This is a genomic window from Pseudomonas sp. NBRC 111132 (assembly GCF_001320565.1).
Taxonomy (GTDB): Bacteria; Pseudomonadota; Gammaproteobacteria; order Pseudomonadales; family Pseudomonadaceae; genus Aquipseudomonas; species Aquipseudomonas putida_P.
Window position 1 is genome coordinate 1 of sequence record NZ_BCBI01000004.1, and the last position, 57,671, is coordinate 57,671.

Below are 57,671 nucleotides of genomic sequence, written 5' to 3' on the forward strand. Positions count from 1 at the left end.
GCTCGGCCATGACCTTGATCCGCGAAATCACCTGGTCGGCAAAGGCGCTGCCGCTGGCTTTGCCGGCACCGTTGAGCACGCCGTCGATACGGTACTTGATGGTCAGGCCCTGGCCGGTCATGCCCAGGTGGATGTCGCTGGCGTGCAGCTTGAGCGCATCGTACAGGGTGGAGTTGACCAGCTTGACCACGCGGCTTTGGTCTTCGCTGATGCTGGCCAGCGACAGGCGTTGCAGCGGGTCGCTTTCGCTGCTGGCCTCGGCGTCGTGGTCCAGGGCATCGACTGCATGGAAGCTTTCTTCATGGCGGGCCAGAAAGGTGGCCAGTTCGGCGGCGTGGGCCAGGTACAGCGGCGCGCCTTGCAGCACGTCGTCGATCCAGGCCAGGCGGGTGTGGTCGAAGGGGTCGGCGAACACCCCCAGCAACTGGCCGTTTTGCTCGATCAGCACGAATTCGCGCTTCAGGCACTGGGCCAAGGACACCTTGTCGAAGCGTGGGGTGCTGGCCAGCAGGGTGTGGCTGTCCAGTACCGGGTAGTGCAGGGTCAGGCCCAGGCGGCGGGTGAAGGTGTCGGGGGTGTCGCAGGCCAGGCGTTCCAGGCAGTTGAGCAGGCGCTCATCACTGGCTTGCAGCCGGGCTTGGGCCAGCAGGTCGCGGGGGTAGGCTGAGACTGCTGCATCGAATGCTTCTGACATGGCCTGCGACTCCGCTCAGGGGCGCGTCGCAGGCTGGCTCGGCCAGGGGTGCGGGCGCCGCTATTCCCCTGTGAGCAGTTGATCGTCGTCGGGCCCTGGCGGCTTGGCGCCATTACGGCGGCGGTCGGCCAATACCCAGCTTCCATCGTACAACTGCAGGGGGAACGATTCGTTCCTGTTCTGGCGTCGTTCGACGAACCCTTCTGCCGGGTTGTCCGTGGCCCTGCGCCGGCGCTCGATGCCCATCAGGTCGAAGATTGCACGGGCCAGTTCCACCAGTGGGAACGGCTTGAACAGGACATGACTCACACCCAGTTCGGCGGCCCGCTCACGCACCTCGACGGTGGGGTGGGCGGTTATCAGCACGAAGTGGCATTGCCTGTTCTTGCGTACAGCCTCCAGAACCTGAAAACCTTCCATGTCGGGCAAGCGGTAATCCAGCACAACTACTTGCGGTGCCAGGCTTTCAGCCTGTTCGATACCACTGGCACCGTCGTGGGCAACATGAACTTCCAGGCCTTGCGCCTGCAGGTACGCTTGCAGGTTCTGCGCAAGAGTCTGTTCGTCATCGACTACCAATACTCTGTTCACCAAGGTCGACTCCTAAAAACTGCCCGGTTACCCGGTCTGCGAAGTGCGCCCTTAACAAGGCTTGAGCAGGCTTCGTGCCAGGCGTGAATAGTCATGTTGCACCGCTGTAAGTCACTGATTTGCCAAGGGTGCCGGCCAGCACCCGAAATACGCTGAGCACGCGCACCCAACCGGTTCCCCACAAGCGGGGGAAATGATGGCACATTGCCAAACCTTAATTCCCCAGCATTGGGGGAAACGCCATCGTGGGCCTCAGTCGGCGATCTCCACTTTAGCGGATTCGCGCAAACGTTGGCGCACGGATTGGCGCGCCTGCGCCTCGCGTTGACCGATGAGCGTAGCCCTGGCCAAGACCAGGCCCTGTTCGCGTATGACCGAAGGGTTATCACTTTGGTTCTGCGCTCCTTGCAGTCTTTCTTTGTTGGCATCATAGAATGCCTCCACTTCGCCCTGGCTCGGCGCGTCGACTGCGCTGAGCTGGGCATACACCTGCTGGGCGGCCATGTCCTGCCGGGTGTATTCAGTGTACTGTGCCCTATCGAAGCCTGCCTCTGCCAGCCGCCGTTCGAAAACCGCCGGGCTGCCAAAGGCTGCTTCCACTTCACCGACGTGAGCCGACACCCGTTCATCGCTGACGGCAATGCCTTGGCGTTGCGCTTCCTGCCACAACAGCTCCTTGTCGATCAGTTCGTCCAGCGCCTGGTCACGCAGGCGCTTGTACAGGCCTGGGTTGCGGATACTGGTCACCGCACGGCCCTGGGCGTCCAGGTACTCGCTGAAGTAGCGCTCCAGGCGCATCAGCTCGATCTCCACACCATTGACCCGCGCCGCCGGCACATCGGCCCAGCTCGCCCTGGCCAGCACCAGTAACAGGCACAACAACACGATACGCATGGCAACCTCCGCTCAGGGGGTGTCCGGCACAGGCCGGTACGGTGTGACCGCAGTAAAGCGTGGCCCTGGCAGGGCCACCGCCACCACATGGGCCCCGGCCATGCCCTGGCGGCGGCCGGGGCCGAAGCCCAGCGCCGGGGTCAGGCCGGTAGGCACATCGTGCAGGCCTTCCAGCGCAGCAATCAGCTGCTCGCGGCTGGCATCACGGCCAATCTGTTTCAGCGCTTCACTCAACAGCTGCAACGCGCACAACGTGTTGACCTGCAACGACGCCTGGCGTGGGTCCAGGCCCTGGCGCTGCTGCAGCCCGGCGAGGGTTGCCAGGCCTTGCTCGGTCCAATCCTCCGGCACGTAGGGGTAGGCCAGAAACAGCCGTTGCGACCACTGCTCGGGCACGCGTGCCACCGCACCGGCCACTTGGCTGGAAGCGGCGAACAGATAAGGCTGGCGGCCCGCCGCCTGCAACGCCGCCGCCAACTCGGCGAAGGCCTGGGCGCGGCCAAGGAAGACGATGCCCTGCCCGTCCACCGCCTGGCCGTCGAACGCCTGGATGGCCGGTGGCGCCCAGCCTTGCTGCAGCAAACGCTCACGCACCTGCTCGGCCAACGCGGCCTGTTCGTTGCCGGCATACACCACGCGCAGCTCATCCGCGGCCAGCCCCAGCGTTGTACGGGCATGGCCTGCCAGGCTCAGCAGTTGCTCGGGCAGGCCGGGTAGCGGGTCGAAGATTTGTGCGCTGCCGCCGCTGCGTGGGGTGCTGCCAATCAGCGGTACGTTCTGTGGCGCCAACAAGGTCGTCAGGCGCTGGTCGAGCATCGGTGCCAATGGCGTGACCAGGGCGAACACCCGCTCTTGCTCCAGCAACCGGTGCAAGGCGCGTTCGGCGCTGGCGGGATCGGAACCTGGGTCAAGCACTACCAGTTCCAAGCGCCGGCCGTGGATGCCGCCTTGCTGGTTGAGCTGCGCCAGGCCATCTTCCAGCACGGCCTGTATCACTTGCCCGGCTTCGGCCAGCGGGCCGCTCGCGGGCAGCAAGGTGCCCAGGCGCAGCACACCCTCCTCCACACCTGGGTCGCGTTCCTGGGCTAGCCGCTTCAGATAGGCGGTGAGGTTGCGCTGGTCGGCCAGGGTCAGTTCGAAGCGTGGCATGGCCGGGTCCAGGCGGTTGCCTGCCGGGTCGACGCCATGCTGGATGGCGCGGGCCAGGCTGCTGTCGGTATAGGCAGGGTAGCTGCGGCCGTTGGCCTCGCGTGTGCCCTGGCCGAGTGCCAGGCGTTGCCAGTCGAGGCTGGGCGGGCGCACACCGCCTTCGGCGCGGCCACGGCCGTCGTTGCCATGGCAGCTGGCGCAGGGCAGTACGCTGGCGGGCACCGCCATATCGCTGGCGCCGACCCGCGCTTGCAGCTGGGCGTCGCTGCTGGAGACGCCTTCGCGGTACAGGCGTTTGCCGGCTTGCTCGTGGTCGGTGAGGTCCAGTGCAGAGGCAAAAGGCGACATGCCTAGCAAGCATGCCAAGCAGATCGCAAGCCCTGTGGGAGCGGCCTTGCGTCGCAAAAGGAGCGCGCAACGCTCCCCACTTTCGGGGTCAAGGCTGCCAGTGCTGGGGCTGCTGCACAGCCCTTTGGCGACGCAAGGCCGCTCCCACAAAGGCTGCCCCCTCAGAGGTTGATTCCACAGGGAACGCACCATGGCAATCACCGGCCTGCCAGTGGCTGAGCCAACAGCTGCATGCGCTGGGCAATCGCCGCCGGTGGCGCATCCGGGCGGATCTTGCTCCAGCGTTTGCCGGCCACGTCACCGGCAATCAGCTGAGTCGAATGCTGCTCAGGGCTGGGCAGGAACTGCCCTATACGCCCCAGCACCAGGTCGACATTGGCCTTGTCGCCGGTCAAGAACAGCCAGTTCGGCCCATCCACGCCCTGCTTCTCGGCGAACGCCTTCAATGCCTGCGGGGTGTCGTTCAGCGGGTCACTGCTGATCGACACGAAAGTCACCTGGCTGGCCAGCTGCGGCCCCATCGCTTCGCGCACTTCACGCAACTTGCGGGTAATCAGCGGACACGCGTCGGTGCAGTGGGTGAAGATCACGTTAAGCATCACCACCTTGTCCTTGAGCACGTCGCTGTAAAAGCGCAGCTCGCGGCCATTCTGGTCCTTCAACACCGTGTCGGTGAACCAGGTCTGGGCATCACGGGTGCCGCCACCACTGGTCATCGCCTGCGGCGCCGGCTGCGGCTCGGGGGCCTGTGGCGCATGGCCTTCGTGGGCGAAGGCCACCGAGGCCAGAATCCACAGGCAACCACCCAGCACCAGCCAGTCGAACCCGCGCATGCTTGCGCGGCGGGAGCTTGCAGTGCTCATGGTTGCACCTCGTGATGGTCGGCAATGGCAGTGCTCTTGGCATGCACTCGCCGGGCGCTGAGGCGGTTGATCTCTTCGATCAGTACCGCCGGGTCGGTGAAGCCGTAGTAACGTGTCCAGTGCCCACTGCGCCCGTCACCCACCAGAATCAGCGGCGGGTGCTGGCTGAGGTCGGCACTGAAGCTACCCAGGCCCTTGAGGGTCTCGGTGACGGCGTACGGGGTGCCGGTCAGCCAGCTCCAGCCCGGCCCCTTCTGGAAGGCCTTGGCGTAGTCTTGCAGGCGCTTGGCATCGTCACGCTGAGGGTCGACGCTGATCGACACCATGTGGATCTCCTCGCCTACCCGGCCACCCAGCTGCTGCTGGACCTTGCCCATGATCGACGACACCACCGGGCACACCGTGGTGCAGCTGGTGTAGATGAAGCCCATGACCACAAGGTGGTCGCTTACCAGGTCTTTCTCCAGGCGTACCGGCATGCCGTCCTGGTTAAGCAGCGAAACATCGGCAAAGCGCACGCTGGTCTTTTCCTGGCGAGCCGCTGGCGGTTGCGCGCCATGGCCGTCATGGTCGTGACCGGCGTGGGCAAGGGCCAGGTTGCTGGCAAACGCCAGGCTCAGGGCCAACAGTGTGAAAGCATGCTTGGCGTTCATCGCACATTCCTCACGTCAGTCTGGGAAGCGTTGGTCGCTGCAGCCGGCAGGACGCGCAGGCTGGTGTAGTTCTCTTCGGCAAACTTGCGCCCCAGCGAGGGCGACTGCACATGCAGGTACCAGGCGCCGGCTTCAGGCAGGTTCAGCGCCGCCTGATACACACCCTCGCCCACCTCTTGCAGCTGCAGGTTGCGCGGCATCGACGATGGCGCCAGAAAGTAGCGCAGGCTCAGGTCGTTCAGGCCCAGGCGTGGCTGGCCGTCGTCGCCGACGATACGCACCCGCGCGGTAAAGTCGCTGTGCTGCGGCAAAGGCTGGTCGAGGCCGATGAACTCGGCACGCGCGCCCTTGCGTTTGCTGGCATTGGGCGCTGCGGCCACATCGGTGCTGAAGCAATGGATGATCTGCGGCTGGTTGAGCAGGAAGGCCACGTCGAACTTGCCGGCGGCGGGCAGCTTCACGGTCGAGCCATACACCCCAGGCGCCACTTCACGCAGGCTGCGGTCGACGACGATGGCCGCGCGGGCCTGGTGGCCACGGTTGTTGTAGCCGGACATCGGCGCGTTCATGCCTTCGGCGTAGAAGTAGGTGGTGTTGTCCACCGGGTTGACCACGAACACCGAGTTGTCATCGCGTGACACCGACAGCCCCTGGGCCAGCGGCAGGTCACCGGCCTGGCGCGGCGCTGCCGGGCCGGCCTCGAAACCTTGCACGATCGGTGCACGCCCCTCGCCCAGGCTGGACAGGTTGATCATGGTGACCTTGGGCGAAGCCAGGCCACGTATGTAGGCATAGCCCTTGGTGAAGGTCAGCTGGTACGGTTCGGCCGCCACCGGGATGTGGTGGATCAGCTTGTCGGTACTGGCATCTATGACCAGCGCCTGGTTCTCCAGGGTATTGAGCACGATGCCGTAGCGGCCATCGCTGCTGAAGCGCATCGGCCCCAGGCCCTGCTCGGCCTTGACCGTGTGGCGCAGCTGATGGCTGCGGGCGTCGAAGACCCGCACGCTGCCCTCCTCGCCATCGACCACGTAGACGGCCTGGGACAGCGCCGAATAGCTGACCGAGAGCGGGTGCGGGCCAACCTTGATGGTCTTGGCCAGGCGCATTTCCGGGATGTCGATGACGCTCAGGGTGCCGCTGTCGCGGTTGCTGACGTAGGCATAGCGCGAGTCAGCGCTGAAGGCGATTTCGTGGTGCCCGGTGCCGGTATTGAAGCTTTTCAGGGTGTTGCGCCCCGGCACGTCGATCACGGTTACCCCGCCTTTGGCCGGGTCGCTGCTGTTGTTGCCAACCCACAGCCGGTGTTGGTCCGGCTGCAAGGCCACGCGCAGCGGCTGGTCGCCGGCGTCCAGGTCGGCGACACGGGTGAAGGTTTCGGTGTCGATCACCGCCACCTTGCCGCGCTCGGGGATCGACACGAACACCTGCTTGTCGTCGCTGGTGGCCACCCAGTCCATGGGCCGTCCGGGCAGGTCGATGCGGGCCATGGTGCTGGTCACGCCGCCCACCGACACAGTCGGGTCGATCACGGTCAGGCTGGCGTCCTTGTTCAGCATCAGCAGGAAGTAGCTGTTCAGGTCGAGCAGCGGCCGGGCCCCGATGCTGCTCTTGAGAAACAGCGCGACCCGCGCCTTGCAGCTTTGCTCGCGGTCACCCAACGGGGCCGACTGCGCGGGGTCGATCCACGCCCCTGGGGCCATGCCCGACAGCGGCTGGCCACTGCTCTGGTCGCTGAGCTTGAAACGGATGTTGGCGAAGCTGCCTTCCTTCAGCTCCCCGCCAGCCAACGGTCGGGCTTCGAACTCCACGGTGACGCCGTCCCGGCTGAGCCGGTGCAGGGCCTGCGGGTCGGCAGGTTCCTGCAACAGCTCGCGCGGGTCGCACCAGAGCTTTTCATACGCCACGCCCAGGCCAATCAGCGCCACACCCAACATTACCCCCAAGTAAGCAGGGCGAGTCTTTTTGTTCATGCTCGCGCTCCTTTTCCGTCACTGCGCCGGGGCCGTTGCCGGCGGCGCTTCGTTGGTCACCCGCAAGATTCCCCACAGCCCCGAAAGGTTGCCGTAGGCGGCGTAGTCGCGGAACAGGTAGTCACCCGCCACCGCGTTGGCACCGCCGGCACTGGGCAGCATGAAGCTGAAGTGCGCCGCTGGCAGTACGCTTTCCTGCGCGCCGATATACATGGCCATCGGGTTGTTGCCGAAGCGCACCGAACCGATACCCGGCAGACTCATCGGGTAGCCGTCCACATCACTCTTCTCGGCTTGGTAGTTGTGCAGTGGCCATATGTGCCCGTCCAGCTGGTAGACCATGCCGCGGCTGCCCCCACTGGGCATCACGATATGGTTGCGCACGGGCTGACCAGGCTTGGCGTACAGCACCGGGGTCTGCGGGTCGCCACCGACCAAGGCGTTGGCGTACGCCATGTGGGCGTTGGGCACATCACCAAAGCCCAGGCCATTGGCGCGGCCGAATGGCGAGTCGGGGGCCATGCCGAAGCGCAGCCACAGCGGTTCGGTCTTGTAGTTGACCGCCATGTTGCCGTTATCCTGCGGGTCACCGGCAGCGCCGTTGCCTTCGGTATTGATGCCTTCTACCGGGCGACCATCGGCCCAGCGCATGTTCAGCGCACGTTGCCACACCGTGACGAAGTCGCGGTAATCTGGCTGGCCGCTGACCTTCACCGTGGCCTGGGCACGGGTGGCGGTGTCTTCGGTCCAGGTGGCGGTTTGCGGCAGAATGCTCATGGCGCCCACCAGGCCTTTTTGCGGCTGCTTGATGAAGTCCGACGGGGTCAGGTTGAGGCCGCCGAACTCGATGGCCGTGGTGTTGATGTTGTCCACGGTGCGGCCAAGTTGCGACACCGGTTTGCCTTCACGCTCCAGGTGGCCGGCGTAGTACTGGTACACCTTGGTTGGGTAGGCGCCGCTGGTGCCGGCACGGGGTGGCACGGTCTGCACCGGGTTCAGGCCAACGTTGGCACCGTCTGACTTGGTGATGTCGTAGGCCAGCAACTGGGCATGCAGGCCCACGTGGCTGGACGGCCGCATCAGGTTGTTGGCGAAGGCGGTGGAGCCCTCGCTACCGAAGCGGTCACGCTTGACCACGTTGTGCATCACGGCGGTACTTGGCAGGTCTGGCATCACCAGTGGCAGGCGGTTTTCCAGGGTGATGCTGATGCAGTCGCCAGCGTTGGCGCGCAGTACCAGCGGCTCTACCGGGACACCTGCCTTGAGCTTGCCAGTGCTGGCATCGAGGTCGGCCTTGCGCACATACAGGATCGCGGTCGGGTCATGCAGCGGTGCACTGTGACCACCGATGGTGAAAGGTTCCCCATCTTCGGGGTCTACCCCACTCACCAGCGGGATGGCGGTTCTACGGCTGTTGAACACCAGGGTGCCGCCGTTGGCCTTGAGCGCGCCACCCACGTGCTGGCCGATGCCCGCCGGGTCGTTGATGCTGACGCCGTTGCGGTTTTCGAGAATGTCGTTGGCCAGGGCCGCGACAATCTCATAGTTGCGCTTGACCGTGGTGCGGGTGCCGATGCCGTTGGGGTTGGCCGTGGTTTTCGGGCAGATGCCGTCAAAGTTCACGGTGTTGCGCATGGCCACCGGTTGCGGGTTGTTAGGCAGCGCAAACAGGTCGGCACGTTGCACGGTGTAGTTGCGCATGATGCCCCATATACCGTTCCAATAGCCTTCCAGGGCGGCGTCCAGCGAATACAGGTAGTCGCCGTTGGTGGCTGCGGAACTCGAGATCATCGACACCGGCGCCATGAAGCCCAGTTGCTCGGAAATGCCGATCATCTGTGATGACTTCCAGCCCGAGTTGGAGCTATTGCCGAAGCCGGTACCGTTCTGCAGCCATTTCACGCCATGCAGGGTGACGTTGTGCTCTTCTTCGTGGCCCCCGGCGTGCATGCGCAGACGCACGTTGTCACCGGAGTAGGTGCGCAGCAACGGGGTGAATGGGTCGCCCGGTTCGGCGCCAGCCTTGTTGATGTGCGGCGGGAACAGCGTGGTGCCGCCGGTAGGGCCAACCGCCGAGGTGATCGCCGAAGGCGCCAGGTTCATCGCCGGGATGGCGCGGTCGGTACGGGTTTGCAGGGCATAGCTAAGGTCGCCGGCCAGGCCGTCGGCCTGCATGCCACGCTTGCCGTCCGGGCCGACCTTGTTCGGGTCGTACACGCGCAGCGCCAACGGTTCGTTACGGTAGTTGACGACGAACATGCCTGGGTCGTCCACCGAGATCGCCTGCGGGCATGGCCGGCTTGGGCAGCCAGGGTTGATACCGCCACGTTCTTCGACGATGGCTTCAAGCAGGTTCGACGCCTTGCCGCGCACTGGGGGGTTGATGGCGTAGCGGAAGCTGTCAGCGGTGGCAGGGTACGACTGGGCATTGGGGATGCCGTCTGGCCCTGCGCCCACGTAAACACCCGCTTCATAAGCATGCTGGAAGTCGCTGTACTCCAGGAAGAACTCGCGGTAGCTATCGTTCTTGCCATCGCCATCGTGGTCGCCGGTCTGGATCACTGCCTGCCACGAGGTCGGGCCGCCATCCTGGCGCGTGGCCGGGTTGTACAGCTGCTCACCGGTTTCGGCGTGGTACCAGGTGGAGCCAGCGGGTTCGGCCAGCACGGTGGCATACAGGCCCAGTTGCTGGTGGGTCGATGGGCCAAGGTGGTCATGGGTGAAGATGGTACCCAGGCCACGGTCGACGTTGTACACGTTCACCAGCGGGTCGGCGAACCAGCGCTGCATGGCAGTGCGTGCGCCCAGCCAGTCGGCGCGGCCGAAGCGGCCGAAGTACGGGTGCTGCTTGGCTTTCGGGCAGGCAGCGGTGCCGTCGCGGCTATCGCCCTCGGTGCAGCCGTTGTAGGCACGGATGGCATGTACGCGCTCGACCACGCTGCCGGGCGAGAGAATGCCGTCTTCGTAGTTCCAGCCGTTGGCCGAGCCATCGGCAGCGGTCAGGTCCCATTTAGGCAGGTGGATGTGCTGGCCGATCACGTCGGTCGGGGTGCGCACCTGGTAGTCGTCCATCTCGTAGATGTTCGGGATCAGGTTGGTGTGCTGGTACATGGTGCAGTCGAAGGTGTTCATGCGCATCACCAGTGGCTCTGGTGGGCGCTGCTTGGTAATCACCGGCCAGGCGTCTTCCCATAGGGCAATGATGCGTGCCTGTGGGAAGTGGTAGCCGACCTTGTTGTACACCGCGTCGAATTGAATGTTGGCACCTTTGTAGATACGTGGGCGGTCGGCGGTAAAGGCCGAAGCGCCACGGAAGTTCAGGCCGGTAGGGCTCTCGCCGCTAAAGAACTCGCCCACGCCCGAAGACTGGGTCAAGCGTTTGCCACGGTCATCCATGCACGGTTCGTAGTACGGTGCGCCGGCGGTGGGCAAGGCTCCGTTGGTGCGGAATGCCTTGGCCACGGGTTGGCTGCCAGGGATCAGGGCATAGCTGGGGTGTTCGGCCATGGCGTGGAACTGCATGGCAGCCTGCTCGACATCGGTGCCCTCTTCCGGTAGGTAGATGGGCTTGGCCTTGTGCACGACCTTGGTGAAGTCCAGCTTGGTGGTGGTGGTCTCGGCTTCGCCGCCGGCCGAAACGCCGTCCAGCGCGTGGCGACCAAGGCCACCGTCCCAGCCATCGACCTGGTTCGCATCCAGGTTGGCCCACAGGGCTTTGCCGCTGTCTTTCAGCTGCCGGGCCAGGGCCGGGTCGAGCATGTCCAGCGGCGGGGTGGGTGGGCGGTTGCCGACGCTGCTTTCCATGCCGCCGATCCAGAATGGGTAACCTGGGTTTTTCAGGGTGCCGTCGGCATTTCGGTTGGCTTCGGTACGATCGACCAATGCCAGCGAGCCGACAGCCTTGCGCACGGGGGGTTGGTTGGCGTGGTCGTCATCGCCCTCCTCATCGTCGTCATCATCGTCATTGGCAGCGACCAGCGTTTCGGAGAGTTTGGGTACCACCACCACTTTGCCAGGCATCGGTGCCATGGCTTTGCCCGGCAGCGGCACGATGGCCGGGATCGGCGTGCCGGCGACGATCTCGCCATCGGGTAGCGCCCGAGCGCCCGCTGCCGGTTTGCCGCTACGCAAGGCGAATGGCGTACTGTGGAAGCCATTCTCGCCCTGCCCACTCACCTCCAGGCGGGTGCCTTCTTCGAACACATCGTGTACCCGCCACATGGCCCACATGCCTTGGGCGAAATGCGGGTAGAAGTGGCAGTGGTAGATGGCATCGCCGGCCACCCGGTTGCGGTTGCCCGAACCACCGTTGGCGATCTCGTAGGTGTAGCCGACACCGGCGCCGATACCTTGGGCATCGATGTAGTCAGAGTTGTCGTCATTGGGGTTGAACAGCCACTGGTGGCCGTGCAGGTGGAAGATGTGCTGCTCATGCCCGTTGTGGGTGTTGCGGAACTTGGTGAAGTCGCCGATGTAGCTGTGGTGCACGTTGGCAGGTTCCGAGGGGTACAGGGCCATGCTGGCTTTGACCCCAACGGCACTGGCCGGCGGGACTTCGCCTGGGCGGATGTGCTCCAGGCCGACGTTGGCCGGCACATCCACCAGGGTGCCGATGTCGCCGACGGTATGGGCGCTGAGGAAGAACTCTTCGTAAGCGCACGACAGGCAGTCGTGCATCGGGCCCACCCCCAGGCGGTTGGCCACCACTTCGGCGCCCATGCCACCGGAGCCATAGTTGATCATGAAGGAGTCACGCGTCGGCTCCAGTACATGGCCCATCACAGGGTCCGCCCAGTAGCCGGGGAACGCCTGAGTGCCCGCGACCTCGTCGGCGAACTGCGAGGCGAAATCGCGGAACGCCTCCAGGCGGTTGGGCAGCGCCGGGTTGCGCTTGCCCATGCTTTCCAGTGGGTAGGTCGACTTGGGGAAGCTGCCGTCGGGGTTTGGGCCCATGACGATGGCATCGGTTTCGCTGTTGATGATCTCGTTACCGTTGACCATGGCTATGATCGGCTTGCCGGCCTTGCCTTCGGCGATCCATGGTTCTACTTGCGGGTAACGCGCTTCGTAGTCGATCACCGGCTGGCCGGTGGCAGTACGGCCAGTGGTGGCCAGGCGCATTTCTTCTTCGGTGAGGGTGTTGCGGTAGGTGCGGCCAAGCTTGGGCACCACCACCACCTGGCCGAACAGGCCATTGGCAACGTTGCCCGCCGTGCCTTCACCGCCAAACGTGGCGGCTTTGCTGGTAGCGGCAAAGGCACCTTCGCGCTCGGCATACAAGGTGTAGCTGCGGGTGCTGCCGGGGCTGACGAAGAAGTTGCCATTGCGCCCGGTGTAGGCAGAAATGTCGGCGATGCTATTGACCGCCTGCATACCGTTGACCTGGAAGCCGACCATGCGCTCGGCCACCTGTTCGTCGGCAACGAAGCCTTCATCCGCTTCGTTTTCCACCTCTTCACCCTCGGGCCCCTCTGCCTCGATACCGTGCTTGTTGGGGTTGGCCCGGTAATCGAGCAGGTTGGTCAGGTTGACCGTGAGGCAGTCACCGGCAGCCACGCGCAGCACGATCGGCCGTGGGCGCTTGTCCGGGCGCAGCGTAACCTTGCCGGGTACCGCAGCCCCGCCTTTGCTCAGCGGCACCTGCTTGTCGTCCACCACATCCTCGCGGAGCGCGAACAGCATGCCGTTGGCGTTTTGCGCACCAAGGCGGTTGAACATCAGGGGTTGGTCCAGTGCCACCACGTTGGCGACCAAGGTGCGCTGGCACTGCACGGCCGCCTCGCTGGTCGATTCCCAACCCAGCAGGGCCAGAACGAGTGATGACAGAAGGGGGCCTTTGCGTGGCGTAGTCATGCTGCACCTCCGGGACACAGGAACTCTGCGGGGAGCTGCAGCAAGGTGTATGCCAGAAGATAATATTCCTCCTTATCAATAAGTTATGAGATCAACCGAAACAGATTGGGGAGGATCCCCCAACGGATTTCCCAGAATCGGGGGGTGCCGCATCGCAGGGTTTGATGTCGATGCGGCGGCTCCCACGAATTCGCTGTCAGCCGACCAGACCGCGAACACAAAAGTACAAGATCGACGGGCCCATCAGGCAACCCAGTCCAGTATGGAAAGTGGCCGTCAAAGCCCCATACGGCACCAACCGCCGATCCGTCGCGGCCAGCCCGGCCGTCACCCCCGACACCGTCCCCGCCAACCCACCGAACACCATCGCCGAGCGTGGGTTGTCCAGCGCCAGCAGGCGCGCCGATACAGGGGTGAACACCATCACCAGAATCGCCTTGATCAACCCGGTGGCAATCGACAGGGCCATCACATCCGAACTGGCCCCCAGCGCCGCCCCGGTCACGGGCCCGACGATATAGGTCACCGCACCCGCACCGATGGTGGTCATGCTCACCGCATCGCGGTAACCGAAGGCGTAAGCCACCGCTGCGCCAACAATGAACGGCAACACAGTGCCCAGCAACAGCGCCACCGCGCCGATCATGCCGGCTTTGCGCGCCTCGGTGGCCTGCACCTCGAAAGCCGTGGCGACAATGGCGAAGTCACGCAGCATGGCCCCGCCCATCAGGCCGATACCGGAGAACAGCGCCATGTCGGCCAGGCCTTTCTGGCCGCCGGTGAGGGTGCCGCCGACCCAGGCCAGGACCAGGCCAATGACGATGGCGATGGCCGAGCCGTGCACGCGGCCGAAGGTCAGGTACTTCGATAGCACGACCGACAACCACATGATTGCGCCTACCGCCGCGAAGGCAGTGATCAGGCCGTTGTGTTCCAAGGCACTTTCAATGATGGGCCACATGTTCAACGACCTCCTGCAGGGGCAACCTGCGCACTGGCTTCAGGGGTGGGGTCAAGCGCGGGCAAAGGCTCGCCGCGATGGCTGCGGCTGATCAGGGCGATGGTCGCGCCGCACACCAGCACCGCGCCCACCGCCGCCAGCAGCGCCACCGGCCCGCCGTGCAGGGCGGTGACCACGTTCTGCTGGGCGGCCATGGCCACCACAACCGGGATGTACATGGCGCCCCAGAAGCCCACGCCAAACTCGCACTCCTTGCTCATGCCACCGTTGCGGTGCATATAAAGGCGTGCGCAGATCAGCAGGATCATGGCGATGCCAACCCCACCCACATTGGATTTGACGCCCAGCAGCACGCCCAGGAAGTCACCGACGATAACGCCGGCCAGCGTGCAGACTGCCAGCAGTGCCACACCATAGATGATCATTGTTGTTGCCCTCAGATAGTGTCGAAGTTGCTTGTTGTTGTTCTTCGTAAACACACTTGCCCGGCTCACGCGGTCAATGTGGGAGCGCATCAGCCTGCCATCATCGGTTCTGGGCCACCTCCTGGCGCAGCAGCGCATCCAGGCTGTCCCAACGGGTACCCTCCACAGCCACCACCCTGCCCTGTTCGAATACCGGGCGGGCCAGCCCGCTGAGCACGCTACCGGGCGGTAGCTCAAGGTGCAGGCGTACGCCGCGCTCATAGGCGTTGCGCAACGTAGCACGCCAGTCGACCACCCGCGCCATGTTGCCGGCCAGGTCGTCGCGCAGGCGCTGTGGGTCGAATATCGGCCGTGCGCTGCTGCCACTTAGGTACGTGATACGTGGCCGTTGCAGCACGACCGTGGCGAAAGCACTGGCCAGTTCCGCCGCCGGGCCGGCCAGTAGCGGGCAATGCGACGGCACGCTGACTGCCAGGCGCCGGGCCGCACCTTGGCCAAGGCGACGCGCCCTGGCTGCGACCGCAGCCATCGCAGTATCGCTACCGGCGATAACGATCTGGTTTTCACTGTTGAGGTTGGCGACGTACACCTCTCCCGGCGCCTCGCTCAGCAGGCGCTCGACGCTGGCCAGGTCCAGGCCGCTGAGTGCAGTCATGCCATACCCCTGTGGGTAGGCGCGCTGCATCAGCTCGCCACGCAGGGCAACCAGGCGCACGGCGTCGGCAAACCCCAAGGCGCCCGCTACCACCGCAGCCGGATAGGCACCAATCGACAAGCCCGCCACGTAGTCCGGCGCAGGGCTGCGCTGCATCAGCCAGCGCGCCCAGGCCACACCGCTCAACAGCAGGCACAGCTGCACGGCACGGGTCGCTTGCAGTGCATGCTGGCTGTCCAGTGCCAGCGCCGGCTGGCCAAGCACATCGCTGGCCTCTTCCAGCAACTGCCCCGAACCTTCAGGCAGGCGCTGCAACATGCCTACCTGCTGGGCGCCTTGACCGGGGAAGGCGAACAGGCTGCTCATGCCGCGCGCTCCTGCGCCGCCCACGGGTCGCCGACCAAGCGTGGCCCATGGTCCGACTTGAGCAGCACGCGGCGAGCGAAACCGGCCCATTCTCGCAGGGCGACAGCCCCCGCTGGGGTTTCCAGCTGCACGTCGATACGGCAAGGCGCGCAGTCGAGGATATCCAACAGCTCCCGCGCCTGGGCACGGGCCAGCGGTTGTGGCGTATGCAGCAGCAAGTCCAGGTCGCTGCCGGTATGGAGCACTTCGATACCGGTAGCGATCTGGTACCCCGCCCCGCCTGTTGGTCCCCAGGCCAGGCCACTGGCATTCAACACCGGGGCGACCGAGGCCAACGCCTGCAGCGCAGGCCACGGGCTTTGCCCAGGCCCGCGCAGCGCTTCGGGGCCTTGCTGGCGCTGAATGTCGACCAGACGCATCAACGCTGCAAAACGCTGTGTCCGGCCCTGACCACGCAGCCCGACCGCCACCCAGCCATGGTCACAAATGGCACGGCGTACCACCACCGGCTGAGCACCGGCCAGCACGTCCAGCGCCCACTGCGGCGCATCGGCAGGCAAGGCCGACACAGGCATCCCCCACAGCAGGTCGTGCGGCCTTGGCGCGATCATCTCAGGCGCCCTGCCACTGACGACGCAGCTGTTCACGAACCTGGCGCGAGGCACTGCGGTTTTCGCCCGCCAGCCGTGACGTCAGGTCAGTCGAGTTGCCGATGTCATGCACCGCCTCAGCCAGGCAAGTACGCACCCGAGCGAGGTCAGCGCTGCTCGGCGTCTCGGCGCTGTCTACCGCCAGGCGGCGCCACAGCAGGCCCAGCGAGGCGTAGCTGCCCAGGTCGTAGGCCATCGGCGGCACCTCGGCGGCCAAGGCTTCCAATTGCTCGACGCTGCGCAAGGTGATGCGCGCCGCTGCCGCCTTGCCCATGGCGTGCACCATCACCCCGGCATCGTCCAGGGCAATCAGGCGCTGGGCTTGGTAGCCATGGGCCAGGAAGGCGCCAGACATGGCCTTGCCGACCAGCAGGCCGATCACCGGGTGACCGGCCAACCGCGCCTGGGCATAGGCCTGCACGGCACCGGCCAACGCCTGGTGGATACCCAGCGCTTCTTCGCGGCGGCCATAGGCCTGGCTGGGCACGTCGATCACCGCGACAATGGCGCGCTTCTGGCCGTTGCGATCAGCTTCCACCGCGTCGCTCACGGCCTTGGCCAAACCCCAGCCTTCCAGCAGGCCGACCTCGCCTGAGCGCGCGCGGGGGAACGGGTTGTCGGCATCCGGCACCACGGCGATGAAGCGTGCCAGGCGGTTGTCCAATTCGCCGTCGATCACCCGCAGCGAGGCAGGATAGCCTGGCAAGGCTTGCCCACCGGCCAGGCCCGGCAGCCAGTTCAAGGCACGGTTCATTGGGTTTCTCCTTGGTAAAGGGCGCGCACGGCGGCGGCATCCAGTTGCGGGCAGTCGTCGCCCAGCTGGGCCAGGTGTGCAAGGAACCAGGCGTGTTGGCTGGCGCGGTCTTTGGAAGGTTGGCCCAGCAGTTGCTGCAAGCGTTCGCGCAGGGCTTCGATGTCGTCGGCCACGTAGGCGTCCACCAGCCCGCTGGCATGGCGTTGCTCGCCACCGCTCAGGCTCCAGATGAAGGGGCGGTCCTTGGCGTCGTATTCGCCAATGCCCGCCTCTTGCTCGATGACCTGCGGGCCATTGAGGCCCAGGCGGGCTTCGCGGGTGACCAGCAAGTGGCTGCACAGGCCGGCGGCGATGGACATGCCGCCAAAGCAGCCGACCGAACCTGCGATCAGCCCGATCACCGGCTGCCAGGCGCGCAGCTCGACGATGGCAGCCTGGATTTCGGCAATCGCCGCCAGGCCCAGGTTGGCTTCCTGCAAGCGCACGCCGCCGGTTTCCAGCAGCAACACGGCGCAGGTGGGGATGCCGTTGCGGTTGTCTTCGATGGCCAGTTCCAAGGCTCCGGCAATCTTGGCGCCGCCCACCTCGCCCATGCTGCCGCCCTGGAACCCCCCTTCAATCGCAGCGACCACGGCATTGCGCCCGTTCAGCAGGCCCTTGGCGATAACCACGCCATCATCGGCCTGTGGCACGATGCCCTGGCGCGGCAACCACGGCGACATCAGGCGGTCGAACGGGCCCAGCAGTTCACGGAAGCTGCCAGGGTCGAGCACAACGCGGGCGCGCTGGCGGGCACCCAGTTCGACAAAGCTGCGGCTGCGCAGCAAGCGTGCGGTGTCAGTCATGGGCGATCTCCTCGAAGCCTTGCTCAAGGCGCAGGCGCACCACGCCTGGGGTGGCGCCGAAGTCATGGATGTCGATGTTCACGGCCGGCCAGGCGCGGCCCTCGAACAGGCGCTGGAACAGTTGCGCCCAGCGGGCTGCACTGCCGTTGACCGAGGTCACCACCTGGATCTGCAGGCTGCCGGCAGTGCCGGGTTCGATCAGCACTTCGAGGTCGCCGGAGCTGACGCAGCCCACCAACGTACGGCCACGCCCAGGTTCGGCGGCGGGAAAATTAAAGGTCAGGGTTTCCATGTCACAGGCTCCCGGCTTTGTCGAGGAACAGGCAGGCGGCAAGCAAGTCGGCGGCGCCGCCCGGTGAGGCATTCAGGTGCAGCAGTTGCTGGTCCAGCCGGCGCAGGTGCCGGCGCCCGGCCAGGGTGGCGCTGCCGCCTTCAGTGAGTACGGCACGCGCCCCGTGCTGCACGGCGGCCAACCCGGCTGGGCCGCTGCGCCACAGCACGCAGGTGTCGCTAAGCACGGCCATGATCGCCAGCAACGCGTCGAGCCGGGCATGCGGCTCGCCGGCCCCGGCAGCGCGGCTGCGCAGCAGTTGCGGCAAGCCATGGCCGATAACCGCGGGGAAGCCTTGCTGTGCCTGCTCGCGGGCGCCGCCGGTGCCGTAACGGTGACGCACCTGCTGGCCGTGGCTGTTGTGGTGCGGCATGGCCGGGTCGTCGAACAGGGCGATACGCCCGGCGCGGGCGGCCAGGGTGGCGGCGTCGGCCTGAGGGGCAAGGGCCCTGGCGGCTACCAGCAAGCCCAACGCCCAGATCGCGCCACGGTGGGTGTTTACCCCTTGGGTGGCGGCCAGCATCGCGGTTTCTCCTTCGCGGCCGAGCTGGCCCAGCGTGGCGCGCAGGGGCTGGCCGATCGTACCGATGGACTGGGCGGCAGCTGCCATGTTGCGCAGGCATGGCCACAGGGCCAGTGCCGAGGCGTGCATCAAGGCCAGCGTCATGTCGTGGTGAGCGCCGTTGCTGCGGCGGTCGACCAGGCCGGGTTTGGGGGACAGGTCGGCTTCGTCGATCAGCGCTTCCACAGCCAGGTCGGCGAGGTGGTCTGGCAGTGGGATTGGCGTTGGCTGGGCTGGCCGCTTAACGGGCACACCCGCTCCCACAAGGACCGAAGTGGCTTCAAAATTCAGGTTTTGTGCCTTCATCACCAGCTCCTGAACCGTGCAGGCGGGTTGTAAAGGCCGCCGGACCATTCGACCAGGTCGGCGATGCTGCGCGCGGCCAGCAGCTCACGGCTGGCGTCGGTACGGCGGATGCCGAGATCTTCGGGCAAGGCGATCAGGCCCTGCTGGCGCATGCGCAGGGTGTCCTTCGGGTCGTGCCGCAGGCCGATGGCAGTGACCCCGGCCACGGCCGCGATCATCTGCTGGCGCTCTTCCAGGCTACGGGCCTTGTACAGGTAGGCAATGCCCTCCTCGGTCAGCAGGTGGGTGACGTCGTCGCCGTAGATCATCACTGGTGCCAGCGGCATACCGGCCTTTTTGGCCACCTCCACGGCATCGAGGGTTTCCACGAAGGTGGGCTTGCCGCCTTCCTGGTAGGTCTCGACCATCTGCACCACCAACTTGCGGCCACGCTCCAGCATTGTTTCCGGCACGGTCATGTCGAGCCAGGCCGGGGTCGCGTGGCGCCGGCCACGAGGGTCGTGGCCCATGTTCGGCGCACCGCCGAAGCCGGCCAGGCGGCCACGGGTCACGGTCGAGGAATGGCCATCACCATCCACCTGCAAGGTGGCGCCAATGAACAGATCGACCGCGTACTGCCCGGCCAGCTGGCACATCATGCGGTTGGAACGCAGCGAGCCATCGCGGCCCGTGAAGAACACATCCGGGCGCTGGGCAATGTAGTCCTCCATGCCCAGCTCGGTGCCGAAACAGTGCACGCTTTGCACCCAGCCGGTTTCGATGGCCGGGATCAGTGTCGGGTGCGGGTTGAGCGTCCAGTTGCGGCAGATCTTGCCCTTGAGGCCCAGAGACTCGCCGTAGGTCGGCAGGATCAGCTCGATGGCGGCAGTGTTGAAGCCAATGCCGTGGTTCAACGACTGCACCTGATGTTTCTCGTAGATGCCACGTATGGCCATCATCGCCATCAGCACATGCACCGGCTTGATATGGCGCGGGTCGCGGGTGAACAGCGGCTCGATATAGAAAGGCTGGTCGGCAACCACCACGAAATCGACCCACGACGCGGGGATATCGACCCGTGGCAGGTCATCCACGCGGTCCACCAGTTGGTTGACCTGGGCGATGACGATGCCATCGCTGAACGCGGCCGGCTCCACCAGGGCCGGTGTGTCTTCGGTGCTGGGGCCGGTGTACAGGTTGCCGTCGCGGTCGGCCATGAAGCCCGCTACCAGGGTAACGTTGGGGATCAGGTCGACCAGCAGCCGCGAGTAAAGCTCGATATAGGTGTGGATGGCACCGACTTCGAGCAGGCCATCTTCCAGCAACTGGCCAATGCGCAGGCTCTGCGGGCCAGCGAAGGAAAAGTCGAGCTTGCGCGCGATGCCGCGCTCGAACAGGTCCAGGTGCTCGGCGCGGCTGACACTGGGCATGATCATGTGCAGGTCGTGCAGGCGCCCGGGGTCGACCTTGGCCAGCGAGCAAGAAAGGAAGTCGGCCTGCTTCTGGTTGTTGCCTTCCAGCACTACCCGGTCGCCGGGCGCCAGCAGCAACTCCAGGGCTTCGACGATGCGGTCGGTGGGCAGCACCACGCCATCGGCAAGGTGGCGGACCCGATCGAGGCGGCGCTGCTTTTCGGCGCGCCGTCGCGACCATTGCGGCGGTGGATTCTGAGTTATTGTCATGGTGACTCCACAGGTTCGCTGTCGTGGAGGCCACCTTAGGGTTGGGCCGCTTGGCGGATCAATCAAGCAACTGGCATGTTCGTTACGGTCAGGTTAATGAATCGCCCAGCCCGATGACTGGCTCACAGCAAAAATGCACGATGCCCCTGCATAATTGTCGATTGTGCAAGGCAAATTCGCATGACAGGATCCTCAGATCCTCCAGCGAACTCCAGACTTCACTTGGAAAATCAATAACAAAGCAGGGAGAACGCAATGACTGCGCACGCTAATGCCTCGGCAACCGACACTATCCTGGCCGAAGTCCGCAACCAGATCGGTCACCTGACCCTGAACCGCCCTGCCGGCCTCAATGCCCTGACCCTGGACATGGTACGCAGCCTGCGCCAGCACCTGGACCAGTGGGCCGAAGACCCGCATGTGCATGCCGTGGTGCTGCGCGGCGAAGGCCCCAAGGGGTTCTGTGCCGGTGGCGATATCCGCTCGCTGCACGACAGTTTCAAAGCCGGCGACACGCTGCATGAAACCTTCTTCGTCGAGGAATACGCCCTCGACCTGGTCATCCACCGCTACCGCAAGCCGATACTGGTATTGATGGACGGTTTCACCCTCGGTGGCGGCATGGGCCTGGCCCAGGGCTGCGACCTGCGCGTGGTGACCGAACGTAGCCGCCTGGGCATGCCCGAAGTCGGTATCGGCTACTTCCCTGATGTCGGCGGCAGCTATTTCCTGTCGCGCATCCCCGGCGAGCTGGGCATCTACCTGGGTGTCAGCGGCGCCCAGGTCCAGGCAGCCGACGCCCTGTACTGCGGCCTGGCCGACTGGTACCTGGCCAGCGACCAGCTCGCCGCCCTCGACCAGGGCCTGGACCAGCTGACGTTTGGCGACACCCCGCTCAAAGACCTGCAAAACCTGCTGGCCAAGCTCGGCACCCAGGTGCTGGGCGATGCACCACTGGAAAAACTGCGCCCGGTCATCGACCACTTCTTCGCCCTGCCCGACCTGCCTGCCATTGTCGAACAACTGCGCGCGGTGAGCATTGGCGACAGCCACGCCTGGGCGGTGGCCACCGCCGACCAGCTGGAAACCCGCTCCCCCCTGGCCATGGCGGTTACCCTGGAGATGCTGCGCCGGGGCCGCCAGTTGGGCCTTGACGACTGCTTTGCCATGGAGCTGCACCTGGACCGCCAGTGGTTCCAGCATGGCGACATCATAGAAGGCGTGCGTGCCCTGATCATCGACAAGGACAAGCAGCCCCGCTGGAACCCGCCGACCCTGGCCGCGCTGCAGCGCCAGCGGGTCGACCAATTCTTCGAAGGCCTGTGAGCCCGGGAGTACACAGATGCAAGACCTGGAACTGAGCGAAGAACAAGTCATGATCCGCGACATGGCCCGGGACTTTGCCCGTGGCGAAATCGCCCCGCATGCCCAGGCCTGGGAAAAGGCCGGCTGGATCGATGATGGCGTGGTGCGCAAAATGGGCGAACTGGGCCTGCTGGGCATGGTGGTGCCAGAGGACTTCGGCGGCAGTTACACCGACTACGTGGCCTACGCCCTGGCCGTGGAAGAGATCGCCGCCGGCTGCGGCGCCACCGGGGCAATGATGAGCATCCACAACTCGGTAGGCTGCGGCCCGCTGCTGGCCTATGGCACGGCTGAACAGCAACAGCAATGGCTGCCACGGCTGGCCAGCGGCGAGGTGATCGGTTGCTTCTGCCTGACCGAGCCGCAGGCCGGCTCCGAAGCGCACAACCTGCGCACCCGCGCCGAGCTGGTGGATGGCCAGTGGGTGATCAACGGCGCCAAGCAGTTCGTCAGCAACGCCCGCCGTGCCGGTTTGGCCATCGTTTTCGCAGTGACCGACCCGGAGCTGGGCAAGAAAGGCCTGTCGGCGTTTTTGGTGCCCACCGACAACCCTGGGTTCAAGGTTGACCGCAGCGAGCACAAGATGGGTATCCGCGCTTCCGACACCTGCGCGGTCACCTTCGACAACTGCCGCATCCCTGCCGCCAACCTGCTGGGTGAGCGTGGAAAGGGGCTGGCCATTGCCCTGTCCAACCTCGAAGGCGGCCGTATCGGCATTGCCGCCCAGGCTTTGGGCATTGCCCGCGCTGCATTCGAGGCCGCGCTGGTCTACTCACGTGACCGCGTGCAGTTCGGCAAGCCGATCAACGAACACCAGAGCATCGCCAACCTGCTGGCCGACATGCAGGTACAGGTGAACGCCGCACGTTTGCTGATCCTGCATGCCGCGCGCCTGCGCAGCGCCGGCAAGCCGTGCCTTTCGGAAGCGTCACAGGCCAAGCTGTTCGCTTCGGAAATGGCCGAGCGGGTGTGTTCGATGGCGATCCAGGTGCATGGTGGCTATGGCTACCTGGAAGATTACCCGGTGGAGCGCTATTACCGGGATGCGCGGATTACCCAGATCTATGAGGGGTCGAGCGAGATCCAGCGCATGCTGATTGCGCGCGAGCTGAAGCACTATCCCCTGTAATACGGCGGCCTGTAGGAGCGGCCTTGTGTCGCGATTGGGCCGCAACGCGGCCCCACAATCTGCGTCACACGCCGAAATTGCTGGGGCCGCTTTACGGCCCAATCGCGACGCAAGGCCGCTCCTACAAGAAAGCAGATCAGTATTTCAGCGCCAATACCTCGAATCATCCACCACTTTGGCATGCCCCTCGAACAACGCCGGCAGTTGCTCCTTGAGGTAGTCGATCCAGGTCCGCACCTTGGCATCCAGGTAATGCCGTGACGGGTACATCGCATACAGCGCACTTTCCCGCAGCCGGTACGGCGCCAGCAGCCGGCACAAACGCCCCTGCTCGATCGCCTGGCTGGCCGTATAGAACGGCAGCAGGCCAATCCCCATGCCCAACTCACTGGCCACCAGCATGGCGTCGGCCACGTTGGTGGAGAAGTTGTCGCTCGGTGTGATCACGCACTGGTCCACACCCTGGGGGAATACCCAGTCGCCTTCATACATCGGGTAAGCCATGCGTAGGCAGCGGTGCGCATGCAGGTCCTCGGGGCGCTCGGGCACGCCATGCCGGTTCAGGTAGCTGGGTGCCGCACAAGGGATACTGAAGATGTTGCCCAGCGGCACGGCTATCAACTGCGAATCCGGCAGCGCACCGTCCACGGTGATCACCACGTCATGCCCTTCGGCCAGCGGGTCTGGGTTGCGCTGGGACAGGGTCAATTCGATTACCACTTCCGGGCACAGCGCGTTGTAGCCGGCCACCAGCGGCATCAACAACAGGCCCAGGCCGTGCGGGCAATGCAGGCGCAGATGGCCACGCGGCGTGAGGTGCGCACCTCGGGCCTCGCCCACCGCCTCTTCGGTCAGCAGCATGATCTGCCGCGCACGCTCCAGAAACCGTTCGCCCGCCTCGCTCATGCGCAGGCGCCGGGTGGTGCGGTGCAACAGGCGGGTCTGCAGCTGGTTCTCAAGCTCCGCGACGATGCGCGAAACCTGTGCTGCGGAAATATCCAGGGCATTGGCGGCTGCAGCGAAGCTGCCACATTCCACCACACGAGCGAAGGTACGCATGGCATGCAGCATGTCCATGAGGGTGTGCTCCTTGTTCAGTCTTATTCTTGCGTTACAGGCAGGAATCTATCACGAGTTAGCCCATTTATTGTGGATGACCAATGAATACATCATTAGTCATACATTGAAAAAGGAGCCTGCCATGAAACGTTCGATCGCTGTGTTTGCCGTTGCCGCTGCCCTGGCTTCGTTCGGTGCCTTCGCTGATACGGCCAGCAACCAGCCCGTGAGCAACACCTATGAATACGGCATGCCGCTGGACGTGGCCAAGGTCATCTCCATCACCCCGGCCAGCAACGCCGCCGACTGCCAGGTGGGCACCGCACACATGGTGTACGTCGACCACCAGGGCCAGAAGCGCGAAGTCGACTACCGGGAAATGGGCAACTGCTCGCAGCAGTGAATCAGGCCAGTAGCTGGGTGATCCAACCCACCTGCTGATTGAAGTCGTCGATTTTCGCCTGTGGCACCGCGTCACGGGCCCGCTGGAAATTGGCCAGGGTCTGCTGCTTCTGCCGCAGCATCCGCTGCCACTTGACCCGAAACGCTTCGCTTTTTTCCTGCATCAGTACCGGGCCGAAGTACAGCTGTTCTGCGCTATACACCACCCTGCCCGGCTCGGCGACGATGATTTCGTAGTCGAAGCGGTTTTCCCGCAGCAGCTCTTCGCAGACGATCTGGTAACCATTGCCCGCCAACCACTGGCGCAGCTCGCGCTCACCGCCATTGGGCTGCAGTACCAGACGCGTGACGCCGCCCAGACACTGCTTGCCGGCCTCGAGAATCTCGCACATGGTGTCGCCGCCCATGCCGCAGATGCTCACCACCGAGATGCGGTCTTGCGGCTCGATCGCTGCCAGGCCATTGGCCAGGCGCACGGTTACCCGCTCCTGCAGGCCGTTTCTGCGCACATTGCGCTGGGCCGAAGCGAACGGCGTCTCGGCCACTTCACCCGCCACGGCGGCCTCGAGCACGCCACGCAGCATCAAGGCCACTGGCAGGTAGCCGTGGTCCGAGCCGATGTCGGCCAGGCGCGCGCCCTGCGGCACATGAGCGGCCACGCGCTCCAGGCGCCTGGACAAAGTCTGTTCGTTCAACGTAAACCCCTGGTTTTGCAATCGGCCGCGATTCTGACGGTGAACGCCGCGTATTTCAAACACCGGGGCACCCTCGACCGGGCTGGTGCGCTCGCGTAGGCTTGCCGTTTTCCTTCCGTAGCAAGGCAAAACACACCATGGCACATGCAGACATCATCTACACCCCGGACCCGGACGCCGAATCGATTTCGTCCGATGTCGCCGAGTACAACGGCGTGCTGGTCACCACGCAGATCCCGACCCACGCCGATGGCAGCCTGGAGCTGGGCGGCATTGTCGAGCAGAGCGAATGCACCCTGCAGGCGCTGAAAGTGGCGCTGGAGAAAGCCGGCAGCGGCATGGACCGCGTGCTGCACCTGACCATCTACCTCACCGACATGGCCGACCGCGCCGCGTTCAACGAGGTGTACCAGCGCTTCTTCAGCAAGCCCTGGCCGGTGCGTGCCGCCGTGGGTGTGGCCTCGCTGGCATTCGAAGGCATGCGCGTCGAAGTGACCGCAATGGCCGCCAAGCGCTGATCGGCGCTTGTGGGAGCGGTCCTCGCTCCCACCTTACCCTGCACCTCCCGGCACCCCGATGATGCCGCCAACCCGTTTCACCGCTACAATGCCCGCCTAAACCGTGACAGCCCGAAAATATAACGACATGTCTCTTCCAAAGAATCACCTGGAACTGCTCAGCCCTGCCCGTGACGTGGCCATCGCCCGTGAAGCGATCCTGCACGGCGCTGACGCCATCTATATCGGCGGCCCAAGCTTCGGCGCGCGCCATAACGCCTGCAACGACGTCAGCGATATTGCCGAACTGGTCGAGTTCGCCCGTCGCTACCATGCACGCGTGTTCACCACGATCAACACCATCCTCCACGACAACGAGCTGGAACCGGCGCGCAAGCTGATCCATCAGCTGTACGACGCCGGCGTCGACGCACTGATCGTGCAGGACCTGGGGGTGATGGAGCTGGACATTCCGCCCATCGAGCTGCACGCCAGTACCCAGACCGACATCCGTACCCTGGAGCGGGCCAAGTTCCTCGACCAGGCCGGTTTCTCGCAGCTGGTACTGGCCCGTGAGCTGAACCTGCAGCAGATCCGCGCCATCGCCGCTGAAACCGATGCCGCCATCGAGTTCTTCATCCACGGCGCGCTGTGCGTAGCGTTTTCCGGCCAATGCAACATTTCCCATGCGCAGACCGGCCGCAGTGCCAACCGTGGCGACTGCTCGCAAGCCTGCCGCCTGCCCTACACCCTTAAAGATGACCAGGGCCGCGTGGTGGCGTTCGAGAAGCACCTGCTGTCGATGAAGGACAACAACCAGACCGCCAACCTGGCCGACCTGGTGGATGCCGGCGTGCGTTCGTTCAAGATCGAGGGCCGCTACAAGGACATGGGCTATGTGAAGAACATCACCGCCCACTACCGCAAAGAGCTCGACGCCATTCTTGAAGGCCGCCCGGAATACGCCCGTGCGTCCAGCGGCCGGACCCAGCACTTCTTCCTGCCCGACCCTGACAAAACGTTCCACCGTGGCAGCACCGACTACTTCGTCACCGACCGCAAGGTCGATATCGGCGCCTTCGACTCGCCAACCTTCACCGGCCTGCCGGTGGGTGTGGTGGAAAAGGTCGGCAAGCGTGACATGCAAGTGGTCACCGACGTACCGCTGACCAACGGCGACGGCCTCAATGTGCTGGTCAAACGCGAAGTGGTGGGCTTTCGCGCCAACATCGCCGAACCCCGTGGCGAGTTCGAGGAAGACGGTAGCAAGCGCTACCGCTACCGCGTCGAACCCAACGAAATGCCCGAAGGCCTGTACAAGCTGCGGCCCAACCACCCGCTGTCGCGCAACCTCGACCACAACTGGCAGCAAGCCCTGCAACGCACCTCCTCCGAGCGCCGGGTCGGTGTGGAATGGCACGCAGTACTGCGCGAGCAGCGCCTGATGCTTACCCTTGGCAGTGAAGAAGGTGTGAGCGTGCAGGTAGCCCTGGACGGCCCGTTCGGCGCAGCCAACAAGCCGCAGCAGGCGCTGGAACAACTGCACGACCTGCTCGGCCAACTGGGTACCACGATGTACCATGCCGACAGCATCCAGCTGGATGCCCCGCAGGCGTACTTCATCCCCAACTCACAGCTCAAGGCTCTGCGCCGCGAAGCCATCGAGGCACTGACCGAAGCACGCGTGCAGGCGCACCCGCGCGGCGGGCGCAAGGCCGAGACCACGCCGCCGCCGGTATACCCCGAGTCGCACCTTTCGTTCCTGGCCAACGTGTACAACCAGAAGGCGCGCGATTTCTACCACCGCCACGGCGTGCAACTGATCGACGCGGCCTACGAGGCCCATGAAGAACACGGCGAAGTACCGGTGATGATCACCAAGCACTGCCTGCGCTTCTCCTTCAATTTGTGCCCCAAGCAGGCCAAAGGCGTAACCGGTGTGCGCACCAAGGTGGCACCGATGCAGCTGATTCAGGGTGACGAAGTGCTGACCCTGAAGTTCGACTGCAAGCCGTGCGAGATGCATGTGATCGGCAAGATGAAAAACCACATCATCGACCTGCCGACCCCAGGTAGCGCGGTGGCGCAGGTGGTGGGGCATATCAGCCCGGAAGACCTGTTGAAGACGATTCCGCGCGGGGCGCATTGATCGTTAGCCGGTAACGGCCCTTTCGCCGCACAAAGCTGCTCCTGCACCCTGTGGGAGTAGCCCTGTGCGGCGGGGCGGCCAGCCAAGACACAAAAAAGTCTCATATGAGACCTTAAAGCTTGATCCATGCCTCATTTTCTGCACAATAATTGCCCTGCGACCCCACGCGAGGCATGCCGATGACCCCCACTCCCCACGATGAACGCCTGCTCAAGGCCCTGGCCCACGCCATCGTGGTCCACCCGCGCGCCACGCTCAAGGAACTGGCCGAGACCGCCGGCGTCAGCAAAGCTACCCTGCACCGCTTCTGCGGCACCCGCGACAACCTGGTGGCCATGCTCGAAAACCACGGCGAGCAAGTGCTCAACCAGGTGATTGCAAATGCCGCCTTGCACACCGCTGCCCCCTTGGAAGCGGTGCGTCACCTGATTGCCGAACACCTCAAGCACCGCGAAATGCTGGTGTTTCTGATGTTTCAGTACCGCCCCGATACATTGCTCGGCGACAGTGAAGACCGCCGCTGGTTGACCTATACCCGGGCGATGGATGCGTTTTTCCTGCGTGCGCAACAGATGGGCGTGTTGCGCATCGACATCAGCGCAGCGGTGTTTACCGAAGTGTTCATCACCCAGATCTACGCCATGGTCGACGCCGAGCGGCGCGGGCGCGCAGCCAGTGCCAATTCGGCGCAAGCCTTGGAGCAATTGTTCCTGCAGGGGGCGCTGGCCAGGGGTTGAGGCCATTGGCCTACGCGCAAAAAAAGGCCCCTGGGCACAAGTCCCAAGGGCCAAAGCGGTTGGATCATCCAACCAAAGGAGCCTTTTTCAGCCGCGAGCCGGCCAGCCGCCGCCCAAGGCGCGGAACAGGTCCACCAGCGCAAGCTGCCGTTGTGTACTCGCCTCGATGTACGCCGCTTCATTCACAAAATCGCTACGCTGCGCATCCAGGTAACGCAGGTGGCTGTCGATCCCACCCTCATAGCGCGCCTTGGCCAGGGTCAAGGTGGCGCGGCTGGTATCGGCCAGGGCCCGCCGCGCGACTTCCTCACGGCGCAGGGTATCGGTGGCCGCCAGGGCATCCGCTACTTCGCGGAACGCCTGCTGGATCGCCCCTTCATAAGCTGCCACCGCCGAATCCTTGCGCGCCTCGGCCAGGCTCAGCCCAGCCTGATTGCGCCCAGCATCGAATATGGGCAGCGACACCTGGGGCATGAAGCTCCAGCTACGCGAACCGCCCTCGAACAAACCAGACACCTGCGTACTCGACGTACCCAAGCTGCCGGTCAGGCTGATACGCGGGAAGAACGCCGCTCGCGCCGCGCCGATATCGGCATTGCGCGCCCGCAAGCGGTGCTCGGCAGCAAGGATGTCCGGGCGCCGTTCAAGCAGCGCCGACGGGGCACCGGGGGTAATGTCCTGCAGCACGCTGGGTTCTGCCTGGCGTTCGACCGGTAGAGCCTGGGCCGCCTCACTATTGCCTACCAGCAACACCAAGGCGTTGTAGGCCTGCTGGCGCTGGCGCAGGTTGCTTTCTTGCTCGGCGCGCGCTTGCTCGACCAGGCCGAGCGCTTCCTGGTGGTCCAGCGCCGTGGCGGTCCCGGCGGCGCGGCGTTGGTCGATCAGCGCCAGCGAGCGCTCGCGGCTGGCCAGGGTCTGCCGGATCAACGCCAGGCGCCGCTCGCTACCGTCCAGGGTCAGGTAGGCCTGGCTCACCTCGGCGATCAAGGCGATGCGCGCCGCACGGCCAGCCTCCTCCGTGGCCAAGTATTGCTCCAGCGCTGCATCGCTCAGGCTTTTCACCCGACCGAACAGGTCGACCTCGTACTCAGGCAACGAAAGGCCAACCTGATAGGTGCTGGCGACGCCCTCGCGGCCATCACTGGACAGCCCGGCAGGCTGGTGCTGTCGATTACCGGAAGCACCAGCGCTCAGCCCCGGCACACGGTCCGCGCGCTGGATGCGGAACTGCGCCCGTGCCTGGTCGATGTCCAGCAGCGTCTGGCGCAGCGAGCGGTTGTCGTCCAGCGCCGTGTTCACCAACTGGCGCAACGTCGGGTCGACGATAAAGGCTTGCCAGTCCAGCTTGTCCGCCTGCAGCCCTGCGTGGCTGGTGGCGTCGCTCCACTGGTTCGCCACCGGCGCCTCGGGGCGCTGGTAGGTCGGTGCCAGGGAGCAGCCGCTGGCCAGCAAAGCCATGGCAATCGGCACGAACAGATTACGCATGGCCATCACTCCAGCACCTCGGCAGGTTGGGCCTGCGGCGCTGGCTTGCGCTTGAGCAGCGACAGCACCCAGACAAAACAGATCGGCACGAACAGCACGCCCAGCAACGTGGCGCTGAGCATGCCGCCGATCACCCCGGTACCAATCGCCCGCTGGCTGGCAGCACCGGCACCGCTGGCGATCGCCAGGGGTACCACGCCGAGGATGAACGCCATCGAAGTCATCACGATCGGCCGAAAGCGCAGGCGCGCGGCTTCGATCGCAGCGTCACGCAGGCTATAGCCTTTCTCCCACAGCTCCTTGGCGAACTCGACGATGAGGATGGCGTTCTTCGCCGCCAAGCCGATGATGGTGATCAGGCCAACCTTGAAGTACACATCGTTGGGCATGCCGGTGACCATCACCGCCAGCACCGCGCCCAACGCACCGATCGGCACGATGAGCATCACCGTCAGCGGGATCGCCCAGCTTTCGTACAACGCCACCAGCAGCAGGAACACCACCAGGATGGCCAGGGCGAACAGGCTGCTGGCCTGGCCGCTGGAGACCTTCTCCTGGTAAGAAAGCCCCGTCCAGGCGTAGCCGATCCCCGGCGGCAGTTCACTGACCAGGCGCTCCATTTCGGCCATCGCCTGGCCGGTGCTGTAGCCCGGCGCGGCATCACCGGAAATGCGGATCGACGGGTAGCCGTTGTAACGCACGATCTGTACCGGCCCTTCTTCCCAACGGGTGGTGACGAAGCTGCTGAACGGCACCTGCTGGCCATCGACGTTCGGCGCGTACAGGCGCAGCACGCTTTCCGGGGTCATGCGCTCGCCCTGCTCTGCCTGCACCACCACCCGTTGTTGCCGGCCAGCGTTGGTGAAGTCGTTGATCACTGCCGAGCCAAAGGCGGTGGCCAGGGTGCTGTTGATGGTTTCGAAGGGCACGCCAAGGGCACGGGCCTTTTCCCGATCGATGTCGACCCGCAACTGCGGCGCTTCTGCCAACCCTTCCATCATCGCGTAAAGGATGACTGGGTTGCCGTTGGCCTCGCCCAGGATCTTGTCGCGTGCCGCCAGCAAGGCCTCACGGCCCAGGCCGCCACGGTCGAGCAGGCGCAGGGCGAAGCCACCGGCGTTGCCCAGGCCATCGATCGGCGGCGGGTTGACCGCCATGATCGTGCCATCGCCATGGCTGGCAAATTGCGCATTGATCGCCTGGGTTTCGGCATCCACCGATTGCTCGGCGCTACGTACCGACCAGTCTTTGTAGGTAGGGAATGCCAACGCGGCGTTCTCGCCCATGCCCGAGAAGCTGAAGCCGCTGACCAGGAATGCCGAGGCCAGCGCCTCGCGGGACATCAGGAACTGCTCCAGGGCCTGCCCGGTGGCGTCGGTACGCACGCGGCTGGCGCCCGGCGGCAGCTGCACGTCAACGATCGCATAGCCCTGGTCTTCCACCGGTACGAAGGATTCCGGCAGGCGCAGGTAGAAATAGCCGAGCATCGCCAGAATACCGGCATACAGCAGCATGTAGCGGCCGGCACGGCGCACCAGGGCGTTGTTCATCACCGAGTAGCGCTCGGTCAGCCGCGCAAAGCCACGGTTGAAAGCGCCGAAGAAGCCGCGCTTTTCATGGTGCCCAGGGGCCACCGGCTTGAGCATCGTGGCGCACAGGGCCGGGGTAAAGGTAAGCGCGAGGAAGCCCGAGAACAGGATCGACACCGCCAGCGACAGCGAAAACTGCTGGTAGATCACCCCCACCGAACCCGACATGAACGCCAGTGGCATGAACACGGCCGACAGTACCAGGGTGATGCCGATGATCGCGCCGGACACCTGGCCCATTGCCTTGATGGTGGCGTCGACAGGCGACAGCCCTTCCTCGGCCATGATCCGCTCGACGTTTTCCACCACCACGATGGCGTCGTCGACCAGGATGCCGATCGCCAGCACCATGCCGAACATGGTCATCATGTTCACCGAGAAGCCCAGCAGCTTCATCACCATCAACGTGCCCAGCAGGCACACCGGTACCACGATCGACGGGATCAGCGTGTAGCGGATGTTCTGCAGGAACAGGAACATCACCAGGAATACCAGCACCATGGCTTCGAGCAGGGTGTGAATGACCTTTTCGATGGCCACGTCGACAAAACGCGAGGTGTCATAGGGCACCGAGTACTCGACGCCCTCGGGGAAGAACGCGCTCAGCTCGGCCAGGCGCTCCTTGACCAGATCGGCAGTTTTCAGCGCATTGGCGCCCGGCGCCAGCTGCACCGCACCGGCCACCGCAGGTTTGCCATTCAGGCGCGAAGAAAAGTTGTAGCTTTCCATGCCCACTTCCAGGCGGGCGACATCGGCCAGGCGCACCAGCGAACCGTCCGGGTTGGCGCGCAGTACCACTCGGCCGAACGCCTGAGGGTCGTCCAGGGTGCCTTGCACCGCCAGGGTGGCAGTCAGCTCCTGCTGGCTGCTGCCCGGCGCGCTGCCGAAGCTGCCGGCCGGCACCTGCACGTTCTGCCCACGGATGGCATTGCTCACGTCATCGATCGACAGCCCATAGCCCACCAGTTTCTGTGGGTCGACCCACACGCGCATGGCGGCTTCCGACGAGAAGAACTGCAACTTGCCCACGCCCGGGACCCGGCGCAGCTCATTGTTGATGTTGCGCGCGGCGTAGTCGCCCAGCGCCGTGGTATCGGCCTGGCCTGCGCCCTCCTTGTAGCTGAGGGCGTAGATCAGCAGGAAGCCGGCACTGGTCTGCTCGACCTGGATGCCTTGGGTGATCACCGCCTGCGGCATGCGTGCTTCGGCCTTTTTCAGGCGGTTCTGCACATCCACCTGGGCCAGTTCCGGGTCGGTACCCGGCTCGAAGGTGACCACCACTTCGGCCATGCCGTTGGAGTTGTTGGTCGACTCGAAATACAGCAGGTTCTTGGCGCCGTTGAGCGACTCTTCGATGATGCTGGTAACCGAGTCCACCAGCACCTTGGCCGAAGCCCCTGGGTAGGTAGCGGTGATGGTGATTTGTGGTGGCGCTACGTTAGGGTACTGGGCCACCGGCAGCGTAGGTATGACCAGCAACCCCGCCAGGGAAATGAACAGCGCCACGACCCAGGCGAAGTTCGGCCGTTTGATGAAGAACTTGGACATCTCGTTACCCTCGCCTCAGCGTGCTGCGGCTTGTTGCGCCGGGGCAGTCACCACCGGCATGCCCGCAGCCAGCCCGGCAGGGCTGCCGACGATCACCTGGTCACCTGGGCGCAAGCCCTCGGTGACTTGCCAGCGGGCACCGTGCATGGCACCGGTGCGCACACTGCGCGCCTCGGCAACCCCACCGATGCCCACCAGCATGACCCGCGCCTCGCCGTCGCTGCCGCGCTGGATGGCGCGCTGCGGCACAAGGATGGCCTGGTTGTCGGTGCCTTGCGGGGTGCGCACGCGCACATACATGCCCGGCAGCAGGATGCCGTCGGCGTTGTCGAAGCGGCCGCGCAAGGTGACCTGGCCGGTGCCGCGGTCGACCGCGACGTCGGTGAACATCAGCGCACCCTGGCGCTCGTAGTCGGTGCCTTCCACCTGGGCGGTCAGGGCCTGCTGATCACCGGCTGCCAGCGCACCCTCCTTCAGCGCCTGGCGCAGGCGCAGCGCGTCGGCGGCGGACTGGGTAAAGTCGACGTAAATCGGATCGAGTTGCTGGATGCGCGCCATCAGCGTGGCGTCGCCCTGCCCCACCAGCGCACCTTCGGTGACCAGGGCACGGCCGATACGGCCAGAGATCGGCGCCTTGACCGTGGCGTAGCCCAGGTTCAGGCGCGCGGTCTCGACATCGGCCTGGGCCGAACGCACAGCGGCCTGGCCGCTGCGCAGGTCGGCGCTGGCGGTGTCGAAGTCCTGCTGGCTGACTGCCTCGATCTTCACCAGCGGTTCGTAGCGGCGTACCCGCGCCTGGGCTTCGAACATGACCGACTGGGCCCTGGCCAGGTCGGCCTCGGCGCGTGCCAGCGCGGCCTTGAAGGGTGCCGGGTCTATCTGGAACAGCACATCGCCGGCTTTTACGTCGGCGCCTTCTTCGAAGCGCTTGTGCAGGACGATGCCGGCCACTCGGGCGCGAACCTCGGCCACCCGCATGGGTTCGACCCGGCCCGGCAGCGTTGCCGCCAAGGTCAGGGGTTCGCTGGCGACCGTGACGGTCTGGACCGGAAAGGCACTGTGGGCCGCAGACGGCGGCGCTTCAGCTTCGCCGCAGCCGGGCAGCGCGACTGCCGCCGCCAGGCAGCTGGCCATTCCTATTGCACGCAAGTTGCTCATGATTCACCCGAGCTTCAAATGGAAAAACGGCCCGAATGATATGAGCGAAGACAAAATGAGTCAATTTTGTCTCATTTGATACTTTGTTAAGAATTGTGAAACTCGGCGTGACATCTCCAGGGCCTGGCAGATGCCACGTCAAACCTACAAGGGGAATCAACGAATCTGATGCTTGTGCAGCAAGCGATAAAAAGTCGGCCGCGAGATACCCAGCACCTTCGCCGCCACACTCAGGTTGTCACTGTGCCGGTTGAGCACATCGCACAGCGCCTGGCGCTCGGCGCGTTGCTTGTACTCCTCCAGCGTGCCCAGCGGCTGTTGTTCCTGGTCGAGCAGCTGCAGGCCCAAGTCCTGCGCCTCGATCTGCCGCCCTTCAGCCAGCACCAGCCCCCGGCGCACACGGTTGGCCAGCTCGCGCACATTGCCCGGCCAGTCATGCCGGCCCATCGCGGCCAGGGCATGGTCGCTGAACGAACGCGGCCGGCGCCCGGTTTCCAGGCTGTAGAAATGGGCAAAGTGGCTTGCCAGCATGGACAGGTCACCATGCCGGTCGCGCAACGGCGCGGTCACCACCTGCAGCACGTTCAGGCGGTAATACAAGTCTTCGCGAAAACGCCCTTGCTCGATGGCCCGCTCCAGGTCCACATGGGTGGCCGCCAACACTCGCACATCCACTGGGATCGGCTGGCTGCCGCCCACCCGCTCGATGTGCTTCTCCTGCAGAAAACGCAGCAGGTTGGCCTGCAACTCCAGCGGCAGGTCACCGATTTCATCGAGAAACAGCGTGCCACCATGGGCCGCTTCGATGCGCCCGGCCTTGCGCTGATGCGCCCCGGTGAATGCGCCCTTTTCATGGCCGAACAGTTCGGACTGGATCAGATGCTCGGGGATCGCCCCACAGTTGATGGCGATGAACGGCTGCTCGCTGCGTTGCGACTGACGGTGCAGGGTGCGTGCCACCAGTTCCTTGCCGGTGCCGCTCTCACCACGGATCAGCACGGGCGATTCGGTGGGCGCCAGTTTGCCCAGCAACTTGCGCAGCTCACGGATCGGCCGGCTTTCGCCGAGCAACTCGTGGGTCGCCTCATCGACCTTGACCGCCCCCTTGCCGCGCAAACGGGCCATGCCGAAGGCGCGGCCCAGGGTCACCTGCACGCGGGAGACGTCGAACGGCAAGGTGTGGAAGTCGAAAAACCACTCACAAACAAAATCACCGAACGCCGGCATGCGCAGCTGTTCGGCGCTGAGCACGGCAATCCATTCGGTGTTGCTGCGCTTGATCATGTCCTTGACCGCATCCGGATGCCTCAGGTGCGTGGCCTGCAAGCGCAGCAGGCCAACATCGCAGGGATGGTCCAGCGCGGCCCCGAGCATACAGCTGTCCACATCCCAGCCTGCGTTGCGCAGGCCAGGCAATAAGCGGTGGCAGTCGTCGCAGGGGTCGACGATTAGCAAACGGCGTTGAGCGGCAGGCTGCTGCATGACCGATCCTTGGCGCCAGTTTTTGGTTTTTTGAAGTAAAACAGCAAGTTGTGGCGCCCGTTTAACAGTAGCAACGAAGTTGACAGTGCCCACTACCGTTTGTCTGCGGACGCATTTTTTTACAAAGTGCCCCGGGAATTTTCGCACTTTATCGACATCACATGGCGGCGCAGGCAACAACGAATATGCCTCTGACAAAAAAATTTACAACCAATGTGTGACTTGCCCCCGGACAACGAGCATCAGTACACATAACCCCGCGCTGCACTTCGCGATCATTGAGGCGACTTTGAAGCAACGCGGACTTCACTTCGATGTTTGGGACCATAGAGAGACCGAACCATGAATGCCCCGCTCCGTGTCAACGAAGCACTGCTGATTGCCGACCACGCCTTCGAACCTTTCCAGTGCGTAGCCTGGGATGCACCCAACGGTACTGGTGAGCTGAGCCTGGCAGTGATCGACCGGACCAGCACCCGCATCGGCGCCAAGCAAGTGTCCTCGCGTATCTACTCCGACCCGGCCCAATGGGCCAGCCTGATTGAAGAAGTGCGCGCCGAATTATGTGAAAAGGGTTACGACCTGCAACCGTGGTCGATGCCGAAGTAATATCGCCCGGCAAACCAAGTGCGTGCAGCGCCACGCACTTGTTCGGATGCAAAGTTGCTGTTCTGGCAACTTTTCCTGTTGCGACATAGTGTCGCGCCAGTACGGTTCAATCCACGACCTTGAAGTGTTGCAAGTGCTGATAATCGGCCTGCAACTGTTCTGCCAGGTGCTGCGCGCGGCCAACACGCACCGGCGCCAATTCCATATCCACCAGCAACGTTGCACAGGGCATGGGTTGAACAGTGTCCCAGCGCTGCAGACGACCGTCGGTAAACACCAGGCAGCGCACGGCTTCATCTGGATAGGCGCGCTGTCGTGCCTGTAGCCAGTGTCGGGCCTGCTCCAATGCACAAATCAGCGGCGTGCCGCCACCCGCACCCAACGCCTGCAGCCAGGGTTGCAAAGCCGACGAGGCCTTCAGGCCGTGGCGCTGCCACTGCGGTGTACGCCCGCTGGCGGTCAGCAACGCCAACCGGGCGCGCTGGCGGTAAGCCTGATCGAACAGCGCTGCCAGCAACCCTTTGGTCTGCGCCAGCGCCTGATGGCGACGGGTCGAGGCCGACGCGTCGACGATGACTAGCCACAGTTCTGCGGGCCGAGCCTGGCGCTGTTGCCAACACAGGTCCTGGCGCAGCCGTGGCCGCCCTTTGAGCAATGTCGGTAGCCAGGCCACCCGGCCGGCCGCCGCATTGCGACCGCGGCCACGGCTGGCCTCGCCCTGCTTGCCTGCACCAGGCCTTGCATCCGCCCCTTTGGCAGGTAGCTGGGGGATGCTCAGGGCTTTTTTGCCCAGTTCGGTACCTCGCGGCGTGCGCCGCTGGCCACCGGCTGCGCCGGCAATGCCCCCCAGTCGCCCTGCGCACCCTGTTCACCAGGGTTGCCGGCACCCGGTTGGCCGGGCTGCTGGTCAGGCGGCTGCGGCGCCGACGGCGTTTTGGCCTGGGGCATGACACGGCGGCGATGACGCAAGGCGAACTCGGCCACCGCTTCGACATCCACCTCTTCAATAGCCGCAGCACCGCGCCAGGCACAATGGGCGCGCGCCGCACGCAGCCAGACCAGGTCGGCGCGCAGGCCGTCGACGCCAGCGGCGTAGCAGCGCTCGGTAATCCAGGCCAGCGCCTGATCATCCAGGGCAATCTGGGCCAAGGCCTGGCGCGCCGCCTGGCAGCGCTCACGCAGTTGCGCCTGGGCCGTTGCCCATTGGTCACAGAACGCCTTGGGGTCACTGTCGAACGCCAGGCGTCGGCGAATGATCTGCTGCCGGGCCTCGGGCTCGGGCAAGCCTTCCAGCGCCACGTTCAGGCCAAAACGGTCGAGCAGTTGCGGGCGCAGCTCGCCCTCTTCCGGGTTCATGGTGCCGATCAGCACGAAACGGGCATTGTGCCGGTGCGAGATGCCGTCGCGCTCGATGCGGTTGGTGCCACTGGCAGCCACATCGAGCAACAGGTCAACCAACGTGTCCGGCAGCAGGTTGACCTCATCGACATACAGCACGCCACCGTCGGCTTGGGCCAGCACCCCAGGGGAAAACTGCGCCTTGCCCTGCCCCAGCGCGGCATCCAGGTCAAGGGTGCCGACCAGCCGCTCTTCACTGGCGCCCAATGGCAAGGTCACGAACGGGCCTTCGCCAAGCAGGTCAGCCAGGCCACGGGCCAGGGTGCTCTTGGCCATGCCACGCGGCCCTTCGATCAGCACGCCGCCGATCTTCGGGTCGATGGCGGTCAGGCACAGCGCCAGCTTCAGGTCGTCGGCACCGACCACCGCCGCCAGCGGAAATTGTACGGGTTCACTCATTTCAAGCCTGTTCCTCGCCGTCGAGCAGTTGTTCTTCGAGGGCTTCGCGGTAATTGCCCGGCGCCTGCCACAAACCGCGCTGCTGGGCCTCCAGCAGGCGCTCGGTGAGGTCGCGCAAGGCCTCGGGGTTGTGCTCGCGCATGAAATCGCGGGTGGCCGGGTCGAGCACGTAGGCATCGGCCAGCCCCTGATAATGATGGTCGTCGATCAGGTGCGTGGTGGCGTCGAAGGCGAACACGTTGTCGACTGTCGCCGCCATCTCGAAGGCGCCCTTGTAGCCGTGACGCTTGACCCCGTCGATCCACTTCGGGTTGAGCGCACGGGCACGGATTACCCGGTTCAGCTCCTCCTTGAGGGTACGGATACGCGGTCGATCGGCCTGGCTGTGGTCGCCGTGGTAGCTGGCCACCGCCGCCCCGGACAGCGTTTCCGACGCTGCCAGCATACCGCCCTGGAACTGGTAGTAATCATTGGAGTCGAGCAGGTCATGCTCGTGGTTGTCCTGGTTTTGCAGCACCGCCTGCACCTTGGCCAGACGCTGGGCGAACTGGGCGCGGGCCGGGGTGCCATCGTCGCTGCCACCGTAGGCATAGCCGCCATGGTTGAGGTAGACCTCAGCCAGGTCGTCACGGCTGTGCCACAGCCGCCCATCAATGGCGTTCTGCACCCCGGCACCGTAAGCGCCGGGTTTGGCACCGAACACCCGCCAACCGGCCTGGCGAGCAGCTTGATCGGCGTCCACGCCTTGCGCCTGCAGCACTGCCCGCTCGCTGCGTACACGGGCAGCCAGGGGGTTGAGGTCGTCGGGCTCGTCCAGCGCGGCCACGGCCTGCACGGCGGCATCGAACAGACGGATCAGGTTACCGAACGCATCGCGGAAGAAGCCGGAAACGCGCAAGGTCACGTCTACACGCGGGCGGTCGAGCAAGCTCAGCGGCAGGATTTCGAAATCGTCCACGCGCTGGCTGCCAGTGGCCCACACCGGCCGCACGCCCATCAGCGCCATGGCCTGAGCAATGTCGTCGCCGCCAGTGCGCATGGTCGCCGTACCCCATACCGACAGGCCGAGCTGGCGCAGGTGATCGCCGTGGTCCTGCAGGTGGCGTTCGAGGATCAGGCTGGCCGAGGCGAAACCCAGGCGCCAGGCCGTGGTGGTGGGCAGGTTGCGCACGTCCACGGTATAGAAGTTGCGGCCGGTGGGCAGCACGTCGAGGCGCCCGCGGCTGGGTGCGCCGCTGGGGCCGGCGGGCACGAAGCGCCCCGCCAATGCCGCCAGCAGGCCATTCATTTCGGCAGTGCCGCAGGCGTCCAGGCTGGGTGCCACCGCGTCACGCAGGGCCTGAAGTACGTCGTGCACCGGCTGCCATTCACTTAGGGCGGGTAACGCTGCAGTGCCTTCCAGCGCCTGCCCGATCACCTGGTGTGCCAACAGTTCGAGGCGCTCGCGGGTATCGCCACACGTGCGCCAAGGGTCATTGCCGATGGCTTGCAGCTGTTCAGGGCGTGTACCCTGCCACGGCTGCCCAAGGTCACAGTCGAGCGGGTCGAAGCCCGGCACCAGTGCTTTGGCCAGCGCCCGCAGGAGGCTGGCATTGCCACCACGACCGTCGCCACGCTCAACCCGCAACAGCGCCAGCAATGTATCCAGGCGCAGGCGCCCTTCAGGCGACTGCCCGAACACGTGCAGCCCATCGCGAATCTGCGATTCCTTGAGGTCACACAGGTAGGTGTCCAGGCGTGGCAGCCATACGGCGGCATCGTCCAATTGCCCTTCCAGTTGCAACTCGCGGTCGATGTGGTTGGCTTTTACCAGTTCGAGAATATCGCGCTGCAACTCGCGAGCACGCCGTGGGTCGAGCAGCTGCGCTTCGTAGAACTCATCAGCCAACTGTTCCAGGTGGCGCAGCGGCCCATAGGTTTCGGCACGGGTCAGCGGCGGCATCAGGTGATCGATGATCACCGCCTGGGTGCGGCGCTTGGCCTGAGCACCCTCGCCCGGGTCGTTGACGATGAACGGGTAGATGTTCGGCAGCGGGCCGAGCAGCGCATCCGGCCAGCACTGTGCCGACAACCCCACGCCCTTGCCGGGCAGCCACTCAAGGTTGCCGTGCTTGCCGACATGGATCACCGCGTCGGCGGCAAAGGCGTGACGCAGCCAGAAGTGAAACGCCAGGTAGCCGTGCGGCGGCACCAGGTCGGGGTCGTGGTACACCGCGCTCGGGTCCACCTGATACCCCCGCGCCGGCTGGATACCGACGAAAGTCAGGCCAAAGCGCAAGCCGGCCACCATCAGCCGGCCGCTGCGGTACATCGGGTCTTGCTCGGGCGGCCCCCAGCGTTCCAGCACGGCCTGGCGGTTGGCCTCGGGCAGGCGCTCGAATGCAGCCTGGTAGTCGGCCAGGCTCAGGCTCTGGGCGCAGGGGCGTTGGTCCAGGTGGTCGAGGTCGTTGGTCACGCCACCGAGCAGTTGGTGAATCAGTTGCGTGCCGCTGCTCGGCAAATCGGCCAGCGGATAGCCTTCGGCCTGTAGCGCCTTGAGGATGTTCAGCGCCGCTGCCGGGGTGTCCAGGCCGACGCCGTTACCAATGCGGCCATCACGGGTCGGGTAGTTGGCCAGCACCAGGGCAATACGCTTTTGAGCATTGGGCAGGCGCGCCAGTTCTACCCAGCGGCGGGCCAGTTCGGCAACGAAGTCCATGCGCTCGGGGTGCGCGCGGTAGCACACCACGTCGGACTGGCTGCGCTCGCTGCGCCAGGCCATGTCCTTGAAACTGACCGGACGGGTGATGATGCGCCCGTCCAGCTCCGGCAAGGCAATGTGCATGGCCAGGTCACGCGCGCCCAGGCCCTGCTCGCTGGCTTCCCAGCCAGGCTGGTTGTCTTGCGCGCAAATGGCCTGCAACACCGGGATGTCACGGCGCAACGGCCGCAGGTTGGGGCGCTCGGGGCTGGACAGGGCAAAGCCGGTGGTATTGACCAGCACTTCAGCGCCGACCTCGTCCAGCCAGGCTTCGACCTGCTCCAGGCAGGCGCTTTCCTTGAGGCTGGCCACGGCGATCGGCAACGGGTTCAGCCCGGCTGCTTGCAGGCGCTGGCAGAACACGTCGATGAAGGCGGTGTTGGCCGCCTGCAGGTGCGAGCGGTAGAACAACAGCGGCGTCACCGGGTAATCCGGGTGCCAGTGCGGGTACCAGTCTTCTAGCGCAACGCTCCCCTTGGCCGGGTGATACACGGCGGTGCGTGGCAAAGGCTGTGGCTCGTCCCAGGCGTAGTCACGGCCCAGCCACTGGCTGGCCAGGCAATTGAACAGGTTGATGGCATTGGCCTTGCCGCCCTGGCGCAGGTAGTGCCAGAGGCGTTCGGCCTGTTCGCCACAAACGTTACCCAAGCTGGTCAGTTCCGGGTCCGGGCGATCATCACCCGGCACCAGAATCAGTTGCACGCCACGGGCGGCCAATTCGACCAGTTGCTCGACGCCGTAGCGCCAGTAGCCAACGCCACCGTGCAGCGACACCAGAATGACCTTGGCGTGGCGCAGTACCTGGTCGACGTACAAGTCGACCGAGGCATGGTTCTGCACCTGCATCGGGTTGGCCAGGCGCAGGCTGGGGAAGTCTTCAGGCAATTGCTCGGCGGTATCGGCGAGCAATGCCAGGTGCGAATCGCCGCTGCAGAGAATCACCAGCTCGGCGGGTGTCTGGCCGAGGTCGGCAATGCTGTCATCCGGCACGAAGCCGCCGGGCTGGGTCCGCAGCAGGTGCATGGGTCAGGCGCCCAGGGCCTGGCGCAGGCGCGCTTCCAGTTGAACAGCGTCAAGGTCCTGACCGATCAGCACCAGGCGGGTGATGCGCGGCTCATCGTTGCGCCAGGCGCGATCGAAGTGCTTGTCGAAGCGGGTACCCACGCCTTGCACCAGCAGGCGCATCGGCTTGCCCGGGATGGCGGCGAAGCCCTTGGCACGCAGGATGCCGAACTCCACCACCAGTTGCGTCAGTGCGTCGAGCAGCAGGCTTTCGTCGGCCTCGGGCAGGTCGATGGAAATGGAATCGAAGGCGTCGTGGTCATGATCGTCATGGTCGTCGCCGTCGTGGTGCGTGTCGTGGTGGGTGCGGCGACCATCGATGTGCGCCTCGGACTCGGCACCCACGCCCAACAGCACTTCCAGTGGCAGCTTGCCGCTGCTGGCCTCGATCACCTTGACGGCCGGCGGCAATTCTTCAGCCACTTCGGCGCGCACTTTGGCCAGGCCGTCGGCGTCGATCAGGTCGGCCTTGTTCAGTACCACCAGGTCGGCGCTGGCCAGCTGGTCGGCGAACAGCTCGTGCAGTGGCGATTCATGGTCCAGGTTAGGGTCGAGTTTGCGCTGGGCATCGACCTGGTCCGGGTAGGCGGCGAAGGTGCCAGCGGCCACGGCCGGGCTGTCGACCACGGTGATGACCGCATCGACGGTGCAGGCGTTGCGGATTTCCGGCCACTGGAACGCTTGTACCAAAGGCTTGGGCAGGGCCAGGCCGCTGGTTTCGATCAGGATGTGGTCGAGGTCGCCACGGCGTGCCACCAGCTCGCGCATCACCGGAAAGAATTCTTCCTGCACGGTGCAGCACAGGCAACCATTGGCCAGTTCGTAGACGCGGCCGCTGGCTTCTTCCTCGGTGCAACCGATGCTGCACTGTTTGAGGATTTCGCCGTCGATGCCCAGCTCGCCGAATTCGTTGACGATGACCGCGATGCGGCGGCCTTGGGCGTTGTCGAGCATGTGGCGCAGCAAGGTGGTCTTGCCCGAGCCGAGGAAGCCGGTGACGATGGTGACGGGGAGCTTGGCCAGTGTTTTCATGTCGCATTGCCCTTGGCAGTGTGGCGCGGGCATGCAGGACGACAGCCACGGGCCAGAGGTTGGCCGGGCTTGTTCGCCACCGGATCACCCCGCCCGGTTGAAAGTCGAAAACGTGACGAGGCAGGTCTCCTGGCTCGCACCGTTCCAGGCCCCCGTACGGTTGAACAGCGGGCTGGCGGGATGACGCCTTCCCGCGCGCTGGCGCAGTGGCAGTGTCGATCCGTTGTCGGTGCTTACAGTTGCGGGGGCAGCCGCGGCATGTACCGCGTTCCCATCTTAGCTTCGGCCTGGCCGAAGAACCTCGAACTGGCAAGGCTACGCAGTGGCTGGCGGGTGGTCAACCATTGCGGCGGGCTGGTCGACCACTCTTGGTGCTACTGCGTTACAGTAGCGACTCTGCCCACGGTCAAGGACGTCCCATGCCCCTCGCCCCCGCCATACCCGTACTGCGCATCTTCTCGGTCGACAAGGCCAAGGAGTTCTACCTCGATTTCCTCGGTTTCAGCCTGGACTGGGAGCATCGTTTCAGCCCGGACCTGCCGTTGTACGTACAGATTCACCGCGACGGCCTGATCCTGCACCTTTCCGAGCACCATGGCGATGCATGCCCCGGTTCTACCGTGTTCGCCCGCATCGACGACCTGCGCGCGCTGGAGCGCGAGATGCAGGACAAACAGTACGGTTACGCCCGGCCAGAGGCCGAGCGCCTGGACTGGGGCCTGCAGATGCAGGTGTGGGACCCGTTCGGCAACCGCCTGCGCTTTTGCCAGCAGATCGATGACGAGGCCAACCCGTGAAGGCACTGGGCAAACGCGAAATGGCCCGCCTGGAGCGGGAGCTGGTGGCGTGCCTGACCGATGCCTGCGAAACCGCCAAGGCGCAGATCGTCGGTTTCAGCTGGCTCACTCACCGCCTCGACCCCGAGGACTTTCCGGGCAGCCTTCGTATTACCTGGGTATTTGAGCAAGAGGCCGACAAAGCCGCTGCCGTCGCGGGCGAAGCGAAGGCGCACATGCTGGCGTTGACCCGCCATGCACTGGAGCAAGCCGGCATACAGCTGGACCATCCGGCCTGGCATGTGCGGTTCGACAGTGAACAAGCCTGCGCGCACGGCCACGCCGGGGACTGGGCTAAACGCTTGCAGGCGCAACGCTGAGGCCCCAACCGGCGGCCGGTGCTTTACCCGGCCCCGGACGGTCCGTTAGGCTACGCGCTCTCTAATTACGAGGTGTTCGTCCAATGCGCCATTGATGCCGCCGTCCGTTCGACGGCCAGTCTTCAGCCTCCGGCTCGCTCCGGAGATGTCGCGGCATTTGTGGAGTTGTGCATGACGAACACGTCGATTCTGACGCTGGACAGCGTCTCCTTGGCCTTGCCTGATGGCAGGCTGCTGTTCAGCAACCTCAACGAAACCTTCGACCAACGCCGCACCGGCCTGGTCGGGCGCAATGGCGTGGGCAAAAGCCTGCTAGGGCAGATTCTTGCCGGCCAGCGTGAACCGAGCAGCGGCCATTGCCGGCGCCTCGGGCCTGTCCATTTGCTGGACCAGCAAGTCATCGAGCGCAGCGCCACGCTTGCCGACCTGGCCCAAGTGGGGCCGGTGATTGCGGCGCTGGAGCGTATCGAGCAAGGCAGCATCCAGCCCCACGATTTCGACACCGTTGGCGAGCGCTGGGATATCCGCGAGCAATTGCAACGCCAGCTTCAGGGCCACGGCCTGGGCCAACTCGACTGGCGCCAGCCCGCACGGAGCCTGAGCGGCGGCCAGGCCATGCGCGTGGCGCTGATTGGCGCGTGGCTCAGCGATGCCGACTACCTGATCCTCGACGAGCCAAGCAATCACCTGGACAGCGACGCCCGTGCCCAACTGCTGAGCATGATCGAAGCCTGGGACCGTGGCTTGCTGGTGATCAGCCACGACCGCAGCCTGCTGGCGCACATGGCACGCATTGTTGAATTATCCAGCCTGGGTTTGCAGGGCTATGGTGGCAACTACAGCATCTATGCAGCGCAAAAAGCCAACCAGACGGCGCAGGCCCAGCAGCACCTTGCCCGGCTGAAGCAGGCGCAGCTACGCCAGGCCCGTGAACTGCAGCGCCAGCGCGAAGACCTGGAGCGCCATCAGGCGCGGGCCGGGCGCCAGGCCAAGCACGCCAACCAGGCCAAGATCCTGGTCGACCGCCAGCAGGAGCGCAGCCAGGCCACTGCTGGCAAGCAGCGCCGCGACCATCGCGATGCCCAGCAAGCGTTGGTGGGTAAAGTGCGTGACGCCGCCCGTGAGGTCGAGCAAGAAAGCGCTATTACCTTGCACGCGCCTACACCTCAGCGTCATCCAGGCCGAGAAGTGTTGGCCTTGCAGGCACTTCGCTTGCCCCATGGCACCCGCAAACCGCTTGACCTGCGTGTGTGCCTGGGCCAGCGCGTGGGGCTGATCGGCGCCAATGGCAGTGGCAAGTCCACCCTGCTCAGGCTGCTGAACGGGGAGTTGCCGGCACCGCCCGACAATGTGCGCCTCAGTGGCGAAACCGCCCTGCTCGACCAGCACTGCAACACGCTAGCGGGCCACGGCAGCGTGCTCGAACACCTGCGCCAAGCCAACCCGATGCTGGCCCAGGGCGAGTTGCGCAGCCGCCTGGCGCAATTGGGCCTGGATGCGGCCCGTGTCGAACTGCCCAGCAGCCTGCTCAGCGGCGGCGAGCGGATGAAGGCGGCGCTGGCCGCCGTGCTATACGGCGAACGGCCGCTCGACCTGTTGCTGCTGGACGAACCCGGCAACCACCTGGACCTGCCATCGCTGACAGCCCTGGAACGCATGCTTGGGCAATTTCGCGGGGCGCTGATGGTGGCGTCCCATGATGCGGTATTGCTGGAAAACCTGGCGCTCGATGAATACCTGCACTTGTAGGCGCAGCCATGTGCTGCGAAAAATGCATCGCACGCTATCAATTCGTGACTGGCCGTTCCCGATCCGCCAAGGATGTATTAAGGTGGCATGGTGCGCATATAACAGCAGCCCGAGCGATCGGGCACTTGCAAGACAATGAGGGTGTCATGAGCAACGAAAGCATTAATTGGGACAAGCTGGGTTTCGACTACATCAAGACCGACAAACGCTACCTGTCCGTATGGCGCAATGGCGAGTGGGACAAGGGCACCCTGACCGAAGACAACGTACTGCACATCAGTGAAGGCTCCACGGCCTTGCACTATGGCCAGCAGTGCTTCGAAGGCCTGAAGGCCTACCGTTGCAAGGACGGCTCGATCAACCTGTTCCGCCCGGACCAGAACGCCGCTCGCATGCAGCGCAGCTGCGCTCGCCTGCTGATGCCGCAGGTGCCGACCGATGTGTTCATCGAAGCGTGCAAGCAAGTGGTCAAGGCCAACGAAAAGTTCGTGCCACCGCACGGCAAAGGCGCCCTGTACCTGCGCCCGTTCGTGATCGGCACCGGTGACAACATTGGCGTGCGCACCGCCCCCGAATTCATCTTCTCGGTGTTCGCCATCCCGGTTGGCTCGTACTTCAAGGGCGGCATGAAGCCGCACAACTTCCAGATTTCCAGCTTCGACCGTGCGGCCCCACAAGGCACCGGCGCAGCCAAGGTCGGCGGTAACTACGCTGCCAGCCTGCAGCCGGGCGCTGAAGCGAAGAAAGCCAACTTCGCCGACGCCATCTACCTCGACCCGCTGACCCACACCAAGATCGAGGAAGTCGGTTCGGCCAACTTCTTCGGCATCACCGCCAACAACGAGTTCGTGACCCCGAAATCGGCTTCGGTGCTGCCCGGTATCACCCGCCTGTCGCTGATGGAACTGGCGCAATCGCGCCTGGGCCTGACCGTGATCGAAGGCGATGTCGAAATCAACAAGCTGGACCGCTTCATCGAAGCGGGTGCCTGCGGTACCGCTGCGGTGATCACCCCGATCGGCGGCATCGAGTACAACGGCAAACTGCACGTGTTCCACGACCTGGAAAAGGTCGGCCCGGTTACCCAGAAGCTCTACAACGAGCTGACCGGCATCCAGAGCGGTGACGTTGAAGCACCGGCTGGCTGGATCGTCAAAGTCGCCTGAGGCGCTTCAGCGATTTGAAAAAGGGCATGCCAGCGATGGCATGCCCTTTTTTTGTCGACACTGGCAGAATCTTCACGCCAGGCGACGCTGCATCAGCAGATGCCGGGCTTTGTCGAAGGCCCAGTTGTACAGCACGGTGTAGGGCAGAATGATGACGAAGAAGCCCAGCTCCACCATGAACGCCTGCGCCAGCGAAATATCCAGCATCCTCGCCGCCACCGGCAAACACCACACCACCAGCCCGGCTTCGAAGCCCAGGCCGTGCACGAAACGCGCACGGGCCTTCCAGTGGATACGCTCGGCCTGCACGTAGCGGTCGACCAGCGCGTTGTAGACCATGTTCCACAACATGGCGATGACCGACAGGGTCACAGCCAGCGCGCCCGCCGTCGCCAGTGACTTGCCCATGATCCAGGACAGCAGCGGCGCACACAGCAACACCGCGAACACTTCGTAGCCAACGGCGTGAACCAGGCGTTCGGTAAAGGACACGTGTTTCATTGCAAATTCCATCCATTGCGTGAGTCGTGCTGTCTATTTTCTTTGATAAAACTGATACTCACGACATACCTACTATCGGTTTTATCAATACCATGCGCTATTCACCCGAAGCTCTGGTCGCGTTTGTCGAAGCTGCATCGCTGGGTTCGTTCTCTGCTGCAGCGCGCAAACTGCGCAAAAGTCAGTCCACCATCAGCATCGCCATCGCCAATTTCGAGGCTGATATCGGCTGCCCGTTGTTTGATCGCGGTGGCCGCCACCCCACGCTGAATGAAGCGGGCCGGCAGGTACTGAGCCATGTCGAGGCGATTCTCGATGCCAGCGCCCAGCTCGATGCGCTGGCGGTGCGACTGGCACAGAACGTCGAGCCCTTGGTATCGGTGGTGATGTCGGACAGCTACAGCGTCACGTTCCAGGGCGCGGTGATGGCCCGCTTCGCCCAGCAGTACTCACACACTGAATTGCGCTGCGGCCCGGCGGAGGACGCTGATGTGATCGAAATGATCCAACAGGGCCTGGCCCATGTCGGCATTCTTGCCACCCAACCCAGCTACCCCGCCGACGTGGCCGTGGCGCGCTTGCCGGAGCAGGCGGAATTTGGCGTTTACGTGGCCAGCGGGCACCCGTTGGCAAGCCTGGCGCAGGTGCAGGCGCAGCACCTGGAGCATGCACGGCAGCTGTATATCAAGACCTATGCCCCCAGCCTGCACCGCGGCCGCGGCCAGGCCTGGTCGGCACCGGACTACCTCACCCTGCTGGAGTTCGCCGTGCGCGGGTTTGGTTGGGCCGAGCTGCCCAGGGCGCTGGTGGCACGGTTTGGCAATGGGCTGGTGGAGTTGCCGATAGCGGGTTACCCACGCCGAGTGGATATGGATGTGGTCTGGTCTAGCCGGCGGGCATTGGGGCCGGCGGGGCAATGGCTGGTGCGGCAGATGTTGAAACCGTAAGGTTTTCACCTGCAATAAGTTGGCGCTGCTGCGCACCCCACCCTGGGGGAGCTGTCGCCGTGTGCGCCCAAACGCAACAACCAGTACACCCAACGACAATCCTTCCCTCGCCCTGCCCCGTAGCCTGTCACCACGCGCCGCCCCTCTGGCGGCACGCACCCAAAGCACAAGAACAAACGTTGGTGACCTATGCAGACAGTAGATCCGATCACCCTTGCGGTTGTCCGGGGTGCGCTGGAGACAGCGCAACGCGAAATGACCCTGACCCTGGAAAAGACCGGGCGCTCCAGTGTGTTCAACCTGGCCCACGACTATTCCAACTCGCTGTTCGATCACCTGCCGGAAATGATCCTGCAAGGCCAAGACATTCCCATCCACCTGGGTTCGCTGATCCCGGCCATGAAATGCGTGGCCGAGTTCTTCGGCGACGACATCGCCGAAGGCGACGTGATCTACCACAACGACCCGGCCTACAAGGGCAGCCATATTCTCGACTGTTGCATGTACAAGCCGGTGTACTACCAGGGCGAGTTGGTGTTCTGGACCGTGTGCAAAGGCCACCTGACCGACATCGGCGGCCCGGTGCCGGCTGGCTACAACCCAGATGCCAAGGAAATCTACGCCGAAGGCTTGCGCATTCCGCCGGTCAAGCTGTGGGAAAAGGGCAAACGCCGTGAGGACGTGATCAACTTCATGCTCACCAACATGCGCGCCCGGCCCTATCAGGAAGGCGACCTCAATGCCCAGTATGGCGCCTGCAAGGTCGGCGAGCGGCACTTGCTGGAACTGCTCGACAAGTACGGCGTGGCGCAGGTGCGGGCCTGCATCGCCGAACTGAAGAACATGGCCGACCGGCACATGCGCGCACTGTTGCGTGATGTGCCGGACGGTGACTACAGCGGCACCGCCGTGCTCGAAGATGCCGGCCATGGCCTGGGCGAACTGGCCATCACCGCCCATGTACAGATACGTGGCGACCAGGCCCACGTGCGCATCGACAGCCCGCCGCAAGTGCCGTACTTCATCAATTCCTACGAGGGCAACTCGGTGTCGGGTGTGTACCTGGGGCTGATGATGTTCGCCCAGGTGGCGCCCCCCTACAACGAAGGGCTGTACCGCTGCGTCACGGTCGATGTCGGGCCCAGAGGCACGCTGTGCAATGCCGAAGAACCCGCACCCCACGTCAACTGCACCACCACGCCGATGGAAACCCTGGCCGATGCCGTGCGCACCGCGCTGGAACAGGCTTCGCCACAGCGGGTAACGGCCTCCTGGGGGCATACCAGCGGCATCAACATCGCCGGCCATGACCCGCGCAACGGCAACAGCGAGTACGTGACCATGGTGCTGGCCTCGATCATTTCCGGTGCCGGCGCCAACAAGGTGATGGATGGCTGGCACGCCTGCGGCCCGTTGTGCTGTTTCGGGGCGCTGATGAGCGGTGACATCGAGCTGCTCGAACACGCCTACCCGGTGCTGATCCACCGCTACAGCCTGATGGCCGACAGTGGTGGTGCCGGTGAATTCCGTGGCGGTTCGGGCACCCGCCTTGAGATCGAACCACTGGACCACGCCATGACCGTGGTCGGCTTTGGCGAGGGCCGCCAACTGCCCACCGCCGGTGCCGCCGGGGCACGCAACGCATTGCTTGAGCCCAAGCTGGGCCGGCTGATCCATCGCCACGCCGACGGCAGCGAAGACCATTACACGCAAAACCCCATGCTCACCCTGCAACCAGGTGAACGCATCATCAACGTCAACCCCGGCGGTGGTGGCTACGGCGACCCGCTGCGTCGCCCGGTCGCAGCCGTGCTGGAGGATGTGCGCAATGGCCTGGTCTCGCCACAAGGGGCAGCCCTGGAGTATGGCGTGGTCCTCGATGACCAAGGCCACCTCGACGAAACCGCCACCCGCCTTGCCCGCGCCCCGCGCTGACCGGAGAACCATCATGCGTAACCAATATCGCCTGGGCATCGACGCCGGCGGCACGTTCACCGATTTCATCCTGGCCGACCGTGACGGCGGCGTACAGCTGTTCAAAGCGCCTTCCACGCCACAAGATGGCACCTTGGCCATTCGCGCCGGTTTGGCGCAAATCGCCGACGCCACCGGGCGCAGCCCGGCCGAACTCATCGCCAACTGTGACCTGTGCATCAACGGCACCACCGTGGCCCTCAACGCGCTGATCGAGCGCACCGGGGTCAAGGTGGGCCTGCTGTGCACCGAGGGGCATGAGGACAGCCTGGAAATCCGCCTGGGCCACAAGGAAGAAGGCCACCGCTACGACGCCCATTACCCGCCGGCACACATGCTTGCCCCACGCCACCTGCGCCGCCCGATTGGCGGCCGTATCCTTGGCGATGGCCGTGAGCACAGCCCCCTCGACGAAGCCGCTGTCCATGCGGCCATCGACTACTTCCGGGCCGAAGGCGTGCAGGCCGTGGCCATTTCCTTCCTGTGGTCGGTGCGCAACCCCAGCCACGAGCAGCGGGCCGCCGAGCTCGTACGGGCCGCCCTGCCCGACGTGTTCGTCTGCACCGGCTGCGAGGTGTTCCCGCAGATTCGCGAGTACACCCGCACCTCCACCACCGTGGTCAACGCCTACCTCAGCCCGGTAATGGCACGCTACGTGGCGCGCATCGACAACCTGTTCCAGGAACTTGGCGCACAGCAGCCGGTGCGCTACTTCCAGTCCAACGGTGGCCTGGCGCCCGGGTACCTGATGCGTGAGCGCGCTGTCAATGCGATCAACTCCGGCCCGGCCTCGGCGCCACAAGCCGGGCTGGCGGTGGCGAAGCCGTTCGGTATCGACAACGTCATTACCGTGGACATGGGCGGCACTTCGTTCGACATCACCCTGACCAACGCCGGGCGCACCAATTTCAGCAAGGACGTGGACTTTCTGCGCCAGCGCATCGGCGTGCCGATGATTCAAGTGGAGACCCTGGGCGCCGGCGGCGGCTCCATCGCTCATCTGGACGAGTTCGGCATGCTCCAGGTGGGCCCGCGCAGCGCCGGCGCCATGCCTGGGCCCGTGTGCTACGGCAAAGGTGGCTGCGAACCCACGGTCACCGACGCCAACCTGGCCTTGGGCTACCTGCCAGACGGCGCGCTGCTGGGCGGCAGCATTCGCCTGAACCGCCAGGCCGCGCTGGACGCTATCCGCAGCAAGATAGCCGAACCACTGGGTATCAGCGTGGAACGCGCCGCATTCGGCATCACCACCCTGGTCAACTTGAACATGGTCAACGGCATCCGCCGGGTGTCGATCGAGCGCGGCCACGACCCGCGCGACTTCGCCCTGATCGGCGCAGGCGGTGCGGCAGGCATGCACGTGGTGCGCCTGGCCGAAGAAATCGGCATGCACACCGTGCTGATCCCCAAGGTGGCGTCGGGCCTGTGCGCGTTCGGCCAGATCCTTTCCGACGTGCGCTACGACCAGCTCACCAGCCTGTCGATGCGCCTGGACTGCGGGCACGTGGACCTGGTGCAGCTCAACCAGGCCCTTGCCGAGCTGCGTCAGCAAGGCCTGGCCAACCTGCGCGAAGACGGCTTTGGCGACCAGGCCAGCAGCTGCCACTACACCTTGGAAATGCGCTACCTGGGGCAGATCCATGAATGCAGCGTGGAGCTGGAACAGCATGCCTTGGATGACACAGGCCTGGCCGCCCTGATCAGCCGCTTCCACAGCCGCCACCAAACCCTGTATTCGTACAGCGAGCCTGAAAGCCCGGTGGAACTGGTGAACCTGGAGTGCTCGGTGATCGGCCACCTGCCACGCCCGCCACAACCCGAGCTGCAGGGCCCGGCCGAGCCACCCGCGCCACAGGCGCAAAGCGTTCGCCCGATGCTGTTCAGCGCCGACGGCCAATGGCAGCCCACACCGGTATTCAACGGCAACCATTTGCTGCCAGGGCAGGTCGTGCATGGCCCCTGCGTGATCGAGGAAGACACCACCAACATCGTGCTACCGCCTGACTGGCAGGCACGCCTGGAGCCTTCGGCCACCTACCGGGTGACACGCGGGGCTTGATCTGAAGGTCGGCGTGCGCCGATCATGGGCCTGACAATCGCCTGGCAGCTTTGCGCTGCCAGGCGTTTTGCACAATAACAAGAGCTGCTTGAGTAGCTTGCCTGCAGTTCCTTTTTTCAATGCTGCCCTCTTTGAAAAAGGACCCACCATGCCCACAGAACTCTCGACCCTCGGCTGGCCACAGCCCGAACGCCAGGCGCGCTGGGCCGAAGCCATCAGTGACACCTATTTCCCCTTGAGCCTGGCGTTTGCCGCCGAACAACCCTTCGATGGCCACTTGCAGCGCTGGAGCACACCAAGCACACCGCTCAGCCTCTCGCGCCTGCGTTCCAGCCAGCTGGGCTACTCGCGCAGCAAGGCGCATATCGGCCAGGACCAAGAGGCGTTCTACCTGGTGACCGTGCCGCATCGCAGCGAGGTGCACTTCGAGCAGGACGGTCATCAGCTCAGCTGCAGCCCAGGTGGTTTCATCGTCGAGCGCGGCGATGCGCCTTACCGCTTCCATTACGGCACGCTGAATGACCTGTGGGTACTCAAGCTGCCCGAACGTGCACTCAAGGCCAACCTGCTGGGGCACAGGCGCTATACCCGGCATTGTTTCGATGCCCGCCAGGGCTTGGGGCGCATTTTTGTCGAACAGTTGGATCTGTGCGCCCGCCACTTCGACGCTAGCCCCATCGCGGCCCGGCATCTGCTGCTGGAACAGGCTTCGGCCACCTTGCTGCTGGCCCTGCAACAGGACGAGCGAGTGCTGGGTAGCGAAGGCAGCAACCTCAGCACCCTGCACCTGACGCGGGTGGAACAGTATGTGCAGCAACACCTGAGCGACCCCGAGCTGTCGCCGCAAACCATTGCAAGTGCCTGCGGACTGTCGCTGCGCTACCTGCACAAGCTGTTCGTGATCACGCCCTACACCCTGAGTGAGTGGATACGCCAGCTGCGCCTGGAGGCCGTGTACCGGCAATTGCGTGACCCGCATTGCCACCTGGCCATCGGCGAACTGGCATTGCGCTGGGGCTTTACCGACCAGGCGCAGTTCACCCGCGCGTTTCGCCAGCAGTATGGGTGCACGGCGCGGGAGGTGCGGGCTGCAGGCACCCATTGAGCCGAAAGCGAAGATTCCTACGATGCACACCGACCCGTTGCGCCAGCCTCGCGATTATGGCTACGTGCTGCAGGAACAGGATCAATCCCCCGCCGGCACATCCACCACCTTCCAGCTGTCATCCGGGTCGAAGCGTTTCATCTCCTTGGCCAGCCTGTCACCGTGCGGCCCGAGGTCTTTCTCGAACACCTGGCCGTCATGGCTGATCATGAAGCTCATCACCCCGGTGTCGTCGTACTTGGCCGGCCAGGCGACCATGGCGAAGCCACGGCTCATCTGGTTGCCGATAAGGTAGCTGTAGGCGCCGCCAGGGGCGGATGGGCCTTGTGCGTCGAGGATGCGGAAGTGATAGCCATACCAGTCATCACCGATCACATCCTGGCCGAACAGCGGCCCCAGCGGGCTGACCTGGCCATCGCCGTCGTCATCCCAGTACAAACCGTCATGCTTGCCGGGCTCGCTGAAGATTTTCTGTGCGTACTCCAGCGCACCGTTGCCGTTATGGTCCTGGGTCGCGTAGTCCATTTGCGCATCGTGATAGGCCAGCAGCGACTGCAGCACGCCGAGCTCGTTGCGACCGATGCGCCGGGCGCGGATTTCGGCGCTGCCGGCCTTGAGGTCGAAGCGCCAGCCTTGGCTGCTTTTGGTCAACGGAATGGGCAAGGTCCAGTGATCGCTGCCCACCGCCAGGATGGCCTTGCCCTCGCCTGCCATGTCGATACTGTGCTGCGCACGGTACTGCTCCAGAAAGGTGTCCACGTCGCTGCGTTGCACTCCGCCGCGCGGGATGTAGGTGCGCCAGTCGTCGCCCAGCAACTGGGTCAGGCGGGCCTCATCAGCTTTCTCCGTGCCCAGCGCCGCGACAAAGGATTCAACGGCTTTCTCTGGGGTCGGGAAAGCGTCCTGGGCAGCGGCCAGGGACGACCAGGCCAAACCTGCCGCAAGCAGCAATGCTACGAATGCTGAACGCTTCATCGACGGCCTCCTGCGCCACGACGAGCTGGCGCACTGGGCCGAGATATCTGGTGCCCGGCTGCACGCGATGCGCTGGGCCGCTGGGCAAACGCCTGGCTGGTACGACCACGGTTGGCCTGCGCATTGGTGCGCGACGGCGAGCGTACGCCATCGAAGGCGTTGTTACGGGCACGCCCTGCGGTATTCACAGGACGATTCTGACCGACTTGCCGCGCTTGCCCTTGCCGGCGTTGATCCATCTGGTTGTTCTGCTGCCGGCCCTGAGTGTTGCGTGCCTGCTGTTGACGGTCGGCAACCCTCGGATTGTCGCCACGGGGCTGTACACGGTTGCCCAATGCATTGCCCGACTTCGCTTCACGCATTTGTTGGCGTGCCTGAATGTTGCTGGTGGCTGGGCGTTCGATACCCGCTCGGTCCATGGAGGCACGCGCCTTGTCACGCGCCTGGGCACGTTGTGCGTCATCACCGCGAAATGCGCTGCGCTGGGTGGCACCGTCCAACTGGCGGCCGTACTGCTGACGGCTGCGCGCGTCGCGGTAAGGCACACCGTCACGGTTGACGGCATTGTGCTGCCATTTGTTCTGGTTGTTGGTGATGCGATTGTTGCCGTTGATGTTGTTGTAGCGGTTGACGTCGATGTCGATGTCATTGTTACCCCAGTCACAGTCGCCCCACAACGAGGCGACGATCGCAACGCCAGTACCGAAGGCCAGGCCTGCCACCAGTGCGGAGCCGGGGTAGTACATCGGTGGTGGTGGGTAGTACACCGGCGGTGAGGCCGGGTAGGCCCAGGTGCCATAGGTGGTGGTCGGGTTGTAGCTGGGGACGTACACCACTTGTGGGTCGGCCGGCTCGATGACGATGGTGGTGGGCGGCGCGCTGGCGGTGACCACCTGGGTGCCGCCGGAAGCGGGTGCGGGTGCAGGGGCCGCTGCAGGGGCCGTAGTGGTTTGCACGGTCACATTCTGGTACTGGTTGCTTTGCAGGTTGCCGGCAGCCTGCGCCTGGTGACGCAAACGCTGCACGCTGCCCATGACATCGTCGGGCTGGGCGAGGAAGGCATCACCCAGGCGCTGTACCCAGACCGGGTCCTGGCCAAGGGTCGCCAGCACCTGCGGGAATGCCACCAAGGCTTGTACGCTCGGGTCCCAGGGCTGCTTGGCTACTTGCTTGACCGCCTCGTCGCCGGTGGCCTTGGGGTTGGCCTTGGACCAGGTCACCGCTTCACTGACCTGCCCTGGGTAGGTCGACGCCATCAGCACCTGGGCCAACAGCGGATCAGGATACAGCGCGATGGGCGCGGTCATCTGATCGAGTTGTTCCTGGCTGAAGACTGGGTCCTTGGCTGCGGCCGCGGCGCCCGGGGGCGCAGGGTCCGGTGCGGGTACGTCTTCAGCCAGCGCCAGCCCGGGCCCCGCGCTCAGGCACAGGAGTGCCGACAGGACAGCAAACAATAGCGTGCGCATCGCTAATCCCCATGAGGTCAGACCGCGTGGAATAAGGGTAGCAACGGCGGCGGGTTTGGCCAGATGCGAAGGCGCAAACTTTTTGTGCTCTAGCCAGGACAAACACCACACCAAACAACAAGGCCGCGAGCGTGCCCGTGACATAGGTGCTGATCGGGCGCTGCTCAACCACCCAGGGCAATGATCGCCAGGATCAGTGACGCGCCCGCAGCTACCAGGACCACGCCGGTCAACTGGGTGCGTCCACCGGAATAGCGCGCCAACAGCCAGCCCGCCAGGTACAGCATGGCCAAGGCAACCCAGTTCGAGACACGGATGGCCGTGCCAGTGGTGTCTATCAGCAGGAACGGGATGACCATTGGGAACGTCGCCAGCACCACCAGCAGGAATGTCCCCAGCGCAGCCTTGAAATCATCCAGGCACAGGCGCGCCGGCATCGGGCGGGCGGCATCACGTTGCATCTGGCGACGTAGCACCTCCAACCCTTCGTCATCCAGTGCCAGGCCGATGCGTTCTGGCAGTGCATCAGCAATCAGCCTGCGCCCCTGGCCATCCTCAGCGGCCTGCAGGCGCGCCAGCAAAGTACGTGCGCGGGTGCGCTCGGTCCAGGTGCGCATCAGGTAGATGACCGCATCGGCCAGGCCCCAGGCCAGGTTGCAGCCAAGCGCAGCGACCAGCATCAGCCGAGCGTCTTCGCGCCCTGCCGTGGCCACGCTGAGCGAGCCGATGAAGGTCATAGCCATCAGCAGGCCAAAGATGACTTCGGTAATCCGGTCGATTGGCTCCAGCACACCCCATTTACGCGGTTGTTCGCCTTGCCCCATCACGCCCTCCCGGCCCCTCAGGAACCATCGATAGTCACTATCGAGAATGGCAATTTCTACCGAACGCCGTGGCCACATAACCTAGCGCTATCGACCCGCCGCCCACGACCCCATTCCCTGGAGCTACCTGATGAATACCCTGGCTCGCCTGCTGTCCGCCGCCCTTGCCGTGCTTGCCATCGCCATCAGCAGCGGATGTGCCAGCCACCCTGAACTGCGCCCGTACACGGCAGAAGAAGCCCGCCAGCTGCAGCTCGAAGCGCTGCAGCGCCGCAGCCTGTCCCTTGACGACTACGAGCAGCAACGCCGGGTGATCCAGCGCGCCGACAACCTGCCTGTGATGACCGAAGCCGCTGACGCTGACCGCTCGACCAAAGGCTGAACAGGCCAGCCAACGGTTCCATCCCTCCCCCTGCGCAGGTATCCTCTACCGCTCAACCGCAAGCCTTCCAGGACGGAGACCATGATCAGGCCCCTTCTGTTGCTGAGTGCTGCAGTGCTTTTCAGCCCCGTGTTGCTGGCCCAGCAGATGAAACGCCAACTGGGCGATTTCGACTTCACACTCGGCACCACGCCTTCGCGCAGCATGGCGCAAGGGCTTATCTCACCCAGCGCCGTCGGCGCATTCCACGGTGGCCTCGATTTCAGCCACGCCAGTGGCTGGTACCTGGGCCAGTACG

Annotated in this window: 48 protein-coding genes and 1 riboswitch (1 of these 49 running past the window's edge); of the genes, 17 read left to right on the forward strand and 31 right to left on the reverse strand. The window is 64.6% G+C overall.

Annotated elements, in window-relative coordinates; genetic code table 11:
- The 17 genes from APH35_RS02875 to mdcA form a co-directional block, all read right to left on the reverse strand.
- Positions 1-694, reverse strand: a 694-nt coding sequence (locus APH35_RS02875; RefSeq protein ID WP_441295873.1) for an ATPase, T2SS/T4P/T4SS family, incomplete at its 3' end; no start/stop codon positions are given.
- 60 nt (positions 695-754) lie between these two features.
- On the reverse strand, positions 755-1,288 hold the full coding sequence (locus APH35_RS02880; protein ID WP_060514167.1) for a response regulator: 534 nt from the start codon (positions 1,286-1,288) through the stop codon (positions 755-757).
- 249 nt (positions 1,289-1,537) lie between these two features.
- Positions 1,538-2,179: a SurA N-terminal domain-containing protein gene (locus APH35_RS02885; RefSeq protein ID WP_060514168.1), complete on the reverse strand. Its 642-nt coding sequence runs from the start codon at positions 2,177-2,179 to the stop codon at positions 1,538-1,540.
- Between the two features lie 12 nt (positions 2,180-2,191).
- Complete coding sequence (locus APH35_RS02890) at positions 2,192-3,676, reverse strand: cytochrome c/ABC transporter substrate-binding protein (RefSeq protein ID WP_082425683.1); 1,485 nt, start codon at positions 3,674-3,676, stop codon at positions 2,192-2,194.
- Between the two features lie 197 nt (positions 3,677-3,873).
- Positions 3,874-4,539 carry an SCO family protein gene (locus APH35_RS02895; protein WP_012272092.1) on the reverse strand — a complete coding sequence of 222 codons (666 nt, stop codon included), beginning with the start codon at positions 4,537-4,539 and terminating at the stop codon, positions 3,874-3,876.
- Positions 4,536-5,192, reverse strand: coding sequence for an SCO family protein (locus APH35_RS02900; protein ID WP_012272091.1), 657 nt, complete (start codon positions 5,190-5,192; stop codon positions 4,536-4,538). Before APH35_RS02900 ends, APH35_RS02895 begins: the two co-directional genes overlap by 4 nt.
- A complete protein-coding gene (locus APH35_RS02905; RefSeq protein WP_012272090.1) occupies positions 5,189-7,165 on the reverse strand; it encodes a cytochrome D1 domain-containing protein in 1,977 nt (658 codons plus the stop codon). Before APH35_RS02905 ends, APH35_RS02900 begins: the two co-directional genes overlap by 4 nt.
- 18 nt (positions 7,166-7,183) lie before the next feature.
- On the reverse strand, positions 7,184-13,018 hold the full coding sequence (gene mnxG, locus APH35_RS02910) for a manganese-oxidizing multicopper oxidase MnxG (protein ID WP_060514169.1): 5,835 nt from the start codon (positions 13,016-13,018) through the stop codon (positions 7,184-7,186).
- A 196-nt stretch (positions 13,019-13,214) separates the two neighbouring features.
- Positions 13,215-13,979 carry a malonate transporter subunit MadM gene (gene madM, locus APH35_RS02915; protein WP_012272088.1) on the reverse strand — a complete coding sequence of 255 codons (765 nt, stop codon included), beginning with the start codon at positions 13,977-13,979 and terminating at the stop codon, positions 13,215-13,217.
- 2 nt (positions 13,980-13,981) lie between these two features.
- On the reverse strand, positions 13,982-14,404 hold the full coding sequence (gene madL, locus APH35_RS02920) for a malonate transporter subunit MadL (protein WP_012272087.1): 423 nt from the start codon (positions 14,402-14,404) through the stop codon (positions 13,982-13,984).
- 100 nt (positions 14,405-14,504) lie between these two features.
- Positions 14,505-15,425, reverse strand: coding sequence for a malonate decarboxylase subunit epsilon (mdcH, locus tag APH35_RS02925; RefSeq protein WP_060494032.1), 921 nt, complete (start codon positions 15,423-15,425; stop codon positions 14,505-14,507).
- Entirely contained in the window at positions 15,422-16,036 is a 615-nt protein-coding gene (locus APH35_RS02930) for a malonate decarboxylase holo-ACP synthase (RefSeq protein WP_060514170.1), read from the reverse strand. Before APH35_RS02930 ends, mdcH begins: the two co-directional genes overlap by 4 nt.
- A gap of 1 nt (position 16,037) precedes the next feature.
- Positions 16,038-16,829 carry a biotin-independent malonate decarboxylase subunit gamma gene (gene mdcE / locus APH35_RS02935; RefSeq protein ID WP_012272084.1) on the reverse strand — a complete coding sequence of 264 codons (792 nt, stop codon included), beginning with the start codon at positions 16,827-16,829 and terminating at the stop codon, positions 16,038-16,040.
- Positions 16,826-17,674 carry a biotin-independent malonate decarboxylase subunit beta gene (locus APH35_RS02940; RefSeq protein WP_060514171.1) on the reverse strand — a complete coding sequence of 283 codons (849 nt, stop codon included), beginning with the start codon at positions 17,672-17,674 and terminating at the stop codon, positions 16,826-16,828. Before APH35_RS02940 ends, mdcE begins: the two co-directional genes overlap by 4 nt.
- Positions 17,667-17,966, reverse strand: coding sequence for a malonate decarboxylase subunit delta (locus tag APH35_RS02945; protein ID WP_012272082.1), 300 nt, complete (start codon positions 17,964-17,966; stop codon positions 17,667-17,669). Before APH35_RS02945 ends, APH35_RS02940 begins: the two co-directional genes overlap by 8 nt.
- 1 nt (position 17,967) lies before the next feature.
- Positions 17,968-18,873: a triphosphoribosyl-dephospho-CoA synthase gene (locus APH35_RS02950; protein WP_060514172.1), complete on the reverse strand. Its 906-nt coding sequence runs from the start codon at positions 18,871-18,873 to the stop codon at positions 17,968-17,970.
- Positions 18,873-20,534 (reverse strand): malonate decarboxylase subunit alpha, encoded by a 1,662-nt coding sequence (gene mdcA / locus APH35_RS02955; RefSeq protein WP_060514173.1) that lies wholly within the window; start codon positions 20,532-20,534, stop codon positions 18,873-18,875. The genes APH35_RS02950 and mdcA overlap by 1 nt, the downstream gene beginning before the upstream one ends.
- A gap of 255 nt (positions 20,535-20,789) precedes the next feature.
- Between mdcA and APH35_RS02960 the strand changes: the two genes are divergently transcribed.
- Both APH35_RS02960 and APH35_RS02965 read left to right on the forward strand, forming a co-directional pair.
- On the forward strand, positions 20,790-21,860 hold the full coding sequence (locus APH35_RS02960; RefSeq protein WP_012272079.1) for an enoyl-CoA hydratase/isomerase family protein: 1,071 nt from the start codon (positions 20,790-20,792) through the stop codon (positions 21,858-21,860).
- A 16-nt stretch (positions 21,861-21,876) separates the two neighbouring features.
- On the forward strand, positions 21,877-23,028 hold the full coding sequence (locus APH35_RS02965) for an acyl-CoA dehydrogenase family protein (RefSeq protein WP_012272078.1): 1,152 nt from the start codon (positions 21,877-21,879) through the stop codon (positions 23,026-23,028).
- A 144-nt stretch (positions 23,029-23,172) separates the two neighbouring features.
- Here the strand turns inward: APH35_RS02965 and APH35_RS02970 are convergent, their stop codons facing one another.
- Complete coding sequence (locus tag APH35_RS02970) at positions 23,173-24,105, reverse strand: LysR family transcriptional regulator (RefSeq protein ID WP_012272077.1); 933 nt, start codon at positions 24,103-24,105, stop codon at positions 23,173-23,175.
- Positions 24,106-24,229: 124 nt separating this feature from the next.
- Between APH35_RS02970 and APH35_RS02975 the strand changes: the two genes are divergently transcribed.
- Positions 24,230-24,490, forward strand: a complete 261-nt coding sequence (locus APH35_RS02975; protein ID WP_012272076.1) for a DUF2790 domain-containing protein — start codon at positions 24,230-24,232, stop codon at positions 24,488-24,490.
- 1 nt (position 24,491) lies between these two features.
- Here the strand turns inward: APH35_RS02975 and APH35_RS02980 are convergent, their stop codons facing one another.
- Complete coding sequence (locus tag APH35_RS02980; protein WP_041166481.1) at positions 24,492-25,184, reverse strand: tRNA (adenine(22)-N(1))-methyltransferase; 693 nt, start codon at positions 25,182-25,184, stop codon at positions 24,492-24,494.
- Positions 25,185-25,321: 137 nt separating this feature from the next.
- On the opposite strand from APH35_RS02980, the gene APH35_RS02985 reads away from it, so the two are divergent.
- The 3 genes from APH35_RS02985 to APH35_RS02995 all read left to right on the forward strand — a co-directional run bounded on the left by APH35_RS02985 (position 25,322) and on the right by APH35_RS02995 (position 28,567).
- Positions 25,322-25,702: a RidA family protein gene (locus APH35_RS02985; protein WP_004577524.1), complete on the forward strand. Its 381-nt coding sequence runs from the start codon at positions 25,322-25,324 to the stop codon at positions 25,700-25,702.
- A 127-nt stretch (positions 25,703-25,829) separates the two neighbouring features.
- Positions 25,830-27,830 (forward strand): peptidase U32 family protein, encoded by a 2,001-nt coding sequence (locus APH35_RS02990; RefSeq protein WP_060494046.1) that lies wholly within the window; start codon positions 25,830-25,832, stop codon positions 27,828-27,830.
- A 179-nt stretch (positions 27,831-28,009) separates the two neighbouring features.
- Complete coding sequence (locus APH35_RS02995) at positions 28,010-28,567, forward strand: TetR/AcrR family transcriptional regulator (protein WP_012272073.1); 558 nt, start codon at positions 28,010-28,012, stop codon at positions 28,565-28,567.
- An 87-nt stretch (positions 28,568-28,654) separates the two neighbouring features.
- Here the strand turns inward: APH35_RS02995 and APH35_RS03000 are convergent, their stop codons facing one another.
- The 4 genes from APH35_RS03000 to APH35_RS03015 form a co-directional block, all read right to left on the reverse strand.
- Positions 28,655-30,058 carry an efflux transporter outer membrane subunit gene (locus APH35_RS03000; RefSeq protein ID WP_177335345.1) on the reverse strand — a complete coding sequence of 468 codons (1,404 nt, stop codon included), beginning with the start codon at positions 30,056-30,058 and terminating at the stop codon, positions 28,655-28,657.
- Complete coding sequence (locus tag APH35_RS03005) at positions 30,058-33,189, reverse strand: efflux RND transporter permease subunit (RefSeq protein ID WP_060494047.1); 3,132 nt, start codon at positions 33,187-33,189, stop codon at positions 30,058-30,060. Before APH35_RS03005 ends, APH35_RS03000 begins: the two co-directional genes overlap by 1 nt.
- 15 nt (positions 33,190-33,204) lie before the next feature.
- Positions 33,205-34,347 carry a MexC family multidrug efflux RND transporter periplasmic adaptor subunit gene (locus tag APH35_RS03010; RefSeq protein WP_060514174.1) on the reverse strand — a complete coding sequence of 381 codons (1,143 nt, stop codon included), beginning with the start codon at positions 34,345-34,347 and terminating at the stop codon, positions 33,205-33,207.
- A 156-nt stretch (positions 34,348-34,503) separates the two neighbouring features.
- Complete coding sequence (locus tag APH35_RS03015) at positions 34,504-35,829, reverse strand: sigma-54 dependent transcriptional regulator (RefSeq protein WP_012272069.1); 1,326 nt, start codon at positions 35,827-35,829, stop codon at positions 34,504-34,506.
- Between the two features lie 342 nt (positions 35,830-36,171).
- On the opposite strand from APH35_RS03015, the gene APH35_RS03020 reads away from it, so the two are divergent.
- The gene (locus APH35_RS03020) at positions 36,172-36,438 is read left to right on the forward strand and encodes a hypothetical protein (protein ID WP_003247923.1); all 267 of its coding nucleotides are present in this window, start codon (positions 36,172-36,174) and stop codon (positions 36,436-36,438) included.
- Positions 36,439-36,544: 106 nt separating this feature from the next.
- Here APH35_RS03020 and APH35_RS03025 read toward each other — a convergent pair whose 3' ends face one another.
- The 4 genes from APH35_RS03025 to cobW all read right to left on the reverse strand — a co-directional run bounded on the left by APH35_RS03025 (position 36,545) and on the right by cobW (position 43,069).
- A complete protein-coding gene (locus APH35_RS03025) occupies positions 36,545-37,111 on the reverse strand; it encodes a vWA domain-containing protein (protein WP_060494048.1) in 567 nt (188 codons plus the stop codon).
- A gap of 101 nt (positions 37,112-37,212) precedes the next feature.
- Entirely contained in the window at positions 37,213-38,235 is a 1,023-nt protein-coding gene (locus APH35_RS03030) for an ATP-binding protein (RefSeq protein WP_060514175.1), read from the reverse strand.
- A 1-nt stretch (position 38,236) separates the two neighbouring features.
- Positions 38,237-41,998, reverse strand: coding sequence for a cobaltochelatase subunit CobN (cobN, locus tag APH35_RS03035; RefSeq protein ID WP_060494049.1), 3,762 nt, complete (start codon positions 41,996-41,998; stop codon positions 38,237-38,239).
- A 3-nt stretch (positions 41,999-42,001) separates the two neighbouring features.
- A complete protein-coding gene (gene cobW, locus APH35_RS03040; RefSeq protein ID WP_060494050.1) occupies positions 42,002-43,069 on the reverse strand; it encodes a cobalamin biosynthesis protein CobW in 1,068 nt (355 codons plus the stop codon).
- Positions 43,070-43,171: 102 nt separating this feature from the next.
- Positions 43,172-43,388, reverse strand: a riboswitch (cobalamin riboswitch).
- 100 nt (positions 43,389-43,488) lie between these two features.
- Between cobW and APH35_RS03045 the strand changes: the two genes are divergently transcribed.
- The 4 genes from APH35_RS03045 to APH35_RS03060 all read left to right on the forward strand — a co-directional run bounded on the left by APH35_RS03045 (position 43,489) and on the right by APH35_RS03060 (position 47,140).
- A complete protein-coding gene (locus APH35_RS03045) occupies positions 43,489-43,866 on the forward strand; it encodes a glyoxalase superfamily protein (protein WP_060514176.1) in 378 nt (125 codons plus the stop codon).
- Positions 43,863-44,225: a hypothetical protein gene (locus tag APH35_RS03050; RefSeq protein ID WP_012272063.1), complete on the forward strand. Its 363-nt coding sequence runs from the start codon at positions 43,863-43,865 to the stop codon at positions 44,223-44,225. Before APH35_RS03045 ends, APH35_RS03050 begins: the two co-directional genes overlap by 4 nt.
- 171 nt (positions 44,226-44,396) lie before the next feature.
- Positions 44,397-45,974 carry an ATP-binding cassette domain-containing protein gene (locus APH35_RS03055; protein WP_060514177.1) on the forward strand — a complete coding sequence of 526 codons (1,578 nt, stop codon included), beginning with the start codon at positions 44,397-44,399 and terminating at the stop codon, positions 45,972-45,974.
- Positions 45,975-46,120: 146 nt separating this feature from the next.
- A complete protein-coding gene (locus tag APH35_RS03060; protein ID WP_060514178.1) occupies positions 46,121-47,140 on the forward strand; it encodes a branched-chain amino acid aminotransferase in 1,020 nt (339 codons plus the stop codon).
- 72 nt (positions 47,141-47,212) lie between these two features.
- Here the strand turns inward: APH35_RS03060 and APH35_RS03065 are convergent, their stop codons facing one another.
- A complete protein-coding gene (locus APH35_RS03065) occupies positions 47,213-47,641 on the reverse strand; it encodes a multidrug/biocide efflux PACE transporter (RefSeq protein ID WP_060514179.1) in 429 nt (142 codons plus the stop codon).
- A gap of 92 nt (positions 47,642-47,733) precedes the next feature.
- Here APH35_RS03065 and APH35_RS03070 point away from each other — a divergent pair, with 92 nt between their 5' ends.
- From APH35_RS03070 to APH35_RS03085, 4 genes are all read left to right on the forward strand, one after another.
- Positions 47,734-48,588, forward strand: a complete 855-nt coding sequence (locus APH35_RS03070) for a LysR family transcriptional regulator (protein ID WP_060494053.1) — start codon at positions 47,734-47,736, stop codon at positions 48,586-48,588.
- 189 nt (positions 48,589-48,777) lie between these two features.
- Complete coding sequence (capB, locus tag APH35_RS03075) at positions 48,778-50,523, forward strand: caprolactamase subunit beta (protein ID WP_060494054.1); 1,746 nt, start codon at positions 48,778-48,780, stop codon at positions 50,521-50,523.
- Between the two features lie 13 nt (positions 50,524-50,536).
- Positions 50,537-52,621 carry a caprolactamase subunit alpha gene (gene capA / locus APH35_RS03080; RefSeq protein ID WP_060514180.1) on the forward strand — a complete coding sequence of 695 codons (2,085 nt, stop codon included), beginning with the start codon at positions 50,537-50,539 and terminating at the stop codon, positions 52,619-52,621.
- Positions 52,622-52,769: 148 nt separating this feature from the next.
- A complete protein-coding gene (locus APH35_RS03085; RefSeq protein WP_060514181.1) occupies positions 52,770-53,726 on the forward strand; it encodes a helix-turn-helix domain-containing protein in 957 nt (318 codons plus the stop codon).
- An 81-nt stretch (positions 53,727-53,807) separates the two neighbouring features.
- Here the strand turns inward: APH35_RS03085 and APH35_RS03090 are convergent, their stop codons facing one another.
- From APH35_RS03090 to APH35_RS03100, 3 genes are all read right to left on the reverse strand, one after another.
- A complete protein-coding gene (locus APH35_RS03090) occupies positions 53,808-54,701 on the reverse strand; it encodes a DUF2950 domain-containing protein (RefSeq protein ID WP_060514182.1) in 894 nt (297 codons plus the stop codon).
- The gene (locus tag APH35_RS03095; RefSeq protein ID WP_060514183.1) at positions 54,698-56,167 is read right to left on the reverse strand and encodes a DUF3300 domain-containing protein; all 1,470 of its coding nucleotides are present in this window, start codon (positions 56,165-56,167) and stop codon (positions 54,698-54,700) included. The genes APH35_RS03090 and APH35_RS03095 overlap by 4 nt, the downstream gene beginning before the upstream one ends.
- Positions 56,168-56,331: 164 nt before the next feature.
- Entirely contained in the window at positions 56,332-56,991 is a 660-nt protein-coding gene (locus APH35_RS03100; RefSeq protein ID WP_060514184.1) for a hypothetical protein, read from the reverse strand.
- A gap of 130 nt (positions 56,992-57,121) precedes the next feature.
- Between APH35_RS03100 and APH35_RS03105 the strand changes: the two genes are divergently transcribed.
- Complete coding sequence (locus tag APH35_RS03105; RefSeq protein ID WP_060514185.1) at positions 57,122-57,373, forward strand: hypothetical protein; 252 nt, start codon at positions 57,122-57,124, stop codon at positions 57,371-57,373.
- Between the two features lie 81 nt (positions 57,374-57,454).
- Positions 57,455-57,671, forward strand: partial view of a TorF family putative porin gene (locus APH35_RS03110; protein ID WP_060514186.1) — the beginning only. The gene runs 500 nt beyond the window's last position; the window shows 217 of its 717 coding nt (coding positions 1-217); its start codon is at positions 57,455-57,457; the stop codon falls past the right edge of the window.

Bases quoted from the DNA above. Each gene is read 5' to 3' on its own strand.
- APH35_RS02975 (WP_012272076.1), top strand. From the start codon at position 24,230: ATGAAACGTTCGATCGCTGTGTTTGCCGTTGCCGCTGCCCTGGCTTCG.
- APH35_RS03055 (WP_060514177.1), top strand. From the start codon at position 44,397: ATGACGAACACGTCGATTCTGACGCTGGACAGCGTCTCCTTGGCCTTG.
- APH35_RS03010 (WP_060514174.1), bottom strand. From the start codon at position 34,347: ATGAGCAACTTGCGTGCAATAGGAATGGCCAGCTGCCTGGCGGCGGCA.
- APH35_RS02970 (WP_012272077.1), bottom strand. From the start codon at position 24,105: ATGGACATGCTGCATGCCATGCGTACCTTCGCTCGTGTGGTGGAATGT.
- APH35_RS02890 (WP_082425683.1), bottom strand. From the start codon at position 3,676: ATGTCGCCTTTTGCCTCTGCACTGGACCTCACCGACCACGAGCAAGCC.
- mdcH (WP_060494032.1), bottom strand. From the start codon at position 15,425: ATGAGCAGCCTGTTCGCCTTCCCCGGTCAAGGCGCCCAGCAGGTAGGC.
- APH35_RS03030 (WP_060514175.1), bottom strand. From the start codon at position 38,235: ATGAGTGAACCCGTACAATTTCCGCTGGCGGCGGTGGTCGGTGCCGAC.
- madM (WP_012272088.1), bottom strand. From the start codon at position 13,979: ATGTGGCCCATCATTGAAAGTGCCTTGGAACACAACGGCCTGATCACT.
- APH35_RS02900 (WP_012272091.1), bottom strand. From the start codon at position 5,192: ATGAACGCCAAGCATGCTTTCACACTGTTGGCCCTGAGCCTGGCGTTT.
- APH35_RS02985 (WP_004577524.1), top strand. From the start codon at position 25,322: ATGGCACATGCAGACATCATCTACACCCCGGACCCGGACGCCGAATCG.
- APH35_RS02960 (WP_012272079.1), top strand. From the start codon at position 20,790: ATGACTGCGCACGCTAATGCCTCGGCAACCGACACTATCCTGGCCGAA.
- APH35_RS03065 (WP_060514179.1), bottom strand. From the start codon at position 47,641: ATGAAACACGTGTCCTTTACCGAACGCCTGGTTCACGCCGTTGGCTAC.
- mdcE (WP_012272084.1), bottom strand. From the start codon at position 16,829: ATGAACCGTGCCTTGAACTGGCTGCCGGGCCTGGCCGGTGGGCAAGCC.
- APH35_RS03020 (WP_003247923.1), top strand. From the start codon at position 36,172: ATGAATGCCCCGCTCCGTGTCAACGAAGCACTGCTGATTGCCGACCAC.
- APH35_RS02995 (WP_012272073.1), top strand. From the start codon at position 28,010: ATGACCCCCACTCCCCACGATGAACGCCTGCTCAAGGCCCTGGCCCAC.
- APH35_RS03090 (WP_060514182.1), bottom strand. From the start codon at position 54,701: ATGAAGCGTTCAGCATTCGTAGCATTGCTGCTTGCGGCAGGTTTGGCC.
- APH35_RS03060 (WP_060514178.1), top strand. From the start codon at position 46,121: ATGAGCAACGAAAGCATTAATTGGGACAAGCTGGGTTTCGACTACATC.
- APH35_RS02930 (WP_060514170.1), bottom strand. From the start codon at position 16,036: ATGATCGCGCCAAGGCCGCACGACCTGCTGTGGGGGATGCCTGTGTCG.
- mdcA (WP_060514173.1), bottom strand. From the start codon at position 20,534: ATGACAATAACTCAGAATCCACCGCCGCAATGGTCGCGACGGCGCGCC.
- capB (WP_060494054.1), top strand. From the start codon at position 48,778: ATGCAGACAGTAGATCCGATCACCCTTGCGGTTGTCCGGGGTGCGCTG.
- APH35_RS03005 (WP_060494047.1), bottom strand. From the start codon at position 33,189: ATGTCCAAGTTCTTCATCAAACGGCCGAACTTCGCCTGGGTCGTGGCG.
- APH35_RS02965 (WP_012272078.1), top strand. From the start codon at position 21,877: ATGCAAGACCTGGAACTGAGCGAAGAACAAGTCATGATCCGCGACATG.
- APH35_RS02940 (WP_060514171.1), bottom strand. From the start codon at position 17,674: ATGACTGACACCGCACGCTTGCTGCGCAGCCGCAGCTTTGTCGAACTG.
- mnxG (WP_060514169.1), bottom strand. From the start codon at position 13,018: ATGACTACGCCACGCAAAGGCCCCCTTCTGTCATCACTCGTTCTGGCC.
- APH35_RS02990 (WP_060494046.1), top strand. From the start codon at position 25,830: ATGTCTCTTCCAAAGAATCACCTGGAACTGCTCAGCCCTGCCCGTGAC.
- APH35_RS02945 (WP_012272082.1), bottom strand. From the start codon at position 17,966: ATGGAAACCCTGACCTTTAATTTTCCCGCCGCCGAACCTGGGCGTGGC.
- APH35_RS03045 (WP_060514176.1), top strand. From the start codon at position 43,489: ATGCCCCTCGCCCCCGCCATACCCGTACTGCGCATCTTCTCGGTCGAC.
- APH35_RS02950 (WP_060514172.1), bottom strand. From the start codon at position 18,873: ATGAAGGCACAAAACCTGAATTTTGAAGCCACTTCGGTCCTTGTGGGA.
- cobN (WP_060494049.1), bottom strand. From the start codon at position 41,998: ATGCACCTGCTGCGGACCCAGCCCGGCGGCTTCGTGCCGGATGACAGC.
- madL (WP_012272087.1), bottom strand. From the start codon at position 14,404: ATGATCATCTATGGTGTGGCACTGCTGGCAGTCTGCACGCTGGCCGGC.
- APH35_RS03100 (WP_060514184.1), bottom strand. From the start codon at position 56,991: ATGGGGCAAGGCGAACAACCGCGTAAATGGGGTGTGCTGGAGCCAATC.
- APH35_RS03085 (WP_060514181.1), top strand. From the start codon at position 52,770: ATGCCCACAGAACTCTCGACCCTCGGCTGGCCACAGCCCGAACGCCAG.
- cobW (WP_060494050.1), bottom strand. From the start codon at position 43,069: ATGAAAACACTGGCCAAGCTCCCCGTCACCATCGTCACCGGCTTCCTC.
- APH35_RS02905 (WP_012272090.1), bottom strand. From the start codon at position 7,165: ATGAACAAAAAGACTCGCCCTGCTTACTTGGGGGTAATGTTGGGTGTG.
- APH35_RS02885 (WP_060514168.1), bottom strand. From the start codon at position 2,179: ATGCGTATCGTGTTGTTGTGCCTGTTACTGGTGCTGGCCAGGGCGAGC.
- APH35_RS03095 (WP_060514183.1), bottom strand. From the start codon at position 56,167: ATGCGCACGCTATTGTTTGCTGTCCTGTCGGCACTCCTGTGCCTGAGC.
- APH35_RS02895 (WP_012272092.1), bottom strand. From the start codon at position 4,539: ATGAGCACTGCAAGCTCCCGCCGCGCAAGCATGCGCGGGTTCGACTGG.
- APH35_RS03105 (WP_060514185.1), top strand. From the start codon at position 57,122: ATGAATACCCTGGCTCGCCTGCTGTCCGCCGCCCTTGCCGTGCTTGCC.
- APH35_RS03015 (WP_012272069.1), bottom strand. From the start codon at position 35,829: ATGCAGCAGCCTGCCGCTCAACGCCGTTTGCTAATCGTCGACCCCTGC.
- capA (WP_060514180.1), top strand. From the start codon at position 50,537: ATGCGTAACCAATATCGCCTGGGCATCGACGCCGGCGGCACGTTCACC.
- APH35_RS03070 (WP_060494053.1), top strand. From the start codon at position 47,734: ATGCGCTATTCACCCGAAGCTCTGGTCGCGTTTGTCGAAGCTGCATCG.
- APH35_RS03000 (WP_177335345.1), bottom strand. From the start codon at position 30,058: ATGGCCATGCGTAATCTGTTCGTGCCGATTGCCATGGCTTTGCTGGCC.